This is a genomic window from Undibacterium sp. GW821-FHT11H02 (assembly GCF_058808015.1).
Genome location: NZ_JBXARG010000028.1, coordinates 1 through 45864, shown reverse-complemented (window position 1 = coordinate 45864; position 45864 = coordinate 1). Strand labels below are relative to the sequence as shown.

At 48.2% G+C, this 45864-nt stretch carries 44 protein-coding genes; 22 read left to right on the top strand and 22 right to left on the bottom strand.

Translation table 11 applies throughout. The annotated features are described in order from the left end of the window. The first annotated feature begins 519 nt into the window (after positions 1 to 519). Entirely contained in the window at positions 520 to 750 is a 231-nt protein-coding gene (locus AC1RR2_RS19795; protein ID WP_493224006.1) for a glycine zipper domain-containing protein, read from the top strand. A gap of 173 nt (positions 751 to 923) precedes the next feature. Here the strand turns inward: AC1RR2_RS19795 and AC1RR2_RS19790 are convergent, their stop codons facing one another. Then, the gene (locus AC1RR2_RS19790) at positions 924 to 1073 is read right to left on the bottom strand and encodes a hypothetical protein (RefSeq protein WP_493224005.1); all 150 of its coding nucleotides are present in this window, start codon (positions 1071 to 1073) and stop codon (positions 924 to 926) included. Positions 1074 to 1941: 868 nt separating this feature from the next. Between AC1RR2_RS19790 and AC1RR2_RS19785 the strand changes: the two genes are divergently transcribed. Next, a complete protein-coding gene (locus AC1RR2_RS19785; protein ID WP_493224004.1) occupies positions 1942 to 2370 on the top strand; it encodes a GNAT family N-acetyltransferase in 429 nt (142 codons plus the stop codon). Positions 2371 to 2555: 185 nt separating this feature from the next. Here the strand turns inward: AC1RR2_RS19785 and AC1RR2_RS19780 are convergent, their stop codons facing one another. Continuing rightward, the gene (locus AC1RR2_RS19780; protein ID WP_493224003.1) at positions 2556 to 3662 is read right to left on the bottom strand and encodes a patatin-like phospholipase family protein; all 1107 of its coding nucleotides are present in this window, start codon (positions 3660 to 3662) and stop codon (positions 2556 to 2558) included. A gap of 340 nt (positions 3663 to 4002) precedes the next feature. Between AC1RR2_RS19780 and AC1RR2_RS19775 the strand changes: the two genes are divergently transcribed. Both AC1RR2_RS19775 and AC1RR2_RS19770 read left to right on the top strand, forming a co-directional pair. Further along, entirely contained in the window at positions 4003 to 4452 is a 450-nt protein-coding gene (locus AC1RR2_RS19775; RefSeq protein WP_493224002.1) for a hypothetical protein, read from the top strand. 45 nt (positions 4453 to 4497) lie between these two features. Next, complete coding sequence (locus tag AC1RR2_RS19770; RefSeq protein ID WP_493224001.1) at positions 4498 to 5229, top strand: DNA alkylation repair protein; 732 nt, start codon at positions 4498 to 4500, stop codon at positions 5227 to 5229. Between the two features lie 20 nt (positions 5230 to 5249). Here the strand turns inward: AC1RR2_RS19770 and AC1RR2_RS19765 are convergent, their stop codons facing one another. Then, on the bottom strand, positions 5250 to 6053 hold the full coding sequence (locus AC1RR2_RS19765; protein ID WP_493224000.1) for a DUF6597 domain-containing transcriptional factor: 804 nt from the start codon (positions 6051 to 6053) through the stop codon (positions 5250 to 5252). Positions 6054 to 6485: 432 nt separating this feature from the next. Between AC1RR2_RS19765 and AC1RR2_RS19760 the strand changes: the two genes are divergently transcribed. Continuing rightward, on the top strand, positions 6486 to 6938 hold the full coding sequence (locus tag AC1RR2_RS19760; RefSeq protein WP_493223999.1) for a DUF3224 domain-containing protein: 453 nt from the start codon (positions 6486 to 6488) through the stop codon (positions 6936 to 6938). Positions 6939 to 7290: 352 nt separating this feature from the next. On the opposite strand, the gene AC1RR2_RS19755 is transcribed toward AC1RR2_RS19760, so the two are convergent. Beyond that, the gene (locus tag AC1RR2_RS19755; RefSeq protein ID WP_493223998.1) at positions 7291 to 8184 is read right to left on the bottom strand and encodes a glycoside hydrolase family 16 protein; all 894 of its coding nucleotides are present in this window, start codon (positions 8182 to 8184) and stop codon (positions 7291 to 7293) included. 479 nt (positions 8185 to 8663) lie between these two features. On the opposite strand from AC1RR2_RS19755, the gene AC1RR2_RS19750 reads away from it, so the two are divergent. From AC1RR2_RS19750 to AC1RR2_RS19705, 10 genes are all read left to right on the top strand, one after another. Then, positions 8664 to 9920: an ABC transporter substrate-binding protein gene (locus AC1RR2_RS19750; protein ID WP_493223997.1), complete on the top strand. Its 1257-nt coding sequence runs from the start codon at positions 8664 to 8666 to the stop codon at positions 9918 to 9920. A gap of 14 nt (positions 9921 to 9934) precedes the next feature. After that, the gene (locus AC1RR2_RS19745; protein WP_493223996.1) at positions 9935 to 10837 is read left to right on the top strand and encodes a carbohydrate ABC transporter permease; all 903 of its coding nucleotides are present in this window, start codon (positions 9935 to 9937) and stop codon (positions 10835 to 10837) included. Then, a complete protein-coding gene (locus AC1RR2_RS19740) occupies positions 10834 to 11757 on the top strand; it encodes a carbohydrate ABC transporter permease (RefSeq protein ID WP_493223995.1) in 924 nt (307 codons plus the stop codon). The genes AC1RR2_RS19745 and AC1RR2_RS19740 overlap by 4 nt, the downstream gene beginning before the upstream one ends. 47 nt (positions 11758 to 11804) lie before the next feature. Next, the gene (locus AC1RR2_RS19735; RefSeq protein WP_493223994.1) at positions 11805 to 12869 is read left to right on the top strand and encodes an ABC transporter ATP-binding protein; all 1065 of its coding nucleotides are present in this window, start codon (positions 11805 to 11807) and stop codon (positions 12867 to 12869) included. Positions 12870 to 13174: 305 nt separating this feature from the next. Further along, positions 13175 to 14212, top strand: coding sequence for a LacI family DNA-binding transcriptional regulator (locus tag AC1RR2_RS19730; RefSeq protein ID WP_493223993.1), 1038 nt, complete (start codon positions 13175 to 13177; stop codon positions 14210 to 14212). A 513-nt stretch (positions 14213 to 14725) separates the two neighbouring features. Further along, a complete protein-coding gene (locus AC1RR2_RS19725) occupies positions 14726 to 15202 on the top strand; it encodes a hypothetical protein (protein WP_493223992.1) in 477 nt (158 codons plus the stop codon). Positions 15203 to 15229: 27 nt separating this feature from the next. Continuing rightward, complete coding sequence (locus tag AC1RR2_RS19720) at positions 15230 to 16627, top strand: GH1 family beta-glucosidase (protein WP_493223991.1); 1398 nt, start codon at positions 15230 to 15232, stop codon at positions 16625 to 16627. Between the two features lie 641 nt (positions 16628 to 17268). Next, positions 17269 to 19812 (top strand): glycoside hydrolase family 3 protein, encoded by a 2544-nt coding sequence (locus tag AC1RR2_RS19715; RefSeq protein WP_493223990.1) that lies wholly within the window; start codon positions 17269 to 17271, stop codon positions 19810 to 19812. 260 nt (positions 19813 to 20072) lie between these two features. After that, positions 20073 to 21380, top strand: a complete 1308-nt coding sequence (locus tag AC1RR2_RS19710) for a sugar MFS transporter (protein WP_493224007.1) — start codon at positions 20073 to 20075, stop codon at positions 21378 to 21380. Between the two features lie 402 nt (positions 21381 to 21782). Then, the gene (locus tag AC1RR2_RS19705; RefSeq protein ID WP_493223989.1) at positions 21783 to 23132 is read left to right on the top strand and encodes a GH1 family beta-glucosidase; all 1350 of its coding nucleotides are present in this window, start codon (positions 21783 to 21785) and stop codon (positions 23130 to 23132) included. 3 nt (positions 23133 to 23135) lie between these two features. Here the strand turns inward: AC1RR2_RS19705 and AC1RR2_RS19700 are convergent, their stop codons facing one another. From AC1RR2_RS19700 to AC1RR2_RS19680, 5 genes are all read right to left on the bottom strand, one after another. Continuing rightward, positions 23136 to 23678, bottom strand: coding sequence for a demethoxyubiquinone hydroxylase family protein (locus tag AC1RR2_RS19700; protein ID WP_493223988.1), 543 nt, complete (start codon positions 23676 to 23678; stop codon positions 23136 to 23138). 86 nt (positions 23679 to 23764) lie between these two features. Further along, positions 23765 to 24049: a helix-turn-helix domain-containing protein gene (locus AC1RR2_RS19695; protein ID WP_493223987.1), complete on the bottom strand. Its 285-nt coding sequence runs from the start codon at positions 24047 to 24049 to the stop codon at positions 23765 to 23767. Beyond that, positions 24033 to 24389 carry a type II toxin-antitoxin system RelE/ParE family toxin gene (locus AC1RR2_RS19690; protein WP_493223986.1) on the bottom strand — a complete coding sequence of 119 codons (357 nt, stop codon included), beginning with the start codon at positions 24387 to 24389 and terminating at the stop codon, positions 24033 to 24035. Before AC1RR2_RS19690 ends, AC1RR2_RS19695 begins: the two co-directional genes overlap by 17 nt. 133 nt (positions 24390 to 24522) lie before the next feature. Then, complete coding sequence (locus AC1RR2_RS19685; protein WP_493223985.1) at positions 24523 to 25224, bottom strand: hypothetical protein; 702 nt, start codon at positions 25222 to 25224, stop codon at positions 24523 to 24525. Between the two features lie 56 nt (positions 25225 to 25280). Further along, entirely contained in the window at positions 25281 to 25775 is a 495-nt protein-coding gene (locus AC1RR2_RS19680) for a VOC family protein (protein WP_493223984.1), read from the bottom strand. A gap of 409 nt (positions 25776 to 26184) precedes the next feature. Here AC1RR2_RS19680 and AC1RR2_RS19675 point away from each other — a divergent pair, with 409 nt between their 5' ends. Continuing rightward, positions 26185 to 26943 carry a substrate-binding periplasmic protein gene (locus AC1RR2_RS19675; RefSeq protein ID WP_493223983.1) on the top strand — a complete coding sequence of 253 codons (759 nt, stop codon included), beginning with the start codon at positions 26185 to 26187 and terminating at the stop codon, positions 26941 to 26943. Positions 26944 to 27028: 85 nt separating this feature from the next. Here AC1RR2_RS19675 and AC1RR2_RS19670 read toward each other — a convergent pair whose 3' ends face one another. From AC1RR2_RS19670 to AC1RR2_RS19630, 9 genes are all read right to left on the bottom strand, one after another. Beyond that, positions 27029 to 27649: an HD domain-containing protein gene (locus AC1RR2_RS19670; protein ID WP_493223982.1), complete on the bottom strand. Its 621-nt coding sequence runs from the start codon at positions 27647 to 27649 to the stop codon at positions 27029 to 27031. Positions 27650 to 27710: 61 nt separating this feature from the next. After that, positions 27711 to 28253 carry an SEL1-like repeat protein gene (locus tag AC1RR2_RS19665; RefSeq protein WP_493223981.1) on the bottom strand — a complete coding sequence of 181 codons (543 nt, stop codon included), beginning with the start codon at positions 28251 to 28253 and terminating at the stop codon, positions 27711 to 27713. Between the two features lie 76 nt (positions 28254 to 28329). Further along, a complete protein-coding gene (locus AC1RR2_RS19660) occupies positions 28330 to 28722 on the bottom strand; it encodes an MAPEG family protein (RefSeq protein ID WP_493223980.1) in 393 nt (130 codons plus the stop codon). Between the two features lie 538 nt (positions 28723 to 29260). Next, positions 29261 to 29605 carry a hypothetical protein gene (locus AC1RR2_RS19655; RefSeq protein ID WP_493223979.1) on the bottom strand — a complete coding sequence of 115 codons (345 nt, stop codon included), beginning with the start codon at positions 29603 to 29605 and terminating at the stop codon, positions 29261 to 29263. Between the two features lie 319 nt (positions 29606 to 29924). Then, entirely contained in the window at positions 29925 to 30200 is a 276-nt protein-coding gene (locus tag AC1RR2_RS19650; RefSeq protein WP_493223978.1) for a hypothetical protein, read from the bottom strand. 980 nt (positions 30201 to 31180) lie between these two features. Beyond that, positions 31181 to 31576, bottom strand: coding sequence for a hypothetical protein (locus tag AC1RR2_RS19645; protein WP_493223977.1), 396 nt, complete (start codon positions 31574 to 31576; stop codon positions 31181 to 31183). A gap of 50 nt (positions 31577 to 31626) precedes the next feature. Then, positions 31627 to 31998, bottom strand: coding sequence for a MafI2 family immunity protein (locus AC1RR2_RS19640; protein ID WP_493223976.1), 372 nt, complete (start codon positions 31996 to 31998; stop codon positions 31627 to 31629). A 92-nt stretch (positions 31999 to 32090) separates the two neighbouring features. Then, positions 32091 to 32420, bottom strand: coding sequence for a DUF6966 domain-containing protein (locus tag AC1RR2_RS19635; RefSeq protein ID WP_493223975.1), 330 nt, complete (start codon positions 32418 to 32420; stop codon positions 32091 to 32093). 88 nt (positions 32421 to 32508) lie between these two features. Continuing rightward, entirely contained in the window at positions 32509 to 33039 is a 531-nt protein-coding gene (locus tag AC1RR2_RS19630) for a hypothetical protein (protein ID WP_493223974.1), read from the bottom strand. Positions 33040 to 33531: 492 nt separating this feature from the next. Here AC1RR2_RS19630 and AC1RR2_RS19625 point away from each other — a divergent pair, with 492 nt between their 5' ends. Continuing rightward, on the top strand, positions 33532 to 34221 hold the full coding sequence (locus tag AC1RR2_RS19625) for a Bax inhibitor-1/YccA family protein (protein WP_493223973.1): 690 nt from the start codon (positions 33532 to 33534) through the stop codon (positions 34219 to 34221). 135 nt (positions 34222 to 34356) lie between these two features. Here AC1RR2_RS19625 and AC1RR2_RS19620 read toward each other — a convergent pair whose 3' ends face one another. From AC1RR2_RS19620 to AC1RR2_RS19610, 3 genes are all read right to left on the bottom strand, one after another. Beyond that, positions 34357 to 34659 carry an antibiotic biosynthesis monooxygenase gene (locus AC1RR2_RS19620; protein ID WP_493223972.1) on the bottom strand — a complete coding sequence of 101 codons (303 nt, stop codon included), beginning with the start codon at positions 34657 to 34659 and terminating at the stop codon, positions 34357 to 34359. A gap of 256 nt (positions 34660 to 34915) precedes the next feature. Beyond that, entirely contained in the window at positions 34916 to 35416 is a 501-nt protein-coding gene (locus AC1RR2_RS19615) for a hypothetical protein (protein WP_493223971.1), read from the bottom strand. 543 nt (positions 35417 to 35959) lie between these two features. After that, positions 35960 to 36286, bottom strand: coding sequence for a hypothetical protein (locus tag AC1RR2_RS19610; protein WP_493223970.1), 327 nt, complete (start codon positions 36284 to 36286; stop codon positions 35960 to 35962). A 959-nt stretch (positions 36287 to 37245) separates the two neighbouring features. Between AC1RR2_RS19610 and hemE the strand changes: the two genes are divergently transcribed. From hemE to AC1RR2_RS19595, 3 genes are all read left to right on the top strand, one after another. Further along, positions 37246 to 38337 (top strand): uroporphyrinogen decarboxylase, encoded by a 1092-nt coding sequence (hemE, locus tag AC1RR2_RS19605; protein ID WP_493223969.1) that lies wholly within the window; start codon positions 37246 to 37248, stop codon positions 38335 to 38337. Between the two features lie 492 nt (positions 38338 to 38829). After that, positions 38830 to 40869 (top strand): primosomal protein N', encoded by a 2040-nt coding sequence (locus tag AC1RR2_RS19600; RefSeq protein WP_493223968.1) that lies wholly within the window; start codon positions 38830 to 38832, stop codon positions 40867 to 40869. Positions 40870 to 40988: 119 nt separating this feature from the next. Continuing rightward, positions 40989 to 42227, top strand: coding sequence for a hypothetical protein (locus AC1RR2_RS19595; protein ID WP_493223967.1), 1239 nt, complete (start codon positions 40989 to 40991; stop codon positions 42225 to 42227). 31 nt (positions 42228 to 42258) lie between these two features. On the opposite strand, the gene AC1RR2_RS19590 is transcribed toward AC1RR2_RS19595, so the two are convergent. Beyond that, the gene (locus tag AC1RR2_RS19590; protein ID WP_493223966.1) at positions 42259 to 43101 is read right to left on the bottom strand and encodes a substrate-binding periplasmic protein; all 843 of its coding nucleotides are present in this window, start codon (positions 43099 to 43101) and stop codon (positions 42259 to 42261) included. 328 nt (positions 43102 to 43429) lie between these two features. Between AC1RR2_RS19590 and AC1RR2_RS19585 the strand changes: the two genes are divergently transcribed. Both AC1RR2_RS19585 and AC1RR2_RS19580 read left to right on the top strand, forming a co-directional pair. After that, entirely contained in the window at positions 43430 to 43876 is a 447-nt protein-coding gene (locus AC1RR2_RS19585) for a hypothetical protein (protein ID WP_493223965.1), read from the top strand. A gap of 158 nt (positions 43877 to 44034) precedes the next feature. After that, positions 44035 to 45741 (top strand): sensor domain-containing diguanylate cyclase, encoded by a 1707-nt coding sequence (locus tag AC1RR2_RS19580; RefSeq protein ID WP_493223964.1) that lies wholly within the window; start codon positions 44035 to 44037, stop codon positions 45739 to 45741. Positions 45742 to 45864: the final 123 nt, after the last annotated feature.

Here is a 45864-nt window from a genome sequence, read left to right as displayed (position 1 = left end):
ACAAATGCTATCGCATCTTGCCCTCATCAACCGGTACCGTTCATAAATTGCACTTCATCCTAGAATTCGCCGATTAATTTAGCGTCAGTTTGTGATTTGCTGGAGGCAGGATAGGCTTCGAGTTGTTCGCCGCCATCGTCGAACGCAGTGCTTAAGCAGAGCGTTCATCGCAAATGCTTGCACTATGCCCGATCACTTTATTGTTAGGATTTGCGCGTCTTTTTCTATTTTGGTGAATGTTCGTCAGACCAAGGATAAGACTTTGTAGTGTGTTGCCTTATTGGGTTGATGGAGAGCCTAAGTGTCTGTTGAGAAGTGTCATTCGCGTATTCAACTTTTCTAAAAATCATCTGCACCTTTTGTCGGTTTGTTTAAACCAAGTTGTTGTAGGGTATAAGCAATTTCAGCTAAACCTGATGCGGGTTTCCAGAGGGTAGAAACAAATTGCCAAATTTTTTATGGTCGGTTATCTTTGTAATTTGTCAAATTAAATCGCGTTAGTTTTATAAGGGCTAAATTGTGGGATTATTCAATTCAGATGAAGTATCCAAGAAAAACGATAGTGTTTTTAATGGAAACGAAAAAGGCAAAATACCATTTGGTGCCGGAATCGCAATTGGCATAGGTATTGGTTGTGGTATAGGTGTGGCGACGGGTAATCTCGTTGCCGGTGTTGCAATCGGCGTAGGAATCGGTTTAGCTTTTGGTGCGGCATTCAAGCGACAAAATGATAAATCAAATAAGGAGTAGTTCGCATACTGAGGCACTTTTTATTAAAAACTAATTTGACATTCGAAAATGACGCGCGAAAAAGCGCCTTTTTTAAATTTACTGATCGGTGCGCGCGCCTTTCAACTTTGCGTTGAAGCATAACTGACCGAATGACTCACTGTGATGACGCCTCACTTTCGCAACTACACCGCTCAACTACTACGCCCACCAACCGGCACCCGTAAATCATCCAAATAATCACGGGCAATATTCACACTACATGACACGCCCAAGTGTTGGCGTTGATCTTGCAGCCATTGTCTCGCGCAGCTTTGCCCGAGGTCGCGTAGTTGGTAGATCAATTTAGCGTCAGTTTGTGATTTGCTGGAGGCGGGATAGGCTTCGAGTTGTTCGCCGCCATCGTCGAACGCGGTGCTTAAGCAGAGCGTTCATCGCAAATGTATGCACAATGCCCGATTACTTTATTGTTAGGATTTGCGCGTCTTTGTCTATTTTGGTGAGTGTTCCTCAGACCAAGGATAAGACTTTGTAGTGCGTTGTCTGTTTGGGTTGATGGAGAGCCTAAGTGTCTGCTGAAAAATGTCATTCGCGTATTCAGCTTTTTAAAAATCACCTGCACCTTTTGTCGGTTTGTTTAAACCAAGTTGTTGTAGGGTATAAGCAAATTCAGCTAAGCCTGATGCGGGTTTCCAGAGGGTAGAAACAAATTGCCAAACTTTTGATGGTCGGTTATCTTTGCAACTTGTCAAATTAAATCGCGTTAGGTTTTTTCTATGGAAGCATCCAGACCACGACTTAGCTATGCGTTGAGAGTACTATCTCCAGCATTTTGCTGGTTAGTTTTCTTCACGTACGGTCTGGAGTCGCTGGAAAATCGAAATTATCTTGGTGCGCTGATTTTGGCCATCGGTATACCTGGGCTTGCTCAATCGTATTGGTTCTTCTTAAGGCACCTTCATCCTATAAAGCGACTAGATTGGATAGCATTCCTTATTAGTTGCGGTGCTGGGCTATGTTTTTTTCTTCTTTTCTGTCGCCTCTTGTACACGCACTTTTTTGGATAGGACAGACTTCCTAATGAATATGCAATTAATTACCTAACAAAACTTTCGAAAATGACGCGCAAATATGCGCTTCCCAAAAATTTACTGATATGCGTGCGCGCATTTCAATTCAGCGTTAGCGCGTACTACCCCAAAAGTCTACTGCATGGAATACACCCTCTCAATCACCGACATTGCAGACGAAGAAGTGCGTAAGGCAATCGTCGCGCCCTTGGTTGAATACAACTCAAGTCAGGCCGGCCCGAGCCAAAACAGACCGATCGTTGTTCTCGTAAGAGACAAAAAAGGCGAAGTGGTTGGTGGCCTCTGGGGTCATACGGGTTATGGATGGCTCTTCACCCAACTACTTGTTGTTCCCGCCAGCCTTCGCGGGCGAGGTGTAGGAACCGAGATCATAAAACTCGCCGAGCGTGAGGCAAAGAACCGAGGTTGCCACAGCGCTTGGCTCGACACTTTTGAGTTCCAAGCGCGTGGATTCTATGAGCGCATCGGCTACGAGTGCTTTGGTGAGCTGCCAAACTATCCCAAAGGCTTCTCGCGGTTCTTCATGAAGAAAACACTCGCTAAGCCCTAAGAATGAGCTCTAACCCTGCGCTCGAGTGGACCTCCGCCAGCTTCAACGTCGAAGTATAACCGGCCGCATGACTCACCGTAATAGTCGCAAGAATTAGCTCCGATTGCGGTGATCAGAAGTTTCTGTTCCCGATCTGCAGCAACTTACCTACCTGCGATGACACTTCATTTTTGCAACTACACCATTCAACTACTAAGCCCACCAACCGGCACGCGCAAATCATCCAAATAATCACGGGCAATATTCACACTACATGACACGCCCAAGTGTTGGCGTTGATCTTGCAGCCATTGTCTCGCGCAGCTTTGTCCGAGGTCGCGTAGTTGGTAGATTAATTTAGCATCAGTTTGTGATTTGCTGGAGGCAGGATAGGCTTCGAGTTGTTCGCCGCCGTCGATGCGATGCATGAGGACGTCTTTGTAACGGGCGGCGTCGAGCTTGTTGTCTGCCAACAGACGCTTAACAAAATCAATCGCGCGCATCTCAGCGATCAGGGCTGAATTAAACGTCATTTCATTGAGTCTGTCTAAAATATCGGCCGAGGTTTTTGGCAAACTATCGCGCCGAATTGGATTTATCTGAACCAGCACGATGTCGCGGCTTTGGCATTCGTAAATGAGCGGGTGTATGGCCGGATTACCCGAGTAGCCGCCATCCCAATAATGTTCCCCTTCGATTTCTACCGCTTGAAATACCGTGGGCAAACAGGCTGACGCCATGACCGCATCGGCAGTCAGGCGCTGGCCGCTAAATATCTCGGCTTTGCCGTCACTGACTTTGGTCGCGACTACAAACACTTTCAAAGCTTCGCATGTCGCCAGTCGTTCAAAATCAAACTGACGTTCTAAAAATTGTTTAAGCGGATTAATATCTAAGGGATTACTTTGATAGGGCGAGATAGAACTGGTCCATAGACTACCAAGCGATTCAGAAAACATTTGCGCCGGTGAGTGCGTACCAGCGAGCGCCGCCATACCGCCAAACAAAATATCAAACGGTACGCGATGTGCGTGTGCCAGGCTATTTTGCATCGCGTTCATACTGATCACGCCGTCCCAAAAATCCTTTAACGACCGTCGTGCTGCCTCACGCCGCGCCAGTCCAGATTTTTTATCCGCTAAGGCAAAGCCGTGTGCCATGGCTACTGCATTCATGGCGCCAGCGCTGGTGCCACTGACGCCTTCAAATTGGATGGTGCCATCGTCGAGGAGTGCATCAAGTACGCCCCAAGTGAAGGCACCATGCGAACCACCACCTTGCAATGCCAGATTGACGATATGTTGCTTGCTCAAATGAATCTCCCTAGTGATGCTTTTTCGGTTGGGGGCGAGGATGCGATATCCTCAGAGTATAACGCTTGTGAATCTAGGCCGTGACTTCTTGCTTACGGCAAGAAGCGTAGATGTGCGTCTTCGTTGAGCATAAAGCCTATTTGAGTTTGATTGAAACAATTTCCTAATTCGGCGATAAGTTTTATGATGGTGCTAGAACTTAAGAAACTCAAATGCAATGGCAAACATATTCGCTAGTAAACGTTTTGTGAAACAACTTTGGCGAAAGTTTTGACTTGATATAGCTCGGACAGAGGTACTTAAATTATTATTCTAATTTTTGTTTGGTATGGGACTTCACATGCAGTTGATTTTTACTAAAGGGTCGGGCAAACACGACCAAATGGAAGTGATGCGCAACGGGGTCGTCGCGGAAAGAATAGAATGCCCAAAGCAGGGCATTATTCCTCACGACATGGTGCATTTTGGGGTCGAGAGCACACTGCACAAGCGCGGATTTGTTGATCGAATTCTTCACGGAGAAGCGGCAACATTTCAGATGGAATCAGAAGCAGAAAGTGATGGCGTCGAACGTCTGGTTGAAGTCTTTCAAGCAGACGGCTGGTCGGGCTGGAATAGTGCTCCCGCTGATATGCTGGATTTGTATCGGGTCACTTGCGACGCACGTCTATGCGAGCCCTTGCAATTGAGTCTCGAGGATATTGATGCGGTACGTAAGAAACTTTTAGAGCTGACCGCGCAATGGCAATCGCTAGCGGTAGGCGAGTCACTTGTTTTGCAGTTTGAGTAAAGCCAAATAGGGCGCAGCGCTTTGTTTTAAAAAAAGGAGACAAATATGAGTACGGCACAATCTACCCAGCAATCAGTCTCAATCTTAATTAAACAATTGGAAGCATTAGGTCTGGAATCCTACCGCAATACCATGTGCAAACATGGTGCGAAAGAACCGCTTTTCGGCGTCAAAATTGAAGAGATGAAAAAGCTGATGAAGCCTTATAAGAATGATTTGGCTTTTGCTTGTGCTCTGTTCGATACCGGGATTTATGATGCGCAATACATGGCGGGTTTGCTGGCTGACGGAACGAAGATGAGCGCGGCGCAATTGCAGCGTTGGGTAGAAACAGCCAACTCGCATGGCATACGTGAATATAGCGTGGCCTGGGTAACAGCAGAGAGTTTGCATGCCATGTCTTTAGCATTGGCGTGGATAGATTCTGATAACCCTGATATCGCTGCTGCTGGTTGGTGTACGCTAAGCGGTTACATCTCGGTCACAGACGATGCCGATTTGGATCTGAAATTATTGCAAAAACTGCTCAAACGTGTGCAAGCGGAGATTCATCAAGCGCCAAATCGCGTGTGCTATTGCATGAATGGTTTTGTGATTGCTTTGGGTTGTTATGTTTCGGCACTCAGCGCAGCGGCAATTCAAGCTGGACAAAAAATTGGTAAAGTCACAGTTGATGTTGGCGACACTTCATGCAAAGTGCCGTTCTCGCCTGACTATATCGCCAAAGTGGCGCAGCGTGGTAGCTTGGGTAAAAAGCGTAAGACGACCAAGTGCTAAGGGTCTAAAAAGGGCGTAAATTAGCTTGCGCTCTGCAGGCTTTTTTCATATTCACCCGGCGTCATTCCTATCAAAGCACGAAAATCGCGTACGAAATGCGCCTGATCAAAATAGCCTAGTTCCAACGCCAGATCACTCCAACTACAGGTTTTGCCTGCTTGCACTTGTGCGATGGCTTGATGCAAACGGTAGCGTTGAATCACCCACTTTGGACTGGCGCCGACATAGACTTGAAACAGGCGTTGCAAGCTGCGTTTGTCTAAATCAGTATGCCTGATTAAGTCATCGACGCTAATCAGACTGCGATCTTGCTCTATGTCTTTGAGTAATTGATCGAGAAAATTGAGTTTAGGATCTGCATGAGGTAAATACGCTAACAGGAAATTTTCTGCCACATCGCACATCGCCGGAAAATCTCGTGCCGCATCGATTTTTTCCACGAGATTCTGATCGCCAGCAGCAAAACAGGCGCTGATATCGAGTGTTTGATTGTGAATATCGGCGATGGGCTTGCGGTGAAATGGATAAAAACCACCGGCTTTGAATTTGACACCAAAGACTTGGTCTTGTCCTGCCAGTTCTCGTGTAAACCGCTCGCTATGTACGCCGTAAATAAGTGCTTTTCCTTGCTCTACGATGAGATGCACATTCGGGTGCGGTAAGGTCGCTTGCTGTTGCGCTTGGCATCCACGCAAATCCCAACTAACGAACCAGTAATGCGCAACGAATTGCGCTAATGCCGCGCTAGGGGCTAGGCGCAAATGTTGAAATTGTCCCTCGCTAAACTTAGGGCGCAGTACGCCGCGTGGTTCATGGTCAGTCATAGTAAGGATTAGTCTTGTCGCGTTTTTACTATCACTTGGTGAAGAATCAGGATTAAATGTCGCTAACGATGCGAAAAAAATAGGATCTACAAATGCAATCCCAGCACGAGAAATAGATCCATCACCAATCAAAAGGCGTTTATGAAAAGATTTCATCAAGGATTATACGTAGCTTGTCTTAGCTTGTGCATAATCCTAGAAACGGCGATTGACCGCTTCAAAGTTAAAGTAAGTCTATGACTTATCGAAGGATTCAGTCGTCAATTCTTCTCACCATTTTGGTGAGTACGCTACAGGCTCGATTGCACACTTTTCCGCCCCTCTGGACTTCGTTACTCCTCCTATGAACGTGGAGGTTCCGTCGTCGTCGCGCCTCGCCAGAGAGGCGGAAAAATGCACACTCGAATCTGTCCAATCGCCGTTTCTAGGATAATGACATCCCATAGTTATGCACAACAAGCGTCCATCGCCATTCAACCTAAGGACTTCACCATGCAACAGATACGCGGTAGTTTCGATGTCAAACTTCAACCACAAGCGCCAGCAGCAGCGATTGCAGAAGCCAATCTGGGACGACAAACCATAGATAAACAATTTCATGGCGAATTGAACGCGCACAGCTTGGGCGAAATGCTGGCGGCGATGACCGAGGTCAAAGGTTCGGCTGGCTACGTGGCGATAGAACGAGTGAGTGGTACTTTACAAGGCAAGCGCGGCAGCTTTGTTCTGATGCATACCGGTGTCATGGACAAAGGTACGCCACACCTGACCATACAAGTGGTGCCAGATTCTGCGACGGATGAGTTAATCGGCTTGAAAGGGCAAATGCAGATAGAGATCAAGGATGGTCAGCATTTCTATGTTTTTGATTATGGTTTGCCGTGATTGTACGTAGAACGCAATTTTTTTATCAGCCTTGTTTTACGACCAGAAAAAAAATGTAGGGCGGGTGCAACCCCATAGGCGCTAACCAAATTCTAAAACCACTCACCACAGAGGCTCAGACACAGAGAAAGCACAGAGGAAATGTCTAGCTGAAGAAAATTGGATAATATTAGCCTTCTCCTGCCTTTCTCTGCGCCTCTGTGTCTCCGTGTTGAGAGGTTTTGGTTTTGACTTTCTGATTTTGGTTAGCGCCTATGGGTGCAACCCGCGCCGCCAACTCGTCGTCTAACTGAGCCGCGCGGCTTGCACCCGCCCTACGGAATCATATTCTAAATGGTTTCCTAGCTAATGCTCAGGGCTGATAAACCCGCACATAATCAATCTCAAATTTACTCGGAAAAATGCTGTCATCGACTGCACCACCAAGGTCACCGCCAATCGCGAGATTGAGGATTAAATATTGTGGCTGATCGAAAGGCCATTTTTTGTAGTCACCGGTTTTTGCATTCACGAATTGAAAGTAGTATTTATCGTCAACCGCGATTGCTAGCTGATTTTGATCCCAATACAATTGATAGTTATGGAAAGTGTCGCAGGCGTCGTTGACCGTGGTAGCTTTGGTATTGCCCGTGCCATTCGCCCAGTTGTAAAAATTGCTGTAGGCACTACCCAGAATTTGCCCCTTGTTTTTGCCCACATGTTCCATGATGTCGATCTCGCCATCATCCGGCCACGCGCCCTTCGTGCCTAGCATCCAGATCGCTGGCCAGGTGCCAAGGCCGCAGGGTAGTTTTGCACGGATTTCAAAAAAACCATAAGTCCAGCTTGCTTTGCCACGCGTCAACAGACGGGCTGAGGTGTAAGCCTGGCCGCCAAAATCCGGGGCACTGCTGAGTTGCTCTTTGAGTGCGGTAATGGTGAGTTTGCCATCTGCCACGCGGGCATTTTCCAGGCGGTCTTTTGAGTAGTACTGACGTTCATTATTGAACCAACCGGCTTTGTTTCTTTCCGTATCGAACATCCACTTGTCCGCACTGGGCAATCCAGTCTGATCAAATTCATCCGACCAAACCAACTTCCAACCCGCAGGCTTACCCGCCGTTGGGAGCGCGGGCGTGCTCACTGTAGGTGTCGTGACCACCGGGGTGCTGACTACCGGAGTCGTGGCATTGGTGCCCGATCCACCACCACAGGCGCCAAGTGTACTTGCCAGAAGTACTGCTAGAGAATGGAAGTAAGCTTTCATCAAATGTCGCTCCTGTAGTGATATTTAGCGCATTAAAAAGGTATTTACAGGACTTACGCAAAACAGACGCTGGCGTTGTTGTGTTTGCCTCGCCGTGCAATTGCACTGTCTTCGGCTCCACGCCTAGCCAGCGCGATTTTGCGTAAGTCCTAATTTAATATGGCTTTGTTGTAGAAATATGGAATCGTTTCCAATTTGCCGGGAAGTATGGCATTATTCATTTTTAATTGTCAACACCAATGTGGTTTTGGTTTGGAGTAAAGTAGAGGGCACGCTACTAGTAGCGATATCAGCCGATCAGCTGATGTGAATTGACATTTAAAAATGAAGAATGCTATAGTCCTCGCAAAATGGTAACGTTTCCATATTGTGAAATGTGAGCCTATAACTGCGGTAGATAAGTCATTAATAAATTCGATCGGCCCAAATCCAAAATTTATGAATATGCAGGCAAAGTATCTGCATTATCAGGAGACTCGATGTTCAAGCGTACAACTACTCTGTTGGCGGCGTGCCTGGCTTCGTTGACGGCTGCGTCAGCAGTGCAGGCGCAGGCGGCCAAGCCTGTGCCTGTCGAAAAAGCCGAAATCATTCATTGGTGGACTTCGAATAGTGAGTCCGCCGCCGTAAAACTGATTGCCGATGCCTATCGCAAATCAGGCGGTATTTGGGTCGATTCTGCAATCGCTGGTGCCGATCAGGCCAGAGCCGTGGCGATTAATCGTATCGTTGGCAGTAATCCACCCACTGCGGCGCAATTCAACACGACTAAGCAATTTCTGGATTTAGTTGAGCAAGGTATGCTCAATAACGTGGATGAGGTTGCCAAGAGCGAAGGTTGGGAAAAATTTTTGCCTGATCCGGTCTTGAATGTGATCCGGATCAAGGGGCATTACTACGCCGTACCCGTGAATATTCATATGCAGACTTGGTTCTGGTATTCCAAAGCGGCATTCAAAAAAGCCGGCATCGCCAAAGAACCAGCAACGGTAGATGAGATGTTTGCTGCACTTGATAAGCTAAAAGCGGCAGGCATCATTCCACTTGCTCATGGTGGTCAAGCATGGCAGGAAACCATCGTGTTTCAAGCCATGCTGGCCAATCTCGGTGGTAAAGATCTGTATCTGAGTGTGATCCGTGATCGTGATCAAAAAGCGATCAACTCCGAAGCCTTCAAAAAAGTATTAACTGCCTTTAAGCGCATGCAGACCTATGTCGATGCGGGTGCACCAGGTCGTAACTGGAATGATGCCACCGCATTACTGATCAATGGCAAAGCGGGTATGCAGATTATGGGCGATTGGGTCAAAGGTGAATTTGCTGCGGCCAAGCAAGTCGCTGGTAGAGATTTTGGTTGCATTGCGGGCCTCACACCCAACTCACCATACCTGATACAAGGCGACGCTTTCGTCTTTCCGCGCACCACCAATCCTTCGACCGTGAACGCGCAAAAATTATTGGCGAAAGTGCTGTTGACGCCAAATACTCAAGTTGAGTTTAATAAGTTAAAAGGTTCGATTCCTATCCGTAGCGATGTCGATACCTCCACAATGGATATTTGTGCGCAAGCTGGCATGGCGATTATGAAAGACAAATCGCGTCAAGTCGGCATCAGCGAAATGTTTTTGACGCCTGATCAAAACGGTGCCTTGCAGGATATTTTGACGGCATTTTGGAACACCCGTATGCCAGTAGAAAAAGCGCAAAAAAGCATTGCTAGTGCTTTGAAAGACTAAATAAACACAAGCATATGCAAATCAAAGCCCTCAACCGCAAAACTAAATCACTGACATCGTTCGCAGCTCTGCTGCCTATGGCTTTAGTGACTTTAGTCGCTTATCTGGGGGCGACATTGTGGTCGATTAAGGTTTCGTTTTCTAGTTCACGCACGATGCCTACCGACACTTTCGTCGGTATGGCGCAGTACGCCAAGTTGTTTGAAAACGAACGGTGGTTGTTATCGATAGAAAATATCGCGATCTACACAGTGCTGTTTATTCTGCTGAGTATGGTCTTGGGATTTTTGCTGGCCGTGTTTATCGATCAAAAAGTCACGGCAGAAGGCGTATTGCGCACGGTATTTTTGTATCCTTATGCGATGTCCTTTGTTGCGACGGGTTTGATCTGGCAATGGATGCTGACCCCGGGCATAGGCATAGAATACGCGGTGCGCCAGATGGGATTTCCGGATTTTGTGTTCGATTGGATTATTGATCAGGACAAAGTCATTTACACCGTCGTGATCGCCACCGTGTGGCAAACCGCTGGCTTGGTGATGGCGCTACTGTTGGCAGCCTTGCGTGGCATAGACGAAGAGATTTGGAAAGCCGCACGACTCGATGGGATTCCGGTATGGCGGGTGTATGTGTCTATCGTGATTCCTATGTTGGCTCCGGCTATCGCGACCGTCTTCCTTTTATTGTCCACCACGGCAATCAAACTATTTGATTCGGTCGTCGCCATGACCCAAGGAGGTCCTGGCACAGCCAGTGAAGTGCCGGCTAAATTCATTATGGATCATTTGTTTGGTCGCGCTAATATTGCCCTTGCATCGGCAGGTGCAGTCATGCTGTTAGTGCCTGTCATTGCGATACTCGCGCCCTATGTGTATGCACGCAAGCGTAATGTACGTAAGCATAAGGCGGGTAAATGAGCGCTAACTTGCCATCCTCTGTTAAAACTGACCATGCAGCGCAAAGCGCAAAGCGACACGGTAGAAGCAAGCGTTTTAGTCTAGCTCGTTTAGGTATTTACGCATTCCTGATTAGCGCCGCGATTTTCTTTTTGCTGCCGCTCTACATCATGCTCACGACTTCGGTGAAAAGCATGGATGAAATTCGCATGGGTAACATCTTCGCCTTGCCTCAGCAATTTAGCCTGGATGCCTGGACCATTGCCTGGACCAGTGCCTGTACGGGGATTAATTGCGAAGGCATACGCGGTGGTTTTATGAACTCGGTCGCGATTGCGATACCGAGCACCTTGATACCGATTTTTTTGGGTGCTTTGAATGGCTATGCATTGTCGTTCTGGCGCCCGCGCGGTGCCAATATTTTGTTTGGTATCTTGATGGTCGGTGCTTTCGTTCCTGTGCAGGTGATGATCTTTCCCTTAGTGAGAATTTTGGCCAGCATCGATTTGTACAGCTCTTTACCTGGCATCGTGCTGGTTCATACGGTGTTTAGTATGCCAGTGATGACGCTACTCTTTCGCAATTATTACAGCACGATACCGCACGAATTGTTTCAGGCAGCGCGTATCGATGGTGGCGGTTTCATCCGCATCTTTGTGCAACTGATACTACCGATGTCGACTCCAATTATTGTAGTGGCAGCGATTATGCAATTAACTGGTGTCTGGAATGACTACATTCTAGGGCTGGTGTTTGCTGGACGTGAGCATTTGCCGATGACGGTGCAATTGAATAATGTGATCAATACCACCACCGGTACTCGCATGTACAACGTGAATATGGCTGCCACAATTTTGACTTCACTCGTGCCTCTGACTTTGTATTTCGTCTCGGGGCGCTGGTTTGTGCGCGGTATCGCGGCAGGTGCGGTGAAGGGTTAAAGCAATTGTGATGCTGTTTCGAAAAAATATGAAAGCTTAGGAAAACTGTGGCGAACGTTTGTCTACAAAATTTAGGTATCAATCTGGGCGGCAATCAGATTATTTCTGACCTCAACTTAAGTGTTGAGGCAGGAGAGTTTTTGGTTCTGCTGGGCCCTTCTGGTTGCGGTAAATCTACCTTGTTGCATGCGATCGCGGGCTTGATTGATGTCAGCGCAGGTAGTGTAGAAATCGCAGGTCAGGATATGACTTGGGCTGATCCTAGTGAGCGTCAAATCGGCATGGTGTTTCAATCCTACGCCTTGTATCCGACCATGACGGTAGAAAAAAACATGTCCTTCGGTTTGCGTATCAATGGCACACCCAAAGCAGAAATCGCGCGACGCATAGAAAAAGTTGCTGAGATGCTGCACTTGACACCACTGCTGCAAAGAAAACCTGCTGCTTTGTCTGGAGGACAAAGACAGCGGGTGGCCATCGGTCGTGCCTTGGTGCGGGAGGCGGAAGTTTTCTTGTTTGACGAGCCGCTGTCGAATCTGGACGCCAAGCTACGCAGTAATTTGCGACGCGAGCTCAAGCTTTTGCATCAACAATTGCAGTCCACCATGATTTACGTCACGCACGATCAAGTCGAGGCGATGACCTTAGCGACGCGCATCGTGGTGATGCAAGCTGGAAAAATCCAGCAAATCGGCACACCCGAATGTGTTTATGAACGGCCAGTGAATTTGTTTGTCGCGGGCTTTTTGGGCGCGCCGGCCATGAACTTTATTAGCGGTGAGCTCGATTCTCAAGCGCGTTTCGTCTCAAATACTTTGAGCATGGATTTGTCGGCCTATGCGTTTGCGGCACCTTGGTCGGCGACTGCCGAGGTCATGTTAGGCGTACGACCTGAGCAGATACAAATCCGTGATGATGGTCAATTTGTTGGTGCTGTGATGTTAGTTGAACCTATGGGTAATCATCAAGTTGTATGGTTAAAGGCGGGGCCGCAAACTATTTCTAGTATCGTCAATGATCAGCGTCCGTTCGAGATCGGGCAGACGGTTTTGTATAGTATCGACACGCGTAAGATTTCTCTGTTTGATCCACAAAGTGAGCAAAGACTATGAGCCAAATGATGAATGCAGCTTAGGGTCTGTTGACCTCTATTTAGGCAAGCGAATGAGCACAAAAGAGCACAAGGCTAACTATCGCTATGGGAAAGTTCCCTTGCAGGGGAACTTCCTTAACTCAGCGAAACGCTAGACTAAAATGTAGACCAAGCGACCCTAGTAAATGATAAAAAACGTCAGAAGCAAGCGAAGGCATTTACAATATGCCGACAAAATAGGCAATTTCGACTTTGTAGTGCTAGTCCTTAAAACAGCGTAGAACATAAAATAATTTGCTGAAGAAAGCATGAGTATAAAAAATTATGGCAACCATTAAAGATGTAGCCCGTTTGGCGGGAGTGGGATTAGGAACCGCGTCACGCGTCGTCAGTGGCAAGGGCTCGGTGTCGCCTGCGACTTTAGAAAAAGTAAAAAAAGCGATAGAGGAATTGGATTTTCGGCCTTCGCATGCGGCGCGTTCCTTGCTGTCGGGTTCTACTCGTATGATAGGCGTGTATATCCCGCTATTGAAGGGTACCTTTTACATGCCGATTTTGCAGGCGATTGATAATGAATTGCGCGCCGAGGGTTTGCACATGGTGGTCGCATTTGGTGTCGGTGCGGGTGATTTGCGCGAACAAGCGATCGATGGCATCAATTTTTTGATCGAGCGCGGTTGTGATGGTTTGATCGTGATGAGCAATGCCTTGCAAGATGCCGATATTGAAATTTTAGGGGCAAAGAAAAATAAATTAGCGGTCTTAAATCATCGTTACGATTGCATTGCCGATCAATGCTTTACTGCTGATCATAACCTCGGCGGTCGGATGGCGGCACAGGCATTGCTCAAAAACAAGCACAAGAAAATCGCCGTGATCGCGGGACCCGCCAGCGCGCCAGATAACGTCGATCGTATCGGTGGTTTCATGCATGAGCTGGAACAGAATGGGATTGATACTAGCAAGATGTGGGTCGCCGAGAGTAACTTCGCCCCCGATGGTGGCTGGGCTTCGGCACAAGAGCTGGTCGAGTCCGGTTATGAATTTACTGCGGTATTTTGTGCCAATGACGAAATGGCGATTGGTGCGCTATCGTATTTCCAGCACGCAGGAATTAATGTGCCCGGCGAAGTTTCGGTAGTGGGTTACGATGATACCGAAACTGCCGCATTCTCAGCGCCGCGCTTATCGTCCGTACATATCGCCTGGCGTGAAATGACGATGAATGGTTTGAGTTTTTTGCTCAATCGCTGCTACGATTTAGAGCGTCCAGTGGAGCGCAAATTCCCGGTCAGCATGACTTGGCGTAGTTCGGTTGAAAAGGCAGCACGCAGTTCATTTCGTAAGCGTTTGGTGGAGTAGATGACAGCAATCGCAGACAAATTGGAAGGAGCGTTAAAGTGCAATCTGCGATGTGTCGCAGCCTAGCAAACCTAGTTTAGACAAAGAAAACATGCGATCTAGCGTGTTTTTTTTGAATGTCAAATGGAAACGATTCCATTTGTAGCTGTGAAAAATAGAAATCGTAGGGTGGGTGCAATCCCATAGGCGCTAACCAAATGCCGAAAACCACTAACCGCAGGTAAGCAGCATGCTGCGCACCAGAGGTTTAGAGAATACACAGAGGAAAATTTTTCTGAGTGAATTTGGAGAATTTTAGCTATCTCTTACTTCTCCCGATACCTCTGTGTCTCTGTGTTGAGAGGTTTCAGTTTTTCTTTTCGATTTTGGTTAGCGCTTCTAGGGTGCAACCCGCGCTGCCAAGCCGTAATGCACCGCAGGGATGCGGCTACAGCTGCAATACAAAATGGCAAAGAAGTGCAGGATCACCAAGAGCTAAGTATCAAGAAAAATGCAGTCAATAGGGAGGACAAGATGATCAAGATAATTAAAGCAGGACGCTCGACCCGTGCTGTAATATTTTGGCCTGTCCGCGTGCTGTTGGCGAGCATTTTTAGTGTCTGCATTTGCCTCTGCGTTAGCGCCTGTGGCGCTAGCAGTGCCAGCAACACAGCCAATACCAGCAACCCAAATCCGCTGATAAATCCAGTCAGAAATGTCATCGTTCCCGTTCCGCAAACCATCGTGCGCGAAAACCCTGTCATGTTGCATGCTGAGGGCACGCCTTGCTTGCTTGCCGACGGCACTCAAAAAATTCTCAAAGGCGTCAATCTCGGCAATTGGCTGATGCAAGAATTTTGGATGACGGGGCAGGCCACGAATGGCATTGATGATCAATGCAAGCTTGAAGCCGTGTTGAGCAGTTTCGGTAGCCTAGCTTACGAACCGCAACAAGCAGTGATGGCGTGGATGACCAGTTCGGTCGCGCCTGATCCGTCTGCGCATCCCTAATGACCATCTTCTTCCGATTACTTTTTTATGTCAGATAAGCCCGTGAATTCACAAGACACTTTAGCGCTGGTAGCGCGTACTGATTTCCCCGCCGACTTCGTGTGGGGATGCTCAACCTCATCGTTTCAGATCGAAGGCGCGGCCGCAGTCGATGGACGCACACCGTCGATCTGGGATCAGTTTTGCCAACAGCCGGACAAGATACGCGATGGTAGTAATGCTACGGTGGCCTGCGATCACTACCATCGCTGGCCCGAAGACCTAGATCTGGCCAAACAGTTTGGCATGAATGCCTATCGCTTTTCTATAGCGTGGCCGCGGATCTTTCCGGACGCCAGCGGCACCCCCAATCAACTAGGGCTGGATTTTTACTCGCGCATAGTCGACGGCATGCTGGAGCGTGGCTTGCAGCCTTGGGCGACCTTGTATCACTGGGATTTACCGCAGTATCTGCAAGACGCTGGTGGCTGGGAAAACCGCACTACTGTCGATGCGTTTCTGGCGTATACCGAGGTGGTGACGCGTTATCTGGGTGATCGCGTCAAAAATTGGATCACGCATAACGAACCTTGGTGCACCGCCATGCATGGTAATTGGGATGGTATGCACGCACCCGGCAAGCAAGACTTCAAAGCTGCTTTGCAGGTCAGCCATCATGTGATGCTATCGCACGGTTTAGCAGTGCCGCTGATACGCGCAAATGTGCCTGACGCCAAGGTTGGGATCGCACTAAGTTTACACCCCTTGCGTGCAGCCAGTGACAGCGAGGCAGATCTGCAAGCGATGCAAAGGCATGATGGTCTGCGCAATCGCTGGTTTCTCGACCCCTTGTTTGGGCGCGGCTATCCAGCCGATGTGTTGGCGCATTGCGCCGATTATTTGCCGCAGATAAGCTCGGCTGATATTGACGTGATCGCCGCACCGCTAGACTTCTTGGGGGTGAATTACTACTTCCCCGAAACCATCGCCGCCGCACCGGATAATCCGCCCTTGCATACGGCGCTAAAAGAAATCGCAGGTCGCGAACGCACCGGTTTTGGCTGGGAAGTCGCTCCCGATGGTATGCGCGAACTCTTACAAAGAATCGCACAAGATTATCCGGCGATTCCCATCTATCTGACCGAGAACGGCTCCAGCTATGACGATCAGGTCGAGGCTGATGGACAGATACAAGATACCGCCCGCCGCGACTACTTCATTCGCCATCTGCATGCATTACACCAAGCACAGCAGCAAGGTGTAGATGTACGTGGCTATTTTGCCTGGAGTTTGATGGACAATTTCGAATGGGCCGAAGGCTACTTGCGACGCTTTGGTATGGTCTACATCGACTTCATCACTCAACAAAGAACCGTAAAGCAAAGTGGACACTGGTTTCGGAATTTTTTGCATCACCATGCCGTCTCACCACTTGATATGACATAGTCGCGATTTGCGGCTAGCAGTTTTATGCACTACTTGTCCCGGGGGGGAGAAGTAAGCAAGAGTGGAGGCGAATGGCAATCAGCTTGGTCTGATTCGTCGTTCGCCTCGCATTCTGAGTGCCTGTTTTCGCCAGTTGATGCTTTGTCTAAAAACCATCTTACCCCCCATTTTCATCCCTAAGTTGTATCTCTTTCACACCCTCAAAACATTTTTTAAAAATAATTGGTAACGTTTCCAAAATTCATTTAGAATAAAACGGAAAGCTTACCAATTGATATGCAAGCGGTTCAAAAGACCGCCGAATTTACCGGAATCACAGCCGCTAAATTAAAAATTGTAAAAGTCAAAATCCTTCAACGCAGAGACGCAGAGGAGCGCAGAGAAAAGCTTGGACAAATCTTCGCTGTCTTTTTTCGTTTTTCTCAGCGTTTTAGCGCCTCGGCGCCTCGGCATTGAGGGGTTCTAAAGCTTAAAAATAGCTGAAAGCGCTTGTAGGAAGAAAGTTCAATTTGTAGGGCGGGTGAAACCCGCGCCGCCAAACCAATACGCACCTGAGCAGCGCGGCTTGCACCCGCCCAACGAGATCGCAAAAACCGAGCCTTAAAACTAAGGCATTTGAAAATTAATCAGAGAGACAAAAAGTGAAATTAACGACAAAAAAATTGACCAGCTTGCAGCTCGCTATCGCCTTCATGTGCAGTGTGGGTTTTCATAGCGCTGCGAACTCTGCGCCTTCCTCTACACCAGCGACCATCAAAGACTGGCCACACATCAAGAGCGCGATCGCCAAAGACCCTGCGATGGAAGCGAAGATCGCCAAGATGGTGAGTCACATGACGCTGGCGCAAAAAGTCGGGCAAATGACGCAGCCAGAAATCAAGTTCATTACACCGGATGATGTGCGTAAATATTATCTCGGCTCAGTGCTGAATGGCGGCGGCAGCTGGCCGAAGATGAATAAATATTCAAGCGCAGCCGACTGGGTCGATCTGGCTGATCAATATTACGCCGCCTCTATGAGCACCGATATGGTGGATAAAGTGCCGGTGATTTGGGGCATTGATGCGATCCATGGCAATAGCAATGTAGTTGGTGCTACCTTGTTTCCACATAACATAGGCCTGGGCGCAGCGCGCAATCCTAAGCTAATCGGACAGATGGCCGAGCAAGTCGGCAAAGCAGTACGCGCCACCGGTATCGCCTGGGTCTTCGCGCCGACACTCGCAGTCGGACGTGATGCCCGTTGGGGACGTTCTTATGAGAGCTTTTCTGAAGAGGGTCGCTTGGTCAAAGAATACGGCGCAGTCTACGTCAAAGCCCTGCAAGGCAAGTTTACAGATGACAAGAACGTCGTCGCCACGGCTAAACATTTCATCGGCGATGGCGGTACCGATCAAGGCGTTGATCGTGGCGTTAACAAGGCGACTTTGAGCGAGATGTTGAACCAGCATGCGCAAGGCTACTACGGTGCATTTGCCGCAGGGGCGCAGACCGTGATGGCATCGTATAACAGCTGGCATGACGTTGCGGGCAATGTCAATTACGGCAAAATGCACGGTAGCAAGGCGCTATTGACCGATGCCTTGAAAGACAAAATGGGCTTTGATGGTTTTGTCGTGTCGGACTGGGATGGTATCGCCGATGTGCCTGGTTGTAGTAACGATAGCTGTCCGCAAGCGATTAATGCGGGTATCGATATGGTGATGGTGCCCGACAATTGGAAATCCTTTATCGCCAACACCATCGCGCAAGTGGAACGCGGCGAGATCCCCATGGCGCGTATCGATGATGCGGTCAGTCGCATTTTGCGCGTTAAATTACGCGCTGGTCTGTTCGGCAAAAAACCATCCGACAATCAATATGCGGGCAAACAAGAAGCATTACAAGCACGCGACATCGCACGTCAGGCAGTGCGTGAATCCTTGGTGCTGTTAAAGAATAATGGCAGCGTCCTACCGCTGACGCGCGGCAAGAAAATTCTGGTCGTCGGCAAAAGTGCCGATAGCATGATGAACCAATCCGGTGGTTGGTCTATCACCTGGCAAGGCACAGAAAACAAAGAAAGCGACTACACGCCTGGCGATACGCTATTAGCCGGCATTAAAGAAGCTGCTGGTGCTGTCAACGTGCATTACAGCGCTAACGGTGATGATGTCGATGTCGCGCAATTCGATGTGGTCGTCGCGGTATTGGGTGAAACTCCGTACACCGAAGGTTTTGGTGATGTGGCAGCCAGTCGCGCCTTGAGCCATAGCCAGCAATTTCCAGAAGACTTGGCGGTACTGAAAAAAGTCGCCCATAAAGGTAAGCCGGTGGTCACCCTATTATTGAGTGGTCGCGCCGTGTACGCCAATGATTTGCTGAACTTGTCCGACAGCTTTGTCGCCGCCTGGTTACCGGGTACTGAAGGCAAAGGCGTTGCCGATGTCTTGTTCAAAAACGCCCAAGCTAAAGTGGCGCATCCTATCAAAGGTCGTTTGTCATTTTCCTGGCCAGCCAAAGCTTGTTTGTCACAAACCGTAGCGATGGGTGGTAGCGAGGTTTTATTCAAGTATGGCTATGGCTTGCGCTACGGTAAGGTACTGCGTATGCCAGCCTTGCCCGAAGATACCAGCACTGCTTGTAATGTCGCCTCCAGCTTGATCATCTCGAGTCCGCAAGACCAGACCAGCTATCCACTTTCCGTGACCACTGGCAAACGCAAAGTGACGCTAGGAAGCGAACTGGCTTTGAGTAAGCCTGACGATACCGTCACAGCCAAAACCGTACAGGTCGGCGCTGTCAGTGGTCAGCAAATCAGCTGGAGTGGTAAAGGACGTTTTGAAGCGGCGGCCGCGTTTGCTACACCGATTCCAGCCAATCTGATCCCGGAAGGTGCACTGCAATTCTTAGCCCAAGTACAAACCGCACCTGCTGGCAGAGTCGGTATGACGATGGACTGCGGCGAGACCTGCACGGCGAGCCTCGATCTCAGTTCTACCTTCAAAAACATGGCAGGCGCAGGTGTCAAAACGGTCAAGATTCCTCTGTCTTGTTTCAGTGCCTTAGGCGTCGATATGCGCAAAGTCAAAACACCATTTAATGTCAGTACCGATGCGAAATTCGTAGCAGCTTTCGCCGACATCAAAATCGTCGCCGGCGCAGCGAAAGATGCAGATGCCTTGTCGTGCGCGAGTTTGAAGTAAGTGACGTCTTTACCCTCTCCCGCAAGCGGGAGAGGGCCAGGGTGAGGGCGGTTCAGAAAGGATGCAAACGTCTAGCAACAAGAAAAATAGGTAGTGCGAATGCAACCCGCACCCAACAGAAATTCCGTAACAAGTTCCCGCCCCTTCAAGGGGAAGGAGAAAATCGAAGTGCATTCGGCATCACAAGATTTCAAAAAAGCGAAGCAACGAAAAACGCAACAACAAAACAAAAAATAAGGAGACACAACATGGCAAGTCAAATGGGTAGCAATGCCATCCCCCACCGGGGCAATTGCGAAGTGAGTAGTACGGTCGGAAATAATAACTCCGCCTTGGTGATCGTCACTTTATTGTTCTTTATGTGGGGTTTGCTAACCTCGTTGAATGACGTACTGATTCCGCATTTAAAATCCGTTTACACCTTGACCTATGTGCAAGCGATGTTGGTGCAATTTTGCTTTTTTGGGGCCTATTTTATTGTGTCTTGGCCAGCAGGCATGTTGATCAAGCGAATAGGCTATCAAAGCGGCGCGGTGACCGGTCTAGTGATTGCCGCTATCGGTTGCGCTTTGTTCTATCCCGCCGCCACGCGCGGCTATGGCCTGTTTCTGCTGGCATTTTTTGTTCTGGCCTCTGGTATCACGATATTGCAAGTGGCAGCAAATCCTTATGTCACGGTATTAGGCGATGCAAAGACCGCGTCTAGTCGACTGACCTTAACTCAGGCGTTCAATTCTCTCGGCACGACGATCGCACCGGCTTTAGGCGGGTTCCTAATTCTCTCCGGTGTGGTGCTGACCGCAGCCCAGTTTGATGCCTTGCCCGCCGCCGAACAACTGGCACACCGAGCGAAAGAAGCTGCGGCAGTACAAGGTCCTTATTTGGCTTTAGCCGCAGCGCTGTTGATTCTTGCAATTCTGTTTGCACTGGCACGCTTACCCAAAATTTCGCATGAAGAAGAGGTCGTGGTTAGTAGCTCTGCACCAAGTCAGCATGCCTCAGTTTTTTCTCATAAACATTTGGTTTTAGGTGCAATTGGTATCTTCCTCTATGTTGGTGGTGAAGTCAGTATAGGCAGTTTCTTGATTAACTTTTTAGGCGAAAGTCAGGTCGCTAATTTGAGTGCCGCCGATGCTGCACATTACGTCAGTTACTACTGGGGTGGTGCGATGGTGGGTCGCTTCCTCGGTTTTGTGGTGATGCGTAAGGTTAGTCCCGGTAAGGCCTTGGCATTCAATGCGGCTTGCTCGATAGCTTTGATTTTGGCAGCCATTTTTGCCAGTGGCAGTGTGGCGATGTGGGCAATTATCGCTGTGGGTTTATGTAATTCCATCATGTTCCCGACGATCTTCAGTATGGCATTAAAAGATTTGGGTAAATTTACAGGACAAGGCTCTGGCGTTTTGTGTATGGCGATAGTCGGCGGAGCGATCGTGCCTTTCATACAGGGATTTTTAGCCGATCACATTGGCTTGCAATGGTCGTTCTTTGTACCAGCCGCGTGTTATCTGTTCATCTTCTATTTCGGCGTGAAATATGCGGGTATGTACGATAAACCTGCATTCTGAAGATAAATTTTGCGAGTGATTGCTATGACGCGACCAAGCTGGTTGTCCGTGATGCTGGGTTTGAACCTATGGTTGTTTGGAGTGATTTTCTTGACAGTTTACGTTTGAAACTCCCTTCTCCCGCGAGCGGGAGAAGGGGCGGGGATGAGGGGCGTTCAGACTTGAGCACAGCTATTGGGGGACAGGAATTTTGTGATTCCCTTACTGATTCGTCTCCGATGATGACTTTAGCAGGTGCTGAACCACCCTCACCCTAGCCCTCTCCCGCTCGCGGGAGAGGGGAGTTCAGAAGCGCGGTTTGCTGTGCATTTTCAGGATGAATGGGTAACTACACGCAGCAAAGCACGCGATATTTGCGTCAGCATTAACGATAAAGAGCGTTAATAATTAAAGGACAGAAGTATGCCGGAACAAACCGCCTTAGCTCGACAATTTCCCGCCGGATTTGTGTGGGGTGTTGCCACCAGTGCTTACCAGATTGAAGGTGCGGCCAACGAAGGTGGTCGAGCACCATCAATCTGGGATACTTTTAGTCACACTCCCGGCAAGATACTCGATCACAGCAACGGCGATGTGGCCTGTGATCATTACCATCGTTACGCCGAAGATGTAGAACATATCGCCAATCTCGGCCTCGATGCCTATCGTTTTTCGGTATCGTGGTCACGTGTGCAGCCTGATGGTAGTGGCGCTTGGAATGAAGAGGGCATGGATTTCTATGCGCGCCTGATCAGCGCTTTAGCGCAAAAAAATATCAGCGCGCACATGACTTTGTACCACTGGGATTTGCCGCAAGCTTTGCAAGAGCAGGGTGGATGGCTCAATCGCGAGACCGCCGTGCATTTCGCGCGCTACGCACAAGAAATGGCGGTGCGCTTTGGTGACCAACTAGCCAGTATCGCCACTCACAATGAGCCTTGGTGTAGCGCCAATCTCGGTTATGGCAACGGTCAATTTGCCCCCGGTGTGAAGGACGAAGTCGCCGCCTTGCAGGTCTCGCACCACCTTCTGTTATCTCATGGTCTCGCGATACAAGCGATGCGCGCTCACAACAAAAAAGCCAAGCTAGGCATCGTTCTCAATCAATGGACCGCCGATCCTGCCACTGAAAGTGAATCCGATCGTGCCGCCGCCGCGTTGGAATATGCACGCTCAGTGCAATGGTTTATGGACCCGATTTTTCGCGGACACTATCCAGAACTCGCACTTGCCAAAATCGACCCATCTCGCTTCGTCGTCGAACCCGGCGACCTGCAAGCGATACATCAACCCTTGGATTTCTTAGGCGTCAATTACTATTTCCGCGCCTACGTCAGCACCGAAACCCCACCGCGCCTGCCGGAAGCCAAACTAGGCTTGACCGACATGGGTTGGGAAATTTATCCAGAAGGTCTGAGTCGGCTCTTGATCGGCATACACCAAGAGTACAAAGATCTCGGATTACCACCGATCTACATCACTGAAAACGGCATGGCCGTCGCTGACCAACTAGACGGCGAACAAATTCACGACACAGCACGCATTGATTACATGCAACGCCACTTCCAAGAAGTCGCTAAAGCCATCGCCGCTGGCGTGAACATCAAAGGATTTTTTTACTGGAGCCTGCTCGATAATTTTGAATGGAATTCAGGCTACTTACGCCGCTTTGGTTTGATCTATGTCGACTATGTGAGTCAGCGTCGAATTTGGAAGGATAGTGCGATTTGGTTTAAGGGGTTTCTGCAGAAGTTTCGAGGGTGGGTGGCTTAAGGTTTATGCTCGCATGCCTATCCAGATTACGGTTTCAGTAGAAGCTTCAACCACTGGCGAAAGCAGTCGTGACCAGAACTCGCCACCATGTAAATGCGATGCCGAATGATCGTGATGTTGACGCTCCTCCGCAATGATAGAGGAGATCGCCACCACCGCAGTGTCGTCCTGGTCTCGTAGTTGTTCTATTTGATGCTCAAGGTGGCGCAGCACGACGCGTTCCACCGCAACAGTCGTGGCCGCAATTGCTTTACGTCCGAACAGTCCGGTGCCCAAGCCAAGCACGAAGCCACCTAGCGCACATAACCAATAGCTGCGACATCGCCGCTGCCCACGGCGCTGCAACTCTGCCCAAAAAATGGCGCGATGTTTTTCTTCTTGAGATTTGAATTCTCTAAGCTCGCCGACCATATCGCGTGCGGTGAGTCGGGCGGCAAGAATCTGTCCAGTGTAAATACAAATCGCACCCTGCTCACCGGCGTGGTTGACTTTTAGGATACGTGATCCTAGGGTGAAAACCTTAGTCGGAGCCGGGCGATCTATCATGAATGTTAAGTTGAAACTACAGTTGGGAAGCGTCAGAGTCTAGTGTAATTTTTGCGTGATCGTTGTCGCAGTTTTGGGGGGAATTCTTATGCCAATGCTCTGAGAACTGCTTGCGGCTCTTTGGACACAACATGTAGTAACGCTAAAGCAGGGCCATGTGGAGAACGATCGCCACGTTCCCAATGACGCAGCGTGCCGACACTGATGCAAAATTTGGCGGCAAACTCCATCTGCGTTAAACCCAGGCTGTGGCGTAACTGCGCAACATCAATCGCTTCAGGGCGATGAGTGCGTGCAGCGACAGCCTTACCTTGGCTATGCGCAATCGCTTCCTGCAATCCTTGTTTAATACTTTCAAATGCTTTTGCCATGATGTTTCTCCAATGCTGATGTTACAAGTATGTCGACTAATTGCGCCAGAAGATTCCGATCCGATTTGGATAAATTAGCCTGCTCATTTTTTCCGAACAGCGTGAGCAAATATAATGGAATGCGCTCATCGTGATAGTAGTAAATTACACGTACACCGCCACTTTTACCTCTGCTTCCCCGACCCCAGCGAAGTTTTCTGATACCACCCGTTCCTTCCATTAAATCCCCAGCTCTTGGATGCTCAGCGAGGTAATTAATGATCGATTTACGTTCCAATTCGCTAAGCAGCGCTTCGGCGCGTTTAATGTATTCCGGGAGTTCGGTGATCGTAGTCAACATAGGTCAAGTGTAATCCATTGGATTATATTTGGCAAATAGCTTGCTTGCCAATTTAGTAAGCAGAAAGTGTTAATTCGTGAGGTTTGATATTCGCAATATGTACTCTTGAACTAAAAAAGCTTCACACGCAAGCTCAACACCCCTGCCGGGACAACTTAGCCACCTCAAGCAAATGCTTCCCAGCTTTCGCTGCTGATGACAACAGCAAGACCGTATCCGAATTGTTGTAGCGCGATTTTTCTATGATGAGGTCGATCTTGCCGTCGCGGTCGATGTCGCCAGCCCACGAGACGCTAATCGTTTCGGCGAAATCGCTGTCCTTGTGTTCCATGGTATCGCCTAACCATTGCTTAATGCCGTTGCTATTACCAACTAGATAGACTTTGCATGCTTGAAATTCTTCGCCTTTGCCTTTTTCCTTGCATTGGTGCTGTACCGTGTACTTGGCGTTGTCGAAAATAATCGTTTGACCTTGGTCGGTGCCGCTAATGCTGGCTTGTTTAATGACGCCTGTTTTCAGACCTTCTCTTCTGATCAGCAAAAAAGGATCTGGACCTTTCATCTCGACCTGCTTGCCCGAGTAGGAAGCCTTGTCTTTTTCATCGTCCATGATGCCGTCAAACACGGTTTTGATTTTGGGCGCGGCAGTCTTCAGTTCCGCACGCTCGCCATCGACCATCAAGGCGAGCCAATTTCTGCCAGCGACATTCGGCACTTCACCACCATGAAAAGTGCCGACCTGCATGATCTCAGTAGGAATGCCGTCCACTGCCGCGGCCATCGGTATCACCAGACCGATGAGTAAGGGTGCCAAAACCCGATTTGCCAAGTGCATGAAGTCTCCAACAAGTTAGTGTCATGATTGAAAATGCTTAAGACTACCAATAGAAGCTATTTGCCCTTAGCAAAACGCGCAGCCTCAATTGCCGCGATGTCGATTTTCGTCATCTCCATCATCGCCTCGAAAGCGCGTTTGGCCGCAGCGGGATCTGGATCAGCAATCGCCTCGGATAAGGCAACTGGCGTAATCTGCCATGATAAGCCCCATTTATCTTTGCACCAACCGCATGCACTTTCGACGCCGCCATTGTTGATAATGGCGTTCCAGTAGCGGTCAGTCTCCGCTTGATCGTAGGTCGCTACCTGAAACGAGAACGCCTCGCTATGTTTAAAGGCCGGACCACCATTCAATCCTAGACATGGAATGCCCAAGACGGTAAAAGTGACCGTCAAAACATCGCCTTGCTTACCCGAAGGATAATCCCCCGGTGCGCGATACACCGCCTCGACCGAAGAATCAGGAAAGGTTCGCGCATAAAAATTCGCTGCCTCTTCCGCATCACCGTTGTACCAAAGACAAATCGTGTTTTTTGCGTGTTTCATCATTGGCTTTCTTCAAGTTGATGGTGGCTAAATAAACTATTTGTGACGAGCTGAGCTAGGGCAAAGCTTACGCGCTAAGCGAGCCATTCTATCAAGCTCAAGATTCGCGACTTTAATTTATCTCTACAAAGCGTGGGCGACAAAGCAGGTAATTCTATCAAGCTTAAACCTCGCGTCAATCAAACCTCGTCTTGTCGCGAAAAATGTTGCGTCATCGCAGGATGAAAAGATTGACTTGACTATACAATGTACTATTTCGAGTTATCCTTAGTGATGGCGCGATTCTTCTCTACATCTGAGCGTATTGGTGATGCTAGAGAAAGCGATTTAAAACGCCTGATCGCTGGAGGTTTTCATTTTTAATAGGGGTCAATAGACCTAAGGCATCAATTCAAACAAGTCTGGAGCTTATTTGTTGAAACGGGTTTTGTTCGCATGTTTTTCTTTGCTGCTGATCTCGACGCAGTATGGTCTTGCTGCGTCAAAACCAGTGCTGAAAGTAGTGACGGGAGATATCAATTTCCCCTATAACTTTGTCAAAGACCAGCGCGTACAAGGACTGAGTGTCGATGTGGCACAAGAACTCGTTGCACGTCTCGGTATGCAATTAGAGATCGAAGTGTTGCCGTGGACCCGCGCTTTGCATACAGCACAAACGCAGGCATCAGTGATGCTCTTTACCGTGGCAAGGACACCGGCGCGTGAAAAAAATTATTATTGGATAGGTCCCGTCACACGCAGTGAAGAATGGCTGTACAAATTAAAACGACGCACAGACGTCAAGGTAAGTAGCTTGGATCAGGCGCGTCATTATTTGGTTGGCGATGAAGCGAACAATGCGAGTATTCCGGTGTTGACGCGTCTTGGTATCAAAGTCGACACGGCACCATCTATGCAATCGAATTGCCGAAAACTAAAAATAGGGCGGGTTGATTTGATTCCTTTTGATCCCGATGGCGTCGAAGATTTTGCCAATAGCTGTGCGCTCAATAAAGACGATATCGAACAAACCGTGCAAGTACCGCGTGACACTGCGCTCTATTTTGCTTTCGGTAAAACTACGCCGCCTGACTTCATTCGTCGCGTCAACGCCGCGTTCGCTAGCATGGTGAAAGATAAGTCACTGCAAAAAATCAGTAAAACCTGGAAGCCAGACACGCCAAAAAAGTAAGCCTGCAGACCGCGTCGGCCCTTGGTTTACTTTGGTGAAGAGCATCTCATGCAACTCAGTATTAAGTCGCACGATGCCATTGGCTTTAGGTGCAAGTTGCGAGATTGAGTCGTGCTTGTTTTTCGATTCGTTCATGAAAATGCGCAGTGCTGTAAATTCGCACTCTATCCACAAAGCCGCGCAACACAGCTTTGCGTTTCATGCGATAAATTAGCCCCGGAACCCAGCTATATTCTGCACGTATTTGCTGATCATATTCAGCAAAACGCGTAGCAGTCGCACCTAAAATCGCCAAATCGATATCAACCAAAAGCTGCTGATCTGCATCACTCGGCACCGCGTCGTGGCAGGTTGCCATAATCAATGCGACGACGCGTTGTTGTTGCGCTGGAGCCGCACCAGCTTGCTGTAGCACTTCTTGTGCCCAAGTAGCGCTACGAGCTTCATTATCGCTAGCCCTCAGCGCATACACCGCATCATGAAACCACAAAGCAAGCTCGACTTCACCTGGATGTGCGGCGAGATGTACAACTTCAGAAAAGTGCATGAGACATTCATACAAATGTTGCGTCGTATGATAGTGCCGATGCGCCTCATCATAAGCCTCAATAAGTTGCACAAATAACCCATCGGGTGCGGGCAAAGCAAGATGTGCCCAGGTGCGTTGCCAGGATTGCGTAAAGAGAATCGCGTAGTTAGCTCTCATGAGTAGGTGTCATGCTTAAGTATCATGCGTAGATGATGCTGGTCGGGATGTATCGACATTGTCACCACATTCTGCGTAAATATTGGTCGATTTGTCGGAGGATGATTGCCCTATCCTTGGTTTCCTCAAGGCCTTGGTACGCGCGTTTAGCCTTATTGCAGTGTTTGATGGCTCTGGCGAGGCTATAACTGGCTCTTTGTTTATCCGCATAAGCATGACAGAGGTGATATTCGCTCTCGTGATGACCGAGAGAAACAGCCTTGGTCCAATAGGCAATGGCTTCTGGTTCGTTTTGATCAATACCCAATCCAAAGTACTTCATATAGCCTAGATTGTTTAGTACATCAATTTGTAGCTCTTGATTATCGTGATCGACTTTCTTCAACCGCGCTAGCTTTACCCAGAATCCAACAGCTTTGTCATAGTCTTTGTTTCGATAGTGACAGGTACCTGTATAGAATAATCTTGCCGCTTCACTTTTTTCTTGTGCTAGGCCTAAGGCGTCTAGTTTGCAAACTTCGTTTGCAAACAGGGGAAAGGAAAAAAACAGCAGTGAGATTAAAAGAAATGGTTTCATTGGTGGCTGGTAGTTCGTTTGTTTCATCGTTGTTGTGATTATCCCGCACATGTCGTTTTCATGAGCGTTTTGTTGACGCGGTAACGCAGAATTGCGTCTATAGCTAGGTCCACAACAACATAAACCAAAGCCCGATCACAGCCAAGAAGTTGATGGTGAACACCAGTCCACGTAAACGGATGTTATTGGTGCAAATTTGAATCAGGCTATGCACTAGGCGTCCGGCTACAAATGCCCAAGCTAATGCGGTGACATTCGGGTTATTTGTTCCGCTCACGATGAACAACAAACAGGCGACATGAAAGAACAACGGCCATTCAAACTGGTTCGACAAATTCGCGCTAATACGCGGCTCAAACGCCACCCAGGGATTCGAACCGTCTGCTCGCTTTCCTATCCCCCAAACCTTAGGAGCCCGCGCGACTGTCAACAAAACATAGAGTAGTGCTGAGAGTAGGACATGGGCTGTCATTGCTAGGATGAGTGGATGGGGCATAGGTTTTTTGATTGGGGTTGTGGGATTTTATTGTTTAACGTAGCGATGGTTAGACGATCCTTGATAAGTATTGAGCCACATTAAGCTTACTGTTTTGTCCTAGGTGAATTTTTTCGAACCAGGTAACGATAGTGGACATAGTATCCGAACGAAAATATGATTGTTAGAAGTGTGGGCGTGCCAATTACCCAAATCGCCAGACCCGGAAAACCAAGTTCAAGTGCCCATGCAAGGGAGCATCCAATGGCGGGAAAAAATACTAACCCCGGAAGGATGGAAGTTCCACCTACAATTCCCCCTCGTTGCTTCACGTCGACAGCTCTTCGCCACGCTGATGCAACATCAAGCATCAATGACATAAGAGTGAGCAATATTGCCAGTATAAGGTAAAGCATGTTAGATCCGCATAAAGTGAGACAAGCGTAACGTTTGGTTGTGTGAGGACGAGAATAAAGTGCTTGCTTCGACGACTAATCGGTGCGAAGTGGCACCAGCGAATTTATGCAGTAGCGCTACTCTGTTTGGCAAAGGCAGTTTGTCAAAACTCAGCATGACCGGTCAAACTAAACAGCAGTGAACTAAAAGCCATAACTGCGCCAGCGGCAAAAAACCATGAAAGCATGCGTTTGATCACTACCAAGTAACGGCTACGTTCCTCCCTTTGTAGGAACCACGTGGTATCAAAGCCTTTGCTGCCGTGACCGAGTACAAGAAAGTAGAAGGGAACCATAAAAAAAACAATCGCGAAGATGGCGAATGCGAGATTATGTGTGGTGACAGAGGCCAGCTTGTTGTGCTCTTGCCAAGCGTCGTAGGGAACGGAGCCAATTGCACACCACACACCTGCTAGCGCTGCGGTTCGGTTGCTTGGTTTTATGGACATTGTTCTGTGGCCTAAATAGATTTGGAAGATAAGGTGTCGTCAATATTCAAAGCGCAAAAATCTCTATGAATAACTTTATAACCAATGATGACCATTCTATTGTTCGAGTTAGGCCTCATGATTTTGTTTCAGCAGCTTGCTCGTTGTCATCGAATAGCCACGGGAACTGGTGCGCATTTGCCCGTGATCGCCATATTTTCAGATGAATCTCTGTCTGCCAGTCTTCTTAGCCAAGGAGACTGCCCTGTAGACGTTCGAGTTTGAGATTCCAACCACCTTGAGCCAGTCGCAGTTGCATATCGATGTAGGTTTCAATCCGTCACGCCTCTGCCGACAGCGCATAAAGGACGTGCCTAATACCTTTGACATGTGCGTACCCAGCTTGCAGCGGCTTAGTCAAAAACTGCACAAACTCCAGCTTTTCAATAACGCCATTTGTAACGTACGGTGCAAACGCCTGCTCAGGAATGATCTCTTCACACGGCTCGGCTGGATACTCGTCGTAGAAGTGCGCAAGCGGCTTGGTTCCACGCAGCATCAGTTCCAGCTCGCGACCTGTGTGAAGTTCATATGGAAGTTCTGCAGCGGTGGTCATAGGAAGAAAGTCCTAATTTTTGAATTCAGTGACAGTGTTTGGTACACAGAGTAGTTGGGGCGGCTTTGGATGAGCATCTAAGAAATCCATCCAAGATCCGATTTGACCACGACCCATCGGCCCTTTTGGAATTCCAAAGTGAACAATATCCCCTGTGATCCGCGGCGACCAGTTAGTACATCACAATTTACCGTGGCCAGATTTGCTCCCTGAAAGTGAACTTGGCCTAGATTGACTATTATTCCTGGCTTACCAGTTTGAATCTCAAGAAATGGGGGAGTGGTGGACCCGGCTGAACTTGGTAAGACGCCAGGAGCAAACCGTTTCGCCTGCTCTAGGAACGATGAGCTTGGATCTGTCTTCGGGGCATTCGTGGATACGAAATACAATTTGGTGTTATCTATGCCGAGCCCAATTACCTGTTTGAACGCAGCCAACTGCACTTGTTCTGTAGGTAGCACAAGTTTTTGGCAGCCCGAGAGGCAAAAAAAGAGAATTATCGAAGTTAGCGCAAAGCGAAGGTTACGGCTAGTTTGCTGGAATTTCCGATTGTTCATGGTTAGTAGGTCACCAGTTTATTGGCGAACAGTACTATGAACCATCCACGAACTCCCATAAACACAGGAACTGCCACCAGCAGGGCGACTGCTCTGAACCATCCTGGAATAAAGAAGAGCTCAGACAAGAGAACGACATATACGGGTACGCAAACCACTAAGACGCTAGCAAGCAGTGCCAAGCCCCCTGCAGAAGAATTTATGGTGCATTTCCTCTTGCACCCAAGACAGTGGAGAGGTGCATCTCCGCGATTGTTCAGGATGAAGAAGTCGCCCCATGAAAAAAGTATCGCGACTTTGCAGTGCGGGCAGAATAGTGTTCGCATAGCTACCAAACGTTAATTTGAAAGGCGCGCATGCCAGTCAATAAATTTTAGAAAAGCGCATAATCGCGCGTGATTTTTGAGTGTCATGTAAGGTCAATTACCAAATTTTAGTAACATCTATTGACTGTCCTTCGATGTGTAGTTGGTACGATTCAAATCCTTGTTTATCCGTCAAAAGTGTAAGTTCATTTCCATTTGAGAATCGGAACATGATTTCATTATCGGGTAATTTTTCAAAGGCAGTAACAACTTGCCCAAGCAGTACAGTTAAACAACCACTTTTTTCGCCCAAATCCTCATTGGATGTCCTTTGGGTACTTTGGGTAAATGAACCTACACCACTCAATTCATAGCCAGACTCGATGTCAATTGCTGCGCCCATTTCCCACTTATTAAGTGATTCGGCATGTGCGCTGCGCTTGTAGAAATTGATTCGAACATGGTGACGCCCAATACATATTTGAGTCACCTCTTGGGTAACTAGACTATTCAAGGGAAAGTCTGAGGGGATCGAGCTACTTGCCATTTTTTGAAATCTAACGATTAAGTTGAGACGCGCGTAGCGTCAGTATCCAGCGACCTGTTAAAAGCCTTACTCCAAGAATTCCACTCATCTTCATTCCGAAGAAAAGCAACCAACCTCAAAAACTGAGGTTTATTGGGAAAAGGATTGGAAACCATTTCTTCTTTATATGACCGATGATTGGCGGAGTAACTTGCCAGAATATTCGTCATCGCCACGCTTGCACACTCAAGTTCGTCATCAGTGGGTTCACCATCAAATTCGAAACGGGCTACAAGGTCCTGCCCATCTGAGGAAAGATCAAATGAAACTGCCCGTAGCCGCGGAGGAATTTCGCCGAGAAGACCACGCTGGGCATTTAAAAGCAACTCGGTATCATGGGGCGTGTTCATAAAATTTTTAACGCCGAGGTGCTGAGATCGCCGCCACCCGAAAATTAGTAAAGTGAGAAATCGCGATTGGCGATTCCCCGCCAACCGTGTTGTTAAGTGTCTTTTGTTGCATTTGCTTCCTCTTTGGCGAGCTTCCTCGCGACCTCATAAATACGTCCAAGAAGGTTCTGAAATTTCTCATTCGCACCAGCGACATCTTTCTCTGCGATATTATGGCTGTTCATCGGGCTTAGCACTAAATCATTAATACTACCCACCCCGCCAAATGCAGAAAGCATGTGCTCAACGCCATAAAAATCTAAACTACGTACTCTTTGCGCGTCAATACGCAGCCACTCTCCCCATGACTTTTCACCATGCGTCAGCAACAAAGTAGACGCCTCTTGAATTAGATTCGCTAATTTTTCTACTTCTGGATGCATAGGCACTTAACGTTGAGCTGTGCGGCTGGCCGCCAGCGGATTAAACAAGAAACGTTGCCGCATCCGGCGAGTCTGAACGAGCGCGATGTTAGGCATTGCGAGCCCGCCGAATGAGCCAAAGCTGCCAAGTGAAGGTCGCCGCGCACGCGCCAAAGAACACAAGTACGAACAAGCCGGATAACCACTGTTGGAGAATCAGGGCCATCGCGCCGCCAGTAATTGCGAATAGCCAAGCGACAATCGCGAACACCCACAAAAGTGGACGGCCAAGTGCACGGGAGTGGGCAGCCATGAGTGTATGTCGCTGTTCCGCAGTTGGAGCGGGTGGCTTCTCGGTCTTAGGTAGACCAACGGAGAACAACCAGAACAAGATGTAGTTAATTAATACGAACGCGACAAAGAAAATGACAAGACCGGAAGTTGTTGCAACAATTTCAGGAAGGAACCAGAAGGTTGCGAGCGCCAGAATGTAGAACGCTAGTTGAATCCAGGCGCGAACCGAGCGCTGCTGCGGCGACAATAGATAGCACGGGCCGCTCGCGCCCCATGGCCTAAAGATGAACCGCCCGTCCCAAGTTTTGGGTGAGAACGTACGTGCAACAAATTCTAGGATGGTCATAAGTGCTCAGTCATATTGGCGATGCTTAGATATAGGCCACACACTGTCGCCTAATAATTCAGCGTGACGCATAACACTTTTCATTTAATCCCCTGCAAACCCACGTGAATACCCGCTGTGCGTTAATTTCGGCAATTTTCATCGGTACTAAAACAACGATGAAAAGCGTCACCGATAAAGATGGCCATTCTATCAAGCTCGATCATCGAGTCAAGAAACTATGCTGATTAATGCGCATGAGCTGTCAATGCCCGCGTAATTTGAAAAATTATTTTTGACTCAAGAAGCCACATTTTCCACGCAATTATTGCTCAAATAGCAAACAGCGTTTAGTATGGCTCGCGGTATTTAATTTGACATCATTTTTGTTTTAGATATTTGGGCAATCGAGTTTGGGTGTGTCGTGATCAGGTGCTGACTTGCACCACTAAGCGCCGCGTACTCTTCTGCGTTTATATCAATAATTTTTTTAGACTCTCATAAAGGAAAATCATGGAACTCGAAGCACAAGTCAGTCACCAGAATACCTATGGCCCTTCTCGCGAAAAATTTATCGCTAAAACTTTCAATCATCTTGGTGGCTCCATAGTCGCTTTCACTGCGCTTGAAATGCTGTTTTTTTCTACCGGTATGTCGGAAACGATAGCACTTGCGATTTTCCAATTGCCTTGGCTGGCCATCATGGGCGCGTTTATGCTGATTAGCTGGTTGGCTTCACGTGCTGCCCACACGGTGGAGAGTAAAGCCATGCAATACGCAGCCTTGGCCACTTTTATCGTGGCCGAAGCGATCATCTTCGTACCGCTGCTGTACATCGCTGATAACTATGCGCCAGGCGTCATCACCAACGCGGCAGTGATCACGCTGATCGCTACGGTGGCGCTGATTGCGATTGCTTACACCTCGCGTAAGGATTTCAGTTTTCTCGGCACTATCTTGAAATGGGGCGGCTTATTGGCCTTGGTGTTGGTGATTTCTGGTGCGATTTTTGGATTTCAGTTGGGCATGTTCTTTAGCGTCGCCATGATCGGCTTTGCCGGTGGCGCGATTTTGTATGATGCCTCGAACATCATTCATCATTATGACGAAGAACGCTATGTCGGCGCAGCCTTGGAACTGTTCGCGTCGGTCGCTCTGATGTTCTGGTATGTATTGCGCTTACTGACTTCTTGGCGCAATTGATATTTGGCTTGCTTTTATAGCTTGATAAGAAACGGCGGGCTGGCTCGCCGTTTTTCATTTTTGTGTTTTGCAGCGCGATGATTAGCGCCTTAGCCCGCGCTCATTCACTCCGCGCAACAGGCTCGTTTGTTCGGATCAGCTACCAAATAACTCAACTACCGCCTTACCCGACACAGGATCGGTGACCCCAAGCCCATTGCCCAAATCCTCCAACATCCCGCGCAAGCGATCCAACTGCGCAATCATTCCAGGGCGGGCACCAACGAGGCTTTCCATGTCGTCCCATTCGCCAATGACGCAATACGCCTGATCGCCGGTTTTTATAAGCGTGAATTTGCGCATGCCGGAGAATTCGGATTTCATCTTCTGGTGCTCCTCAATGAAAGCATCGTCAAATCCCGGTTTCACTTTGAATCGAACAACGTTATATGCAGTCATATTGCCCCCTGTTAGTGACACTGGCCTACTTTCTGGAACGCTATCTTCTGGTGTGATTCATCTTCACTATACTATAGTGTGTAGGGTATAAAAGGCAAAGCCGTATTGCATCGCGCAACAGTCGTTTGATCAACCGAGAAATAGGTTAATTGGAGATTAAACGAAGTAGAGGAAATAGTTGTTTGCGATGATGAAGCATTTTGTGGTGCATTACGTCTTCGGCTACTGTCTTAAGAAAAGATTGCGACTTACCGGGTTAGAACGCTGTTTTGTCGCCATCACGAATGTGATCCATACAAGGCTTGGCGGCACTTTTTTTTCGAGCAAGTTTTTCCAGTAGTGGCAGCATTTCCTTGCCTCGTCGAACGGCGGCGTCACATAGTTCGAGCGATGCTGCCCCGTCCCATCGAAGTTGCTTGTCTGCCCACAAGCGAATGATCGCCGGGCCACCCTTAGGGATATTGCCCAGCGCATAGATAGCATGATCGATGGCCTGCCACTTAACGTCCACCCCCTTGCCTCCAATTTGTTCCAGATCGAGTTTGTTCAACATGAGTGCTTTTATAATTGCTTGATAGTCGTCCGCCACCAGCGACGTCGGGAATAAGCTTGCAACACGCCTATAGTCTGCATTCTGCGATGCGGCCTCACTCAATACAGAACGTACGACGGCTTCTGCCTGCTGGGAGTCAGACGCGGCCAAGCCACTGGTTGTCAGCATCAGCAAAGTAACAGAAGTTTGGATTAATCTTTTCATTTTTCCATTCCTGGATAGTCATAAACGAGGTGAAAGGCGATTGTCTTACCTTTTTGCAAGACTTTGTAACTATCTAGTTGAAAATCATGAAAACGCATGTGATGCCTTAATGCAAAAAAAGTGCATGGTCGCCCACAAGCTTAAATGGAATGCGACCATATTATGGTCTAGGCTGGCAAAGGCTAATGATCTTGTTTTAAGCTGCGCAAAGCCCAAATAAAAACTACGAATGATAGCCAACAAGCGCTAATCAGGAAAAAGACACGCGCGGCTTGCATCATCGGGAAGGAGTTATAGGGCACTTTGCCTTGGGCAAGCAGGGGAAGGTCGAATTCCACGTAGCTCAAATAGCAATCGACCCCGAATGCAAGCGGAAGTATCCACCCAGCGCTCAACATCGCTCCCACAAATTTTCGAATGGTCGTATTCATTGGGTTCTGCCTAACAATTTAACCTGACACTTATTGAAGTAGTGCGCAATGCATTGCGCCTGAACGAGTTCAACTTTCAAAGCGTGATAGAAATAACTATAACAATGAACACCTATTTTTTTGTAAAGAAATTTATGGCCTTATGAACGATGGACGTTTCATGGCCAGCATCACGCAAGCATAGCAACGCTAATTTTTCTAGAAGATTGACTTGAATGCACCATTCTTTCTGACTAATGTTCGGTACTGCAATGTCTCGCAAACCTTTCCAGTGACGAGCGTATTCATAAAATTCTTTAAGTACATTTATTCCAGCTTCTGTTTGGTGAATATTTTCTGAGTAATTGTGCAATTCAGTCGCAACATATTGCTCGCCATTTTCCTTAGCTAATGCCGATGCCCTTAATAGCTCGATTTTTAGAAGCTCAAAATTTGGCATAGCGTTTCCTACCGATTTACTCTAACGCAAAATTGAGGTGAGACGCACGATGCTGCTCGGATGAAGAGGGAACGATGTCAAGGCTTCACTTTCGAATGCTTTGCTAGTTTTCAACGACCACATAAGCTCTCGAGTCTATAAGTTCCGTTCAATGCATACGGTTTTCCTGTTTGGTCAAAGACTCGAATTTCAATTGCACAAGCACCGCTACCCAAAATTTCAACGCGACTATCTCGACTGACAGGTACAGCACTATCGGGAGCTCCAATCCCTCGATTAAGGACGATCCTCTCGCCTTCTACCCTGTCTGTTTTTCGAGGAATAGTTAATTTGTAGCGATCCAGTCCGTTCCACCAGCCGCCACCGTGCCAGTTGAAGCTGATTTCGTTGGTAGGGATTTCAACGCTAATAAAAGTCTCGTCTTCATTGGACCAAACGTCTAATGAAGTGGTCTTCGAGATTGAGATGCATCCGACTGAACTTGTTAGCGCAATGACTAGCAGCAGTCGAGTGATCTTCGGATTACAGAAGTTCCACATAAATATTTGGTTTCTCATCGAGTTGTAGGCTAATGAAAACTAACGAAGAATATAAGCAACGAAATGACAGGCAAAAAAGGAGTTTGTCGCTTAACACCGTTCATGGAACCCCTTCAAGACCACGTAAATACAAGTTTATTCTTAGTCGCTACCCTCTTCAGCAGTAATAAAATAACTATGAAAAGCATCACCAATAAAGCTGGCCATTCTATCAAGCCGTTGGGTCGAGTCAAGCAAACGTTTTTGGTGATGTGCTGAATATTATTTCTGATAAGGCGGTAGTGGAAAGAAGAAGTCATCGCTTTATAGTTTCTTCAATTTCGCCCAATACACGCACCCGCTTTGACATTTTACGTAGGCGCTTTGGGCTGAGATCGGGGATAATATCGGATTACCTATTTCGCACTACGAAAGCACGCTATGTCTACCCAATTTGCTCCGCTTAAAAACGATACTTTTTTACGCGCTTTGTTGCGTCAAGAGACTGATTACACGCCATTATGGTTGATGCGTCAGGCGGGGCGTTATTTGCCGGAATATCGGGCGGTTCGCAAAGGTGCTGGTTCATTCATGAGTTTGGCTAAGAATCCTGATTTTGCTACTGAGGTGACGATACAGCCTTTGGATCGCTTTAAGCTCGATGCGGCGATTTTGTTTTCGGACATCTTGACCGTGCCCGATGCGATGGGTTTGGGTTTGTATTTTGAAGAGGGCGAAGGTCCTAAGTTTGAACGTCCTTTGAAAGATGAAAAATCCATCATGGACTTGAAAGTGCCAGAAGAAGGCAGTTTGCAATATGTGTTTGATGCGGTGACGCAGATCCGTCGTACCCTGGATGGTCGCGTGCCTTTGATCGGTTTTTCCGGTAGCCCGTGGACTTTGGCGTGTTATATGGTGGAAGGTCAGGGCTCGCGTGAATTTCATGGCATTAAGACTTTGATGTACAAACGTCCGGACTTGATGGACCGCATTTTGAGTTTGAATGCGGAAGCGGTGGCAACGTATTTGAATGCCCAAATCGATGCCGGTGCGCAGGCCGTGATGATTTTTGATAGCTGGGGTGGGGCGCTGGCAGATGGTGCTTATCAGCGTTTTTCATTGAAATACATGCAAGACGTGGTCAGCAAATTGAAAAAAGAAAAAGATGGACAGCGTATTCCTTGTATCGTGTTCACTAAAGGCGGCGGCTTGTGGCTAGAACAGATTGCGGATATTGGTGCCGATGCTTTGGGTCTGGATTGGACCGTGAATCTGGGTCAGGCGCGTGCCCGTGTTGGTGACAAAGTCGCTTTGCAAGGTAATCTCGATCCGGCCGTCTTATTTGCCGAGCCAGATCAAATCCGCAAAGAAGTGACTGCCGCTTTGCATGCTTATGGCAAACCAGGTGCGGGTCATGGTCATGTATTTAACTTGGGACATGGTATTTCTCAATTTACTTCGCCGGATGCCGTGACGGTATTGGTGGAAACGGTGCATGAAGTGAGCCGCCAGCAGCGTAGCCATGTAGGCTAATTGCTATCAGGCAAAACCCTTTGAGTTTTTTTTACAGCTTAATTTTGTACAAGTCTTTTTTGTGCGGACTGTGCAAGATTAAGCGAAAAAACAAGAAATTTCGGCATATCCAGCAATCATCTCATGTTGCTGCGCAAAACATAGTGGGCATGCGGCTTAGCGGCGTAAATTGCTTAAAAAGCTAAGGCTGTTGCGGTGGATAAGTCGCTTGCTAAGCTAGATTTTTTAGTAGTTATTCACAAAAAAAGACACGCAAAAAAATAATATCAAAATTTGTTTTCCACCTAAAGTGAATTTTTTTAAGTCTTTGTTTTTAAAGGAATTTTTTTGTGCATCGCAATTGTGCATTCTGTGGAAACCCGCATAGAATCTAGCACTCCCGCTTGTCAAGACGTGCTTGTCCACAAAGTTATCCACAGAAATTGTGGATAGAGTAAAAACACCTTATGAAACCGATAGTTAGCGCATTACCTCAAGCCTTACATTAAGTTCGTGGAACCCATTTACCTCACTATCGCCCTCGACACCCCCCTTGACAGACTCTTCGATTACCGTTGGCTGGCGGAAGACGGCTGCCCACTCCCTGAGATCGGGCAGATTGCCTTGGTGCCTTTCGGTCGGCAGGAGATTGCAGGATTGATCGTCGGGCTGAGTCACCAAACCGAAGTGCCTGCCGATAAGATCAAAACGGTATTGGCGGTGCGTCATCAATGTCCGGCACTCAGTTCGCAGTGGATAGATTTGTGCCGCTTTGCCGCAGACTACTATCAGCGTCCTTTGGGCGAGGTGGCGATTCCGGCTTTGCCTAAGAACTTGCGCGTGCCGAAAGCGACTTCGCTAGATCGCAATTTGAAAAAGTTGGCCAAATTGCAGCTAGGGCACGAACACGATGCGACACCGAATCCAGAGCCAACGCTGAATGCTGAACAACAAGCGGCAGTCGAAACGATAGCCAGTACATCCGGGTTTGCCAGTTATTTATTGTATGGGGTGACGGGAAGTGGCAAGACCGAGGTGTATTTACAAACCGCGGCTAGAGTTTTAGCGAGCAGTAGTCAGGCGCAAATTCTGATTTTAGTGCCAGAAATCAATTTAACACCGCAACTTGAAGGCAATATCCGCCAGCGTTTTTCGGGCATACAAATCGCCACTTTACACAGTGGCATGGCTGAAGGTGAGCGCCTACTCCATTGGTTAGCCGCACACACTGGTCAGGCGAGAATTGTATTGGGTACACGTCTGGCGATTTTGTCATCGTTGCCGCATCTGAAAATGATCGTGATTGATGAGGAGCATGATCCCTCTTATAAGCAACAAGAAGGACTGCGTTATTCAGCGCGTGACCTGGCGGTATGGCGTGCGCATCAATTAGCTATTCCTGTGGTTTTGGGCTCGGCTACGCCGTCCTTAGAAACTTGGCAACATGCAAAAGCCGGTCGTTATCGCAAGTTAGAGCTGCGCCAACGCGCCGTGCAATCGGCGGTCTTGCCGCTGGTGAAGATCGTCAATACCGAACGCGAAAAGCCGTCCGAAGGTTTGACGCAAAGATTGGTCACGGCAATGCGCTTGCGTTTGGAGAAGGGTGAGCAATCACTACTATTCCTGAATCGGCGTGGTTACGCACCGGTCATCCATTGTGATGCTTGTGGTTGGATCAGTAATTGCACACGTTGCACTGCGCATCTGGTTATGCATAAACTAGACAAAAAGTTACGCTGTCACCACTGCGGATTGGAGCAACGCATCCCGCGCGCTTGCCCAACATGCGGCAATGTGGATCTGCAACCGTTAGGGCGCGGTACCCAAAGATTGGAAGAAGGCTTAAAAACTTTATTCCCGGAAGCCCGAGTTTTTCGTATCGACGCCGATTCGACTCGTTTAAAAGGTAGTGCCGAAGCCGCCTTTGATACCGTGCATAGAGGTGAAGTAGATATCCTGATCGGCACGCAGATGGTAGCGAAAGGACATGATTTTAAAAATCTGACCCTAGTTGCCGCCTTGAATCCCGATAGCGCTTTATTCTCACAAGACTTCCGCGCCAGCGAACGCTTGTTCGCACAATTGATGCAAGTCGCCGGACGCGCTGGTAGAGCCGGACAAAAAGAGGGCGGCAATCCTAGCGAAGTCTTAATTCAAACCCGTTATCCCGATCACCCCTTGTATCACGCCTTAATGGCGCACGAATATCCACGTTTCGCCGATGATCTCTTGGAAGAACGGCAACAAGCCGCCATGCCGCCCTTTATTTACCAAGCCTTGCTACGCGCCGAAGCGCGCGAATTAGAAACCGCCATTGCCTTTCTGCAAATGGCCAGTCAATGCGAGCCAGTGCAAGCGCACGCCGGCATCACCATGAACGACCCGATTCCTATGACCATGGTGCGTGTTCACAATGTAGAACGCGCCCAATTACTGGTCGAATCCAATTCCCGTCCTGCCTTGCAAGCCTTCCTAAAAGACTGGATCGCCGAGTTGCGTAGTATGAAGGTGCGGGTTAAGTGGGGGGTTGAGATTGATCCTGTGGATATCTAGAGTTTTATTTTAGTCGCATCATGTAGTCTCCCACCTTGTTTCCTACCGATGCAATTTTGCCCGTACTTCTGCCAAGTCTCAGGTATATTTGCTATTTCTAAATAGAATACAAAATTACCATGACACATTTGCCTACTTTCATTCTTGCGGGATGTATCGCAGTTAGCGTCAGCACAGCGCATGCGCAAGCAACATCGGCTTTAGCGGCACTCAGTCCGGCGAGTCAAGATGTTGTGGTGCACAGTGCTTCAGAGCTCGAGCGGCGTATGCAAGCGGGTGCGACACCGCTTGATGCCTTAACCCCTTATGGCCGTCGTGAATTTTTACGTGGTTTGCAGTGGGGTACCAAGGGTTTGTCTGGTTTTTCCTATGCGCCGTTGCGGAGAGAATTGTTGCCGGAACAAATTACGGCCATAGCAAAGTTCCTCGATTTTGAGGCGTATGTGGAGTCTTTGCTAGTGGATGCGGGACGTTTTCCTCCATTGCGTTTGCCTGAGCCGAATCCCGCTTTGGAGCAACGTGTGTTGGCCTTTAAGAATTGGATGGACACGCAAAGCCGTGCTCAGGCGTCGAATAGCAATGATGCCCTAACGCGCAATGATCACAGCATGCTATTGACGCGTTTTCAACAAGAATTTGCTGATGAGCTACAGCCTAATTATCTAGCGCAGGCAAAAGAGGGCGATTTAGCCTTGCTCTTCCAGCTTAATCATAGTGTTGCCTTCGTTGCTTTGAACCAGGCCAGCGCTGATGCCGTAAATCGGATCTATCAAATTCTGAAGGCGCGTGGTCTCGAGACACGCCGGGGTATAGATAGGGATATGCTGGGACTACTATTGATGCAACGCGAATTTGAAAAGGCGCGTGTGTTTGTGGCACAACATCCAGACTTGAATGCAGACGTCATTCCTCGTATTGAGGATAAATTGCCCGCGAGTTTTCAGGGACGCAGTGTGTACAACTACGATCCACAATCGAATACGCTGACGCGTAAAGCGGTACAGTTAAGCGCAGGTAAGCAATTAGTGATGGTGGTCGGCGCTGGGTGTCATTTTTCACGAGACGCTCTGGCCGCGATCGATAAGAATGTGTCCTTGCAACAGCGTTTATTGGGCGCGAATCTCTTGATCATCACGCCACCCTCTGACAGTATCCCGTTTCATCTTGTACAGCAATGGAATGCTAAACACCCCGATATGACGATGGTGGCAGCAGCACGTCGCGACGAATGGACAGATATCGATGTGCCAGGCGTGCCCATGTTTTATCTGTATGAAAACGGACGACTGCAACAGAAATTTGAAGGCTGGTATCCAGCAACCACGATGCGCGACATAGTGGCAGCTTTGGATAAGTAGAGAACAAGCTTAAATCAATCGAATTCAGGTTCTATTTTTTGTTATTCATTTGAGTCTGCTTCCACCGCAACACAATTTTCTGCAAAGTCTGATCTCTATTCATTGCAGCAAATTCTCCTTGCAATTGATTGACCATATCAAGTGAGGTATTTTTGCTCAGGCCAATATAGAGTGCGGTATCGCGCGGCAGGTGTAAGACTTTTACTACCTGCTGCGGGTCTATGCCGCAGGTTTGTAGGAAGCTATCCACGCCATTGGGATCAAAAGGGATTAAGTCGACCCGGCCGATTTTGAATTTATTGCAATTGGATATGTTGGATGGCGCGGTGTCGACTTTATAGCCGAGCGCTTTTAGCAGGCTTAGGGTCGAGTTACCTGAAATGTCACCTATCAGATAGGAATTGACGTCGCGCAGCTCGGTAATCTGTATGTCAGTACGTTTGTCCAGTTTATACAGCCAGACTTCGCTGGTCGTGATCGGCCCTATCCAGTGATAAATCCGCTCCCGGATTGCGGTGCGCGCGAGGCTGAAAATCATGGTGCCACTTTCATTTTGCGCTAATTGGAGGGCGCGCGGCCAGGGCACTATGTCGACTTGTAATTGATAGCCTGCGCGCTCCACCAGCGTTTTGGTGACATCAAATGCTAAGCCCTGAACTTGACCTTCATGGAGAAAATTATAGGGATAGGTCTCTGCGCTGGTGACCGCCCTGATTATCGGCTTGTCCTGCATTTGTACACGCTTATTTTGCGCTAGAGCTGCGCTATTGAGTGCAGACGTCAATAACAAACTTAAGGCGAAAAGCCCGGGCGCTCGAGCAGCGCTTAGCCTGAGTTTGAGCGAGGACAAAGGTGAATTGAAATTGCTGGGCATAGGAGTAATGGCGTTCAGTTTAGCGAACAAGGTGCTGAATTATGCTTCAAAACCCCTCAACGCCGGGACGCTGAGGCGCGGAGACCCAAGGAGAAACCCGGTACAGTCTTCGCTTTTCTCTGCGCTCCCCGGCGGCGGCGATCTGTATTGCGCATCATCACATGATGTATGCCATTCCAAACGCTGATGGTGTCGGCGATGAATATTATAGGTGAATGTCGGTGCTGCTTAGACAGATTCAACTTAGGAAAGGCCCTAGTCTTCAGTTTTTGCGTATTATGTGCACCCTTATGCGTCTTTTTAATGCCTCAATTTCTTAAGTTTATTTATGTCCGTGCCGCCCATTACCCCGGAGTCTGTTGCCAGACCATCGCGCCCAGCCGCGCAGGATTTCGCGCAAGTCTTATTGCAAAGAGTCAGGAATCGCTTGATTGAGTATTTGGAAGTTGCCTCCTCGTTCGAAGCGCAACGGGCATTTCAGGCGCAAGCGCCCGAGCTCGATGTACCTAATGAGATCATCCAGCAATGGTCTGATTGGGTCAGTCCGACTTGGCGCAGTGAATTGATTGCGCCCGTTTTTTCGGAAGATGAATTGACTGCGATCACGCAATTTCAAATGATTTGGCTGGCGATCTCTCAAGATTTGGTGCAACCATTACCCGCGTTGGATACGCTTCAGCACTCGCCCTTGTGGGAAAAACTACGTTCATGTGCACAACAGACGCTGAGCATTTTTATGACGCGCGGTCTGTTTTCAGAGGAAAAAGTGCAGTAAGCCAGTGAGATATCTTGAGCACCAATGCGCTGCAAAAAAGAAAATGTTGTTTTAATTCCCATATAGCATTTATGCTTCACTTTTTGTAATAAAGTCGATAGCGAAACCTATATGATGGCAAAATTCTTTCACGCACTCACGTACCAGGCATAAAGATTATGGCGCAATTATTTAGCAGCTTAAGAATCCGTTTGACGCTTTTGTTTGGCACGCTCGCTTTTCTTATTGGCACTGCCGTTTCCCTTTACATCAATTACTTTGTCAGCTTGCGTATGACGGAGACGAAAGGGGATTCGATTCAGATGCTTGCGCGCACGATTGCCATGTCGATTTCAGAGAATCTGCGTGAGCGTCAGCGTGAAGTGGGTCTGTTGGCGCAGTCGCCTTTGTTGATGAAAGCGCCTTTGGACAGTGCCGAATTGCGCAAAAATCTGGATCGCACTAAAAACACCTATCGTCATTATGCCTGGATAGGCGTGACCGACGCACAGGGCAAAGTGCAGGCAAGTTCGGAAAGACTGCTGGAGGGTGAAAGCGTTGCGGCGCGCCCCTGGTTTATCAATGGCGTTAAAGCGACCTACTTCGGTGACGTGCATGACGCCGTGTTATTAAGCAAATACCTGTTAGCGGGACAAGCCACGCAGCCAAATCAAGAACCCTTACGTTTTGTCGATTTTGCTGCACCTATTTTTGATGAACAAGGCAAAGTACGCGGCGTTCTAGGTACGCATGCCCATTGGCGCTGGGTCGATGAAATCATACAACGTCATTTATCTGCCGATGCCAAAGCTGAAGCGGTCGAGGTCTTCATCACTAACAAACAGAATGCGGTGTTGTCCCCGTTTGCTGCCATAGGCAAACTGACTATGCCTCAGCAAGTCCTAGAAAAACAGGAGTATCAAATTTTGAATTGGAAGGATCAGGAAGCCTACCTGGTCAGCAGTATTCCTATTAATTTGTTTGGCGAATCAGATCAGTTGTGGCGCGTGATTGTGCGTCAGCCTATCAGTAAAGCACTCAGTAACGTCAGTGAATTGCATCAAAAAATGTGGTTACTAGGAATCATCACGACTTCCATTTTGATGCTGCTGACCTATTGGCTGTCGCGAGCCATCAGTACTCCGATAGAACAATTATCGGCAATCGCCGGACGCGTCGCTGATGGTGACGAGTATACGGAAATGAATGTACATTCCAGTACTCGTGAGTTAAAAGCGCTGACCGCTTCTCTGAATGCGATGACCTTGAAATTGATTAATCGTAAACGCGAATTGTTGGCCATTAACGATCAGCTAGAACATAAGGTAGAAGAACGTACCTTCGAACTCAGAAAAACAAATCTGGAGCTGGTGTCACTGGCACAGCAATTAGAACTGCTGGCGCGGCAAGATGCTTTGACTGGTCTCGGTAACCGCATGTGTGCCGATGAGCATTTGCAGCAAGAGCATTCAAGAATGTTGCGCACTGAAAATACTTACTGTGTACTGCTGATGGATATCGATTACTTCAAAAAAGTGAACGACAATCACGGTCACGCTGTGGGTGATCAAGTGCTACAACAACTAGCCAACTTGCTCAAAGCGGCGGTCAGAACCAGTGATTTGGTAGCGCGTTATGGTGGTGAAGAGTTTCTCTGTGTTTTGCCACATACCGATCTTCCTGGCGCCACGATACTCGCAGAAAAAATATGCCGATTGACCGAGATAAGGCCTATGCCAGTGTGCGGCCATATCACATTGAGCGTGGGGGTTGCCATATCCAGAGTTGGCGACAGAGATCAGGATGAGGTTGTAAAACGGGCAGATGATGCCTTGTATACAGCAAAGGCAAATGGTAGAAATCAAGTGGTAGTCGCAGTTAACTAGCCAGTTGTATCTGCCATTTGCCCCTAGGTCAACATAACTTAGTTAACACTAGTGTCCGGTTAAAAATCGAATAAATTCAATTGGTTAGCGGTGGGTGCTGTTTCAGAAATGTAGCCATCGGTC

What these genes read in the sequence shown, in the direction of transcription:
- AC1RR2_RS19785 (WP_493224004.1), top strand. Translation starts at nt 1,942, where the DNA reads ATGGAATACACCCTCTCAATCACCGACATTGCAGACGAAGAAGTGCGT.
- AC1RR2_RS19775 (WP_493224002.1), top strand. Translation starts at nt 4,003, where the DNA reads ATGCAGTTGATTTTTACTAAAGGGTCGGGCAAACACGACCAAATGGAA.
- AC1RR2_RS19770 (WP_493224001.1), top strand. Translation starts at nt 4,498, where the DNA reads ATGAGTACGGCACAATCTACCCAGCAATCAGTCTCAATCTTAATTAAA.
- AC1RR2_RS19765 (WP_493224000.1), bottom strand. Translation starts at nt 6,053, where the DNA reads ATGACTGACCATGAACCACGCGGCGTACTGCGCCCTAAGTTTAGCGAG.
- AC1RR2_RS19760 (WP_493223999.1), top strand. Translation starts at nt 6,486, where the DNA reads ATGACATCCCATAGTTATGCACAACAAGCGTCCATCGCCATTCAACCT.
- AC1RR2_RS19755 (WP_493223998.1), bottom strand. Translation starts at nt 8,184, where the DNA reads ATGAAAGCTTACTTCCATTCTCTAGCAGTACTTCTGGCAAGTACACTT.
- AC1RR2_RS19750 (WP_493223997.1), top strand. Translation starts at nt 8,664, where the DNA reads ATGTTCAAGCGTACAACTACTCTGTTGGCGGCGTGCCTGGCTTCGTTG.
- AC1RR2_RS19745 (WP_493223996.1), top strand. Translation starts at nt 9,935, where the DNA reads ATGCAAATCAAAGCCCTCAACCGCAAAACTAAATCACTGACATCGTTC.
- AC1RR2_RS19740 (WP_493223995.1), top strand. Translation starts at nt 10,834, where the DNA reads ATGAGCGCTAACTTGCCATCCTCTGTTAAAACTGACCATGCAGCGCAA.
- AC1RR2_RS19730 (WP_493223993.1), top strand. Translation starts at nt 13,175, where the DNA reads ATGGCAACCATTAAAGATGTAGCCCGTTTGGCGGGAGTGGGATTAGGA.
- AC1RR2_RS19725 (WP_493223992.1), top strand. Translation starts at nt 14,726, where the DNA reads ATGATCAAGATAATTAAAGCAGGACGCTCGACCCGTGCTGTAATATTT.
- AC1RR2_RS19720 (WP_493223991.1), top strand. Translation starts at nt 15,230, where the DNA reads ATGTCAGATAAGCCCGTGAATTCACAAGACACTTTAGCGCTGGTAGCG.
- AC1RR2_RS19710 (WP_493224007.1), top strand. Translation starts at nt 20,073, where the DNA reads ATGGGTAGCAATGCCATCCCCCACCGGGGCAATTGCGAAGTGAGTAGT.
- AC1RR2_RS19705 (WP_493223989.1), top strand. Translation starts at nt 21,783, where the DNA reads ATGCCGGAACAAACCGCCTTAGCTCGACAATTTCCCGCCGGATTTGTG.
- AC1RR2_RS19700 (WP_493223988.1), bottom strand. Translation starts at nt 23,678, where the DNA reads ATGATAGATCGCCCGGCTCCGACTAAGGTTTTCACCCTAGGATCACGT.
- AC1RR2_RS19695 (WP_493223987.1), bottom strand. Translation starts at nt 24,049, where the DNA reads ATGGCAAAAGCATTTGAAAGTATTAAACAAGGATTGCAGGAAGCGATT.
- AC1RR2_RS19690 (WP_493223986.1), bottom strand. Translation starts at nt 24,389, where the DNA reads ATGTTGACTACGATCACCGAACTCCCGGAATACATTAAACGCGCCGAA.
- AC1RR2_RS19685 (WP_493223985.1), bottom strand. Translation starts at nt 25,224, where the DNA reads ATGCACTTGGCAAATCGGGTTTTGGCACCCTTACTCATCGGTCTGGTG.
- AC1RR2_RS19680 (WP_493223984.1), bottom strand. Translation starts at nt 25,775, where the DNA reads ATGATGAAACACGCAAAAAACACGATTTGTCTTTGGTACAACGGTGAT.
- AC1RR2_RS19670 (WP_493223982.1), bottom strand. Translation starts at nt 27,649, where the DNA reads ATGAGAGCTAACTACGCGATTCTCTTTACGCAATCCTGGCAACGCACC.
- AC1RR2_RS19665 (WP_493223981.1), bottom strand. Translation starts at nt 28,253, where the DNA reads ATGAAACAAACGAACTACCAGCCACCAATGAAACCATTTCTTTTAATC.
- AC1RR2_RS19660 (WP_493223980.1), bottom strand. Translation starts at nt 28,722, where the DNA reads ATGCCCCATCCACTCATCCTAGCAATGACAGCCCATGTCCTACTCTCA.
- AC1RR2_RS19655 (WP_493223979.1), bottom strand. Translation starts at nt 29,605, where the DNA reads ATGTCCATAAAACCAAGCAACCGAACCGCAGCGCTAGCAGGTGTGTGG.
- AC1RR2_RS19650 (WP_493223978.1), bottom strand. Translation starts at nt 30,200, where the DNA reads ATGACCACCGCTGCAGAACTTCCATATGAACTTCACACAGGTCGCGAG.
- AC1RR2_RS19640 (WP_493223976.1), bottom strand. Translation starts at nt 31,998, where the DNA reads ATGAACACGCCCCATGATACCGAGTTGCTTTTAAATGCCCAGCGTGGT.
- AC1RR2_RS19635 (WP_493223975.1), bottom strand. Translation starts at nt 32,420, where the DNA reads ATGCATCCAGAAGTAGAAAAATTAGCGAATCTAATTCAAGAGGCGTCT.
- AC1RR2_RS19630 (WP_493223974.1), bottom strand. Translation starts at nt 33,039, where the DNA reads ATGACCATCCTAGAATTTGTTGCACGTACGTTCTCACCCAAAACTTGG.
- AC1RR2_RS19625 (WP_493223973.1), top strand. Translation starts at nt 33,532, where the DNA reads ATGGAACTCGAAGCACAAGTCAGTCACCAGAATACCTATGGCCCTTCT.
- AC1RR2_RS19620 (WP_493223972.1), bottom strand. Translation starts at nt 34,659, where the DNA reads ATGACTGCATATAACGTTGTTCGATTCAAAGTGAAACCGGGATTTGAC.
- AC1RR2_RS19615 (WP_493223971.1), bottom strand. Translation starts at nt 35,416, where the DNA reads ATGAAAAGATTAATCCAAACTTCTGTTACTTTGCTGATGCTGACAACC.
- AC1RR2_RS19610 (WP_493223970.1), bottom strand. Translation starts at nt 36,286, where the DNA reads ATGCCAAATTTTGAGCTTCTAAAAATCGAGCTATTAAGGGCATCGGCA.
- hemE (WP_493223969.1), top strand. Translation starts at nt 37,246, where the DNA reads ATGTCTACCCAATTTGCTCCGCTTAAAAACGATACTTTTTTACGCGCT.
- AC1RR2_RS19595 (WP_493223967.1), top strand. Translation starts at nt 40,989, where the DNA reads ATGACACATTTGCCTACTTTCATTCTTGCGGGATGTATCGCAGTTAGC.
- AC1RR2_RS19590 (WP_493223966.1), bottom strand. Translation starts at nt 43,101, where the DNA reads ATGCCCAGCAATTTCAATTCACCTTTGTCCTCGCTCAAACTCAGGCTA.
- AC1RR2_RS19585 (WP_493223965.1), top strand. Translation starts at nt 43,430, where the DNA reads ATGTCCGTGCCGCCCATTACCCCGGAGTCTGTTGCCAGACCATCGCGC.
- AC1RR2_RS19580 (WP_493223964.1), top strand. Translation starts at nt 44,035, where the DNA reads ATGGCGCAATTATTTAGCAGCTTAAGAATCCGTTTGACGCTTTTGTTT.